The organism is Dyadobacter chenhuakuii, assembly GCF_023821985.2.
Classification (GTDB): domain Bacteria; phylum Bacteroidota; class Bacteroidia; order Cytophagales; family Spirosomataceae; genus Dyadobacter; species Dyadobacter chenhuakuii.
The window spans coordinates 3690970-3747442 of sequence record NZ_CP098805.1 but is presented as its reverse complement, the minus strand read 5'-3'; the positions used below and the strand labels follow the sequence as shown (position 1 = coordinate 3747442).

At 44.3% G+C, this 56473-nt stretch carries 62 protein-coding genes (1 of these 62 cut by a window edge); 47 read left to right on the top strand and 15 right to left on the bottom strand.

Annotation, left to right across the window (positions count from 1 at the left end; genetic code table 11):
- A protein-coding gene (gene prmC, locus NFI80_RS15535; RefSeq protein WP_233796323.1) for a peptide chain release factor N(5)-glutamine methyltransferase crosses the window boundary here: on the bottom strand, nt 1–640 show its 5' portion. It extends 221 nt beyond the left edge of the window; only the first 640 of its 861 coding nucleotides appear in the window; the start codon lies at nt 638–640; the stop codon falls past the left edge of the window.
- A 92-nt stretch (nt 641–732) separates the two neighbouring features.
- On the opposite strand from prmC, the gene ribD reads away from it, so the two are divergent.
- Nucleotides 733–1800 carry a bifunctional diaminohydroxyphosphoribosylaminopyrimidine deaminase/5-amino-6-(5-phosphoribosylamino)uracil reductase RibD gene (gene ribD, locus NFI80_RS15530; protein ID WP_235165128.1) on the top strand — a complete coding sequence of 356 codons (1068 nt, stop codon included), beginning with the start codon at nt 733–735 and terminating at the stop codon, nt 1798–1800.
- On the opposite strand, the gene NFI80_RS15525 is transcribed toward ribD, so the two are convergent.
- Nucleotides 1797–2570: a shikimate dehydrogenase family protein gene (locus tag NFI80_RS15525; protein ID WP_026631212.1), complete on the bottom strand. Its 774-nt coding sequence runs from the start codon at nt 2568–2570 to the stop codon at nt 1797–1799. The two genes, ribD and NFI80_RS15525, sit on opposite strands and share 4 nt — an antisense overlap.
- Before the next feature lie 282 nt (nt 2571–2852).
- Here NFI80_RS15525 and NFI80_RS15520 point away from each other — a divergent pair, with 282 nt between their 5' ends.
- The 5 genes from NFI80_RS15520 to NFI80_RS15500 all read left to right on the top strand — a co-directional run bounded on the left by NFI80_RS15520 (nt 2853) and on the right by NFI80_RS15500 (nt 14483).
- Nucleotides 2853–8249, top strand: a complete 5397-nt coding sequence (locus NFI80_RS15520) for a S8 family serine peptidase (protein WP_235165127.1) — start codon at nt 2853–2855, stop codon at nt 8247–8249.
- Between the two features lie 87 nt (nt 8250–8336).
- Nucleotides 8337–9275, top strand: coding sequence for a nucleoside hydrolase (locus NFI80_RS15515; protein ID WP_235165126.1), 939 nt, complete (start codon nt 8337–8339; stop codon nt 9273–9275).
- Nucleotides 9276–9421: 146 nt separating this feature from the next.
- Nucleotides 9422–12028: a family 20 glycosylhydrolase gene (locus NFI80_RS15510; RefSeq protein WP_235165125.1), complete on the top strand. Its 2607-nt coding sequence runs from the start codon at nt 9422–9424 to the stop codon at nt 12026–12028.
- 37 nt (nt 12029–12065) lie between these two features.
- Complete coding sequence (locus NFI80_RS15505) at nt 12066–13313, top strand: MFS transporter (protein ID WP_235156865.1); 1248 nt, start codon at nt 12066–12068, stop codon at nt 13311–13313.
- A 9-nt stretch (nt 13314–13322) separates the two neighbouring features.
- Nucleotides 13323–14483, top strand: a complete 1161-nt coding sequence (locus NFI80_RS15500) for an AraC family transcriptional regulator (protein ID WP_235156866.1) — start codon at nt 13323–13325, stop codon at nt 14481–14483.
- A gap of 1 nt (nt 14484) precedes the next feature.
- Here NFI80_RS15500 and NFI80_RS15495 read toward each other — a convergent pair whose 3' ends face one another.
- From NFI80_RS15495 to NFI80_RS15460, 8 genes are all read right to left on the bottom strand, one after another.
- The gene (locus tag NFI80_RS15495; protein ID WP_235165124.1) at nt 14485–16530 is read right to left on the bottom strand and encodes a M13 family metallopeptidase; all 2046 of its coding nucleotides are present in this window, start codon (nt 16528–16530) and stop codon (nt 14485–14487) included.
- Between the two features lie 29 nt (nt 16531–16559).
- Complete coding sequence (locus NFI80_RS15490; RefSeq protein ID WP_235165123.1) at nt 16560–18050, bottom strand: peptide MFS transporter; 1491 nt, start codon at nt 18048–18050, stop codon at nt 16560–16562.
- A gap of 162 nt (nt 18051–18212) precedes the next feature.
- Entirely contained in the window at nt 18213–19121 is a 909-nt protein-coding gene (locus NFI80_RS15485) for a DUF8428 domain-containing protein (protein WP_233795143.1), read from the bottom strand.
- A 172-nt stretch (nt 19122–19293) separates the two neighbouring features.
- Complete coding sequence (locus tag NFI80_RS15480) at nt 19294–20073, bottom strand: TPM domain-containing protein (protein WP_233795144.1); 780 nt, start codon at nt 20071–20073, stop codon at nt 19294–19296.
- Between the two features lie 3 nt (nt 20074–20076).
- Nucleotides 20077–20520, bottom strand: a complete 444-nt coding sequence (locus tag NFI80_RS15475) for a TPM domain-containing protein (protein WP_235165122.1) — start codon at nt 20518–20520, stop codon at nt 20077–20079.
- A 41-nt stretch (nt 20521–20561) separates the two neighbouring features.
- Nucleotides 20562–21143 (bottom strand): LemA family protein, encoded by a 582-nt coding sequence (locus NFI80_RS15470; RefSeq protein WP_026631223.1) that lies wholly within the window; start codon nt 21141–21143, stop codon nt 20562–20564.
- A 151-nt stretch (nt 21144–21294) separates the two neighbouring features.
- Nucleotides 21295–22488: a deoxyribodipyrimidine photo-lyase gene (locus NFI80_RS15465; protein ID WP_235165121.1), complete on the bottom strand. Its 1194-nt coding sequence runs from the start codon at nt 22486–22488 to the stop codon at nt 21295–21297.
- A gap of 130 nt (nt 22489–22618) precedes the next feature.
- The gene (locus tag NFI80_RS15460; RefSeq protein WP_445438750.1) at nt 22619–24640 is read right to left on the bottom strand and encodes a CHU_0125 family OmpA-like outer membrane integrity protein; all 2022 of its coding nucleotides are present in this window, start codon (nt 24638–24640) and stop codon (nt 22619–22621) included.
- A gap of 358 nt (nt 24641–24998) precedes the next feature.
- On the opposite strand from NFI80_RS15460, the gene rpsL reads away from it, so the two are divergent.
- From rpsL to NFI80_RS15265, 39 genes are all read left to right on the top strand, one after another.
- On the top strand, nt 24999–25412 hold the full coding sequence (gene rpsL / locus NFI80_RS15455) for a 30S ribosomal protein S12 (RefSeq protein WP_026631225.1): 414 nt from the start codon (nt 24999–25001) through the stop codon (nt 25410–25412).
- Between the two features lie 117 nt (nt 25413–25529).
- The gene (gene rpsG / locus NFI80_RS15450) at nt 25530–25997 is read left to right on the top strand and encodes a 30S ribosomal protein S7 (protein ID WP_026631226.1); all 468 of its coding nucleotides are present in this window, start codon (nt 25530–25532) and stop codon (nt 25995–25997) included.
- Nucleotides 25998–26225: 228 nt separating this feature from the next.
- On the top strand, nt 26226–28346 hold the full coding sequence (fusA, locus tag NFI80_RS15445) for an elongation factor G (protein ID WP_233795147.1): 2121 nt from the start codon (nt 26226–26228) through the stop codon (nt 28344–28346).
- A gap of 141 nt (nt 28347–28487) precedes the next feature.
- The gene (gene rpsJ, locus NFI80_RS15440) at nt 28488–28793 is read left to right on the top strand and encodes a 30S ribosomal protein S10 (protein WP_026631228.1); all 306 of its coding nucleotides are present in this window, start codon (nt 28488–28490) and stop codon (nt 28791–28793) included.
- Nucleotides 28794–29074: 281 nt separating this feature from the next.
- Complete coding sequence (rplC, locus tag NFI80_RS15435; RefSeq protein WP_026631229.1) at nt 29075–29695, top strand: 50S ribosomal protein L3; 621 nt, start codon at nt 29075–29077, stop codon at nt 29693–29695.
- A 5-nt stretch (nt 29696–29700) separates the two neighbouring features.
- The gene (gene rplD, locus NFI80_RS15430) at nt 29701–30330 is read left to right on the top strand and encodes a 50S ribosomal protein L4 (RefSeq protein WP_233795148.1); all 630 of its coding nucleotides are present in this window, start codon (nt 29701–29703) and stop codon (nt 30328–30330) included.
- 2 nt (nt 30331–30332) lie between these two features.
- Complete coding sequence (rplW, locus tag NFI80_RS15425; protein ID WP_025764313.1) at nt 30333–30620, top strand: 50S ribosomal protein L23; 288 nt, start codon at nt 30333–30335, stop codon at nt 30618–30620.
- 41 nt (nt 30621–30661) lie between these two features.
- Complete coding sequence (gene rplB / locus NFI80_RS15420; RefSeq protein WP_235165120.1) at nt 30662–31486, top strand: 50S ribosomal protein L2; 825 nt, start codon at nt 30662–30664, stop codon at nt 31484–31486.
- 9 nt (nt 31487–31495) lie between these two features.
- On the top strand, nt 31496–31774 hold the full coding sequence (gene rpsS, locus NFI80_RS15415; protein WP_026631233.1) for a 30S ribosomal protein S19: 279 nt from the start codon (nt 31496–31498) through the stop codon (nt 31772–31774).
- A 53-nt stretch (nt 31775–31827) separates the two neighbouring features.
- The gene (gene rplV, locus NFI80_RS15410; RefSeq protein ID WP_082217007.1) at nt 31828–32217 is read left to right on the top strand and encodes a 50S ribosomal protein L22; all 390 of its coding nucleotides are present in this window, start codon (nt 31828–31830) and stop codon (nt 32215–32217) included.
- A gap of 19 nt (nt 32218–32236) precedes the next feature.
- Nucleotides 32237–33088: a 30S ribosomal protein S3 gene (gene rpsC / locus NFI80_RS15405; RefSeq protein WP_035361634.1), complete on the top strand. Its 852-nt coding sequence runs from the start codon at nt 32237–32239 to the stop codon at nt 33086–33088.
- Between the two features lie 44 nt (nt 33089–33132).
- Nucleotides 33133–33564 carry a 50S ribosomal protein L16 gene (gene rplP, locus NFI80_RS15400; protein ID WP_026631234.1) on the top strand — a complete coding sequence of 144 codons (432 nt, stop codon included), beginning with the start codon at nt 33133–33135 and terminating at the stop codon, nt 33562–33564.
- Nucleotides 33565–33600: 36 nt separating this feature from the next.
- On the top strand, nt 33601–33795 hold the full coding sequence (gene rpmC / locus NFI80_RS15395; RefSeq protein WP_026631235.1) for a 50S ribosomal protein L29: 195 nt from the start codon (nt 33601–33603) through the stop codon (nt 33793–33795).
- Nucleotides 33796–33810: 15 nt separating this feature from the next.
- A complete protein-coding gene (rpsQ, locus tag NFI80_RS15390) occupies nt 33811–34074 on the top strand; it encodes a 30S ribosomal protein S17 (protein ID WP_026631236.1) in 264 nt (87 codons plus the stop codon).
- Between the two features lie 2 nt (nt 34075–34076).
- Nucleotides 34077–34445 carry a 50S ribosomal protein L14 gene (rplN, locus tag NFI80_RS15385; RefSeq protein WP_026631237.1) on the top strand — a complete coding sequence of 123 codons (369 nt, stop codon included), beginning with the start codon at nt 34077–34079 and terminating at the stop codon, nt 34443–34445.
- A gap of 48 nt (nt 34446–34493) precedes the next feature.
- Entirely contained in the window at nt 34494–34835 is a 342-nt protein-coding gene (rplX, locus tag NFI80_RS15380; RefSeq protein ID WP_026631238.1) for a 50S ribosomal protein L24, read from the top strand.
- Between the two features lie 73 nt (nt 34836–34908).
- Nucleotides 34909–35469 carry a 50S ribosomal protein L5 gene (rplE, locus tag NFI80_RS15375; protein WP_026631239.1) on the top strand — a complete coding sequence of 187 codons (561 nt, stop codon included), beginning with the start codon at nt 34909–34911 and terminating at the stop codon, nt 35467–35469.
- A gap of 26 nt (nt 35470–35495) precedes the next feature.
- Nucleotides 35496–35765, top strand: coding sequence for a 30S ribosomal protein S14 (gene rpsN / locus NFI80_RS15370; RefSeq protein WP_084439692.1), 270 nt, complete (start codon nt 35496–35498; stop codon nt 35763–35765).
- A 76-nt stretch (nt 35766–35841) separates the two neighbouring features.
- The gene (gene rpsH, locus NFI80_RS15365; protein WP_026350532.1) at nt 35842–36240 is read left to right on the top strand and encodes a 30S ribosomal protein S8; all 399 of its coding nucleotides are present in this window, start codon (nt 35842–35844) and stop codon (nt 36238–36240) included.
- A gap of 21 nt (nt 36241–36261) precedes the next feature.
- On the top strand, nt 36262–36819 hold the full coding sequence (gene rplF / locus NFI80_RS15360) for a 50S ribosomal protein L6 (protein ID WP_026631240.1): 558 nt from the start codon (nt 36262–36264) through the stop codon (nt 36817–36819).
- 44 nt (nt 36820–36863) lie between these two features.
- Nucleotides 36864–37217 carry a 50S ribosomal protein L18 gene (gene rplR / locus NFI80_RS15355; protein WP_233795149.1) on the top strand — a complete coding sequence of 118 codons (354 nt, stop codon included), beginning with the start codon at nt 36864–36866 and terminating at the stop codon, nt 37215–37217.
- A gap of 14 nt (nt 37218–37231) precedes the next feature.
- Nucleotides 37232–37747 carry a 30S ribosomal protein S5 gene (gene rpsE, locus NFI80_RS15350; RefSeq protein WP_026631242.1) on the top strand — a complete coding sequence of 172 codons (516 nt, stop codon included), beginning with the start codon at nt 37232–37234 and terminating at the stop codon, nt 37745–37747.
- Nucleotides 37748–37780: 33 nt separating this feature from the next.
- On the top strand, nt 37781–37960 hold the full coding sequence (gene rpmD / locus NFI80_RS15345) for a 50S ribosomal protein L30 (protein WP_026631243.1): 180 nt from the start codon (nt 37781–37783) through the stop codon (nt 37958–37960).
- A gap of 14 nt (nt 37961–37974) precedes the next feature.
- Nucleotides 37975–38421 carry a 50S ribosomal protein L15 gene (gene rplO, locus NFI80_RS15340; RefSeq protein WP_235165119.1) on the top strand — a complete coding sequence of 149 codons (447 nt, stop codon included), beginning with the start codon at nt 37975–37977 and terminating at the stop codon, nt 38419–38421.
- A 60-nt stretch (nt 38422–38481) separates the two neighbouring features.
- Nucleotides 38482–39795 carry a preprotein translocase subunit SecY gene (secY, locus tag NFI80_RS15335; protein ID WP_026631245.1) on the top strand — a complete coding sequence of 438 codons (1314 nt, stop codon included), beginning with the start codon at nt 38482–38484 and terminating at the stop codon, nt 39793–39795.
- A 7-nt stretch (nt 39796–39802) separates the two neighbouring features.
- On the top strand, nt 39803–40600 hold the full coding sequence (gene map, locus NFI80_RS15330; RefSeq protein ID WP_235156876.1) for a type I methionyl aminopeptidase: 798 nt from the start codon (nt 39803–39805) through the stop codon (nt 40598–40600).
- Between the two features lie 12 nt (nt 40601–40612).
- Complete coding sequence (gene infA, locus NFI80_RS15325) at nt 40613–40831, top strand: translation initiation factor IF-1 (RefSeq protein WP_026631247.1); 219 nt, start codon at nt 40613–40615, stop codon at nt 40829–40831.
- A 41-nt stretch (nt 40832–40872) separates the two neighbouring features.
- On the top strand, nt 40873–40989 hold the full coding sequence (ykgO, locus tag NFI80_RS15320) for a type B 50S ribosomal protein L36 (RefSeq protein WP_015813811.1): 117 nt from the start codon (nt 40873–40875) through the stop codon (nt 40987–40989).
- A gap of 5 nt (nt 40990–40994) precedes the next feature.
- A complete protein-coding gene (gene rpsM / locus NFI80_RS15315; RefSeq protein ID WP_233795151.1) occupies nt 40995–41372 on the top strand; it encodes a 30S ribosomal protein S13 in 378 nt (125 codons plus the stop codon).
- Nucleotides 41373–41413: 41 nt separating this feature from the next.
- Nucleotides 41414–41809 carry a 30S ribosomal protein S11 gene (gene rpsK / locus NFI80_RS15310; protein WP_026631249.1) on the top strand — a complete coding sequence of 132 codons (396 nt, stop codon included), beginning with the start codon at nt 41414–41416 and terminating at the stop codon, nt 41807–41809.
- Nucleotides 41810–41894: 85 nt separating this feature from the next.
- A complete protein-coding gene (gene rpsD, locus NFI80_RS15305) occupies nt 41895–42500 on the top strand; it encodes a 30S ribosomal protein S4 (protein WP_026631250.1) in 606 nt (201 codons plus the stop codon).
- A 124-nt stretch (nt 42501–42624) separates the two neighbouring features.
- Nucleotides 42625–43614: a DNA-directed RNA polymerase subunit alpha gene (locus NFI80_RS15300; RefSeq protein WP_026631251.1), complete on the top strand. Its 990-nt coding sequence runs from the start codon at nt 42625–42627 to the stop codon at nt 43612–43614.
- A gap of 72 nt (nt 43615–43686) precedes the next feature.
- Nucleotides 43687–44262: a 50S ribosomal protein L17 gene (rplQ, locus tag NFI80_RS15295; protein WP_235165118.1), complete on the top strand. Its 576-nt coding sequence runs from the start codon at nt 43687–43689 to the stop codon at nt 44260–44262.
- 151 nt (nt 44263–44413) lie between these two features.
- Nucleotides 44414–45517 carry a glutamine-hydrolyzing carbamoyl-phosphate synthase small subunit gene (gene carA, locus NFI80_RS15290; protein WP_235165117.1) on the top strand — a complete coding sequence of 368 codons (1104 nt, stop codon included), beginning with the start codon at nt 44414–44416 and terminating at the stop codon, nt 45515–45517.
- A 91-nt stretch (nt 45518–45608) separates the two neighbouring features.
- On the top strand, nt 45609–46880 hold the full coding sequence (eno, locus tag NFI80_RS15285) for a phosphopyruvate hydratase (protein WP_026631254.1): 1272 nt from the start codon (nt 45609–45611) through the stop codon (nt 46878–46880).
- A gap of 60 nt (nt 46881–46940) precedes the next feature.
- Nucleotides 46941–47273: an FtsB family cell division protein gene (locus tag NFI80_RS15280; RefSeq protein ID WP_026631255.1), complete on the top strand. Its 333-nt coding sequence runs from the start codon at nt 46941–46943 to the stop codon at nt 47271–47273.
- A gap of 45 nt (nt 47274–47318) precedes the next feature.
- Nucleotides 47319–48851, top strand: a complete 1533-nt coding sequence (gene gpmI / locus NFI80_RS15275; protein ID WP_235165116.1) for a 2,3-bisphosphoglycerate-independent phosphoglycerate mutase — start codon at nt 47319–47321, stop codon at nt 48849–48851.
- Between the two features lie 172 nt (nt 48852–49023).
- Nucleotides 49024–49554, top strand: coding sequence for a hypothetical protein (locus NFI80_RS15270; protein WP_235165115.1), 531 nt, complete (start codon nt 49024–49026; stop codon nt 49552–49554).
- Between the two features lie 328 nt (nt 49555–49882).
- Nucleotides 49883–50836 carry a DUF8428 domain-containing protein gene (locus NFI80_RS15265; RefSeq protein WP_233795156.1) on the top strand — a complete coding sequence of 318 codons (954 nt, stop codon included), beginning with the start codon at nt 49883–49885 and terminating at the stop codon, nt 50834–50836.
- 65 nt (nt 50837–50901) lie between these two features.
- Here the strand turns inward: NFI80_RS15265 and NFI80_RS15260 are convergent, their stop codons facing one another.
- From NFI80_RS15260 to NFI80_RS15245, 4 genes are all read right to left on the bottom strand, one after another.
- A complete protein-coding gene (locus NFI80_RS15260; protein WP_235165114.1) occupies nt 50902–51795 on the bottom strand; it encodes a polyphosphate kinase 2 family protein in 894 nt (297 codons plus the stop codon).
- 36 nt (nt 51796–51831) lie between these two features.
- Nucleotides 51832–52407 (bottom strand): RdgB/HAM1 family non-canonical purine NTP pyrophosphatase, encoded by a 576-nt coding sequence (gene rdgB, locus NFI80_RS15255; protein ID WP_235156881.1) that lies wholly within the window; start codon nt 52405–52407, stop codon nt 51832–51834.
- 83 nt (nt 52408–52490) lie between these two features.
- The gene (locus NFI80_RS15250; protein WP_233795159.1) at nt 52491–53393 is read right to left on the bottom strand and encodes an FKBP-type peptidyl-prolyl cis-trans isomerase; all 903 of its coding nucleotides are present in this window, start codon (nt 53391–53393) and stop codon (nt 52491–52493) included.
- A 53-nt stretch (nt 53394–53446) separates the two neighbouring features.
- Nucleotides 53447–54481 (bottom strand): DHH family phosphoesterase, encoded by a 1035-nt coding sequence (locus tag NFI80_RS15245; protein ID WP_235156882.1) that lies wholly within the window; start codon nt 54479–54481, stop codon nt 53447–53449.
- A 203-nt stretch (nt 54482–54684) separates the two neighbouring features.
- Here NFI80_RS15245 and NFI80_RS15240 point away from each other — a divergent pair, with 203 nt between their 5' ends.
- Nucleotides 54685–55104, top strand: a complete 420-nt coding sequence (locus NFI80_RS15240; protein ID WP_026631263.1) for a nucleoside-diphosphate kinase — start codon at nt 54685–54687, stop codon at nt 55102–55104.
- A 76-nt stretch (nt 55105–55180) separates the two neighbouring features.
- Here NFI80_RS15240 and NFI80_RS15235 read toward each other — a convergent pair whose 3' ends face one another.
- Entirely contained in the window at nt 55181–55690 is a 510-nt protein-coding gene (locus NFI80_RS15235) for a fasciclin domain-containing protein (protein WP_235165113.1), read from the bottom strand.
- 95 nt (nt 55691–55785) lie between these two features.
- Between NFI80_RS15235 and NFI80_RS15230 the strand changes: the two genes are divergently transcribed.
- Entirely contained in the window at nt 55786–56421 is a 636-nt protein-coding gene (locus NFI80_RS15230) for a 3-keto-disaccharide hydrolase (protein WP_235156884.1), read from the top strand.
- Nucleotides 56422–56473: the final 52 nt, after the last annotated feature.

Sequence of the window (56473 nt, the reverse complement as noted above, 5' to 3'; positions counted from 1 at the left end):
CGTGGGGTTCAAAACGAAGGACATTCGGGCGCATATGTTCCTGCTCTGAGTAAGTTACATATGGCGGGTTACTCACGAGGCAGTCAAACTGGATAATGTTGCCGGGGAGCGGGAACGTGACATTAAGCATATCCTGCTTGGCAAAAGTTACGTCGGCAATGAGCTGACGCGCATTTTCGCGGGCAACTTCCAGGGCTTCATCCGAAACATCCCAGGCGTGTACCGAAACGTGTGGCAGGAAACGTGCAAGCACAATGGCAATGCAGCCACTGCCGGTTCCAATGTCGAGAATAGAAATATTTTTGTCCGGTTCTGCGTAATCGCGGGTCACCATTCTCACCAGCTCTTCCGTTTCGGGGCGCGGGATCAGTACGGAGGATGAAACGCGGAATTCGAGTCCGCAAAACTCGGTGGATCCGATGATATGCTGAACGGGTTCATTGTCATTCAACCGCGCGATAATCGTATCCCAATCCGGCTGGGCCGTGTTTTCAGGAACCGGTCTGTCCACAAGTACATCAATATTGCGAAGCCGCATATAATGTTCGAGTAACATAAAAGCGATTGCCTGCGCTTCTTTTTCGGGATAAACTGTAATGCCTTTTAGTATATATTGATATAACTGACGTGCCGAAGTCATTTTCTGGTGTTTTTTATTCCAATGTCGGAAAGTTAGCAAATAATAGGAACTCACGAAAGTTGAGTTTAAAAGGAGGTTTGTATTTTTGCCGCATGGACGCAGATATTCAATGGATGAGACGGGCTTTGCAGCTTGCCGGCAACGGTCGGGGAAGTGTAAGTCCTAACCCGATGGTGGGGTGCGTGATCGTCCATGAAGGCGAAATCATAGGAGAGGGCTGGCACCGGCAGTATGGCGGTCCGCACGCGGAAGTTTGGGCTGTTAAGGATGCCGAATTAAAAGGAAATGCGCATTTGCTGCCCGCATCCACGGCATATGTTACATTGGAGCCTTGCTCACATATGGGCAAGACGCCTCCCTGCGCGGATCTGATCATTAGTAAGCGACTCAAAAAAGTGGTCATTTGCAACAATGATCCCAACCCACTGGTGTCAGGAAGAGGCATTTCGCGTATGCTGGACGCTGGGATTGAGGTTGAAATCGGCGTGCTGGCAGCGGAAGGTTTGGCGCTCAACAAGCGGTTTTTCACTTCTATGGAGCAGAAAAGGCCTTATGTAATCCTGAAATGGGCCGAAACGGCCGACGGATTTCTTGGACCGGAAACGGGCGGGCCACTGCGGATCAGCGGAACGCTTTCAAACATGCGCGTGCATCAATGGCGGACGGAGGAAGACGCAATTTTGGTTGGTTACAAAACCGCATTAATGGACAATCCCAGGCTGAATGTTCGCAATTGGGAAGGCCGTGATCCGGTGCGCGTTGTCCTGGACAGACATTTGCAACTTCCCCAGACATTGAATTTATTCAGCAAAATACAGCCGACTATTGTTGTTAATTATTTGCAGGAGAGCAGCTTGCCGGATTCGCCAGAGCGTTATTCGTCCAGTTTGAACATCAGTTATTTAAAAGTTAACCCGGGTGCAGACGAGATCGGACAAATGCTCACAAGCCTGTTAGCCCGTAAAATCCAGTCCATTTTTGTTGAAGGCGGTGCCGCAGTGATCAATGCGTTTTTGCAGGCCGGCTTATGGGACGAGATCCGTCGTTGCCAGGGCCCGCCGGTTATTGGTAATGGCGTAAAAACCCCTGTTGCAACCGGCATTCTTACGTCGTCCGAAAAAGTAGAAAAAGATCTCTGGACCTATTATTCCCGCATTTAAACGCTCCACAAGTTTTCTTCCTGCGTCCAGATCTCCCAGGCTTTTTCTGCTTGCAGTTCCAGCATTTTCAGGCCATTCTGAACAGCTGCGCCCTTCTCAGCCCCTTTTTTCAGGAACAATGTTTCCGCAGGATTGTAGACCAGGTCGTACAGATAATGCTTTTTTGTAACGAACTGGTAAGGAATATTAGGGCACTCCTCAATTTTGGGATACATGCCCAGCGGCGTTGTATTGATGATCAGTAAAAATGAATTCATGACTTCTTCCGTCAATTCCTCATACATGATGGAGTCATCACTTTTCTGGCGGGAAACCAGCTTATAATCCATATGCATATCCTGCAAAGCAACCTGGACCGCTTTGGCAGCGCCGCCATTTCCTAGCACCAATGCACTGAAATTGCTGCACTTTTCACCCCGCTTGTCCATCCATTCTTCCAGCGACTGTCGGAAGCCGTAATAGTCTGTATTGAAACCTTTTGTGCTGCCGTCAGCATATATTTTGATGGTGTTAACGGCTCCGATACGCTCCGCAGAAGCATCGTCCAGATCATCCAGGTAGGATATTACCTCTGTTTTAAAGGGAATAGTCACATTCAAACCTTTCAGATCCGTCTTCTTTTTTAATAAAGCCGGCAATCCTTCCAGTGAGCTCATTTCAAACAGTTCGTAGCTGCTTTCCCTGATTTTCTCACGGAGAAACTTGTCGGTGAAATAGCGCTTTGAAAAAGAGTGGGTCAGGGGAAATCCGATCAGGCCGTATAGGTTCATAGAGTCTGTGCGCGCTGCTGACAACGCAAAAGTAACGTGGAAAATAAATTGCGAAGTTAACCCAGTGGTCAGGCAAATACAAAATTAATGTGACCTGCAAAATGTGAGCTGAGGATTCACAAAAAATAAGATGCTCAAATAGGGTCGGTTGAAGGTGTTATTGGCCTAAATGTCAATTAGTTGACTTATAGTGTTGGTAACTAGTTAAACAATGCTAGAATTAATTTGTAAATCGAGCATATTTACACTAGAATTACCTGTCGTACTTATTATTAAAATGTTATGGAATGGAAGAAACTTTACCACACACTATCGTTTTTCGCACTAACCTCCCTATCAGTTACCGCCCAGAACGGTAAGGATTTTAAGGTCCTTTTAAACAGCGGGTCATTCACTCCCGAAAAAAATATCAGCGCCAACAAGCAAGGCGCCAATCTCAGAACAGCGGCAGACGGTTCGCGTACTTTCGTTGTGATACAGTTTGAATCCATCCCGAACAATGCGGAGCGGGATGAGCTTAAAAAGCAGGGCATTGAGTTGCTGGATTACATTCCCAACAATGCTTATACAGCAACAGTCGCCGGCAATTCGGATAAAAGTGCGTTGGCCCGGATGCACGGACGGGCCATTTTTGAATTAACTCCTGAACAAAAAATGCAGCCGGGACTTGCCAAAGGTCAGCTTCCTGTTCATGCAGTCAAGTTGCCGGGCACGGTGGACGTCTGGATTAATTATCCCCGATCTTTTACTTATCAGGAAATCAGCAGCCAGTTGAAGGCAAAGGGTTTTGAAATTATTTCGGATCAATATAAAGATTATCAGGTTGTTGCCTTACGCATTCCGGATAACCGCATTAAGGAGCTTGCCGGACAGCCATTTGTCCAGTATGTGCAAGCCGCACCAGCTCAGGATAAAGCATTTAACAACCGGAGCCTTGTAAATGGGCGTGCCGGTTTGCTGCATTCAACATTACCCAATGGCCGTAAGCTGACAGGAAAGGGTGTTGTCCTTGGGCATGGCGATGATGCCAATCCCATGCTGCACATTGATTTCAATAACCGCATTATTAACCGGGCTGCCATTGAAGCCGGGCAGCATGGCATGCATACCATGGGAACCATGGCCGGGGCAGGCATTATGAACGAGCTTTATGCAGGTTATGCGCCCAAAGCGACCATTGTTTCGCAAAGTTTCTCCAATATCATTGCCTATTCTCCGCAGTATGTGAATGATTTCGGGATGGTTGTGACCAATAACTCTTACGGTGGCGAGATAAACAATTGCGAAACTTACGGCATTTACGATCTCTATTCACGCATTCTGGACGAACAGGCATTTCAATTGCCCAATCTACAACACGTTTTTTCGGCGGGTAACAGCGGTGGAGGCACCTGTTCTCCATATCCACTGGGTTTTGGCAATGTGATCAGCGGTTATCAGACTGCCAAAAACGTCATCAGTGTCGGCAATACGACCGATGGAGGAGCGATCGCAAGCAATTCAAGCGTCGGGCCTGTGCGTGACGGGCGCATCAAGCCGGAAATTGTGGCATTAGGCTCATCGGTCCGGTCGACGATTCCCACTAACCTTTATACTAATGGAAGTGGAACGAGTATGTCGAGCCCGGCGATTTCGGGTGGTCTGGCGTTGCTTTACGAGCGGTTTCGTCAGGTCAACGGCGGCGCCAATCCTAAAAATGCATTGATGAAAGCGCTGATCTGCAATGGCGCAACGGACAGGGGAAATGAAGGCCCGGATTATAAGTTTGGCTTTGGCTGGATGGATCTTTCGCGGTCTGTGAAAATGCTGGAAGATAAAAACTACGTAAGCGGGTCGGTTGAACATCAGCAGACATTAACGCATAACATTCAGGTTCCGGCAGGAACGGCGCAGTTGAAAGTAATGCTGTATTATAATGATCCGGCAGCAGCAGTGCTTTCTACTCAAAACCTGGTCAACGACCTGGATTTGAAAGTATCAGATCCATCGAACAATCCGACACTTCCCAGGCTGCTCGATCCTACGCCGTCGAAAGTAAATGCGACAGCCACGACCGGCGCGGACCGTGTCAATAATGTGGAGCAGGTTACCATCAATAATCCTGCTGCAGGGAATTACACAATCTCGGTCAATGGCCACGCCGTTCCGCAGAACCCTTCCCAGGAGTATTTCGTCGTTTATGATTTCATTCCTGCCGCAACCACCATCACTTACCCGCTAGGTAATGAGCGATTGAAAGATGGGGATGCCTTGATCATCAGCTGGAATGCTCCTACGGATCCACAGAGCACTTATACAGTTCAGTTTTCAACCAATAATGGTGGCTCATGGACAAATATTGCCGCGAACCTGGCTGCTGCAATAAGGCAGACAACCTGGACCATCCCGGCCGGGACGACCACGGATCAAGCCAAAATCAAGGTCATTCACAAGAAGAATAACAATGTGGTTGGCGAAAGCAGCAGCGAAGCCTTTACCATTGTCGGCATCCCGGCCCTGACTTTATCCAGCCTGCAATGTGAGGGTTACATCTCCCTTGACTGGACCGCCGTCCCGGGCGCAACGGACTACGAGATAATGCTTTTGAAAGGCGAAGAGATGATGCCTGTGGGCACCACGACGCAAAACAAGTATGTGCTGAGCGGAATGTTGAAAGATTCTACTTATACCATGTCGGTCCGGGCGCGCATCAACGGGCATCCGGGCAGAAGAGGGCTTGCCATTTCGAGGAGGCCGGACAGCGGGACCTGTGCCGGTACCATTTCCGACAATGATTTAAAAATTGAATCCATACTGACACCAGTTGGTTCTGGGCGGAAAAACACCTCTTCGGAGCTTGGTAATGCGATTTTTGTCAAGATCAGGATCAAAAACCTGGATGATGTGGACTTTAACGGGCCCGTTGAGGTAGGTTATGTTCTGGATGGGCAAGCCATCCCGCCGCAGACTATATCGCCTTTTATCGAAAAAGGAAAAACATATGACCATACATTCAGCATTGGCGCTGATATGAGCCAGGTGCGTGATTATAATTTGCAGGTTTTTATCCACAGTCAGCCTGATCTGATTTCAGCCAACGACACGCTTACCAAAAGTTTCAGGCAGCTGCCCAATGATCAGATCGCTTTGCCTTTTTTGGATGACATTGAAAACCTGCCCATTCAGACCTGGGTGAAAAGTCAGACGGGGCTCACCGGTGACGGCAGATATGATTTCAGTTCTTCCACTACGGCCGGACGTTTGAGGACATTTCTGAACACCGGCATGGCCGCCTCGGGCCAAAGGGCGTTGACGCTCGACGCGAACCGTTATTTTTCAGCAGGAAACATCAGTTATCTGGACGGAACATTCAATCTCGCCGCTTTTGATGTAGAAGATGTGGATGTAAGGTTGAATTTTAAATACAAAAATCACGGACAAAAGACCAATGCCAACAACCGCGTCTGGATCCGTGGAGCAGACACCGATCCCTGGATTGAAGCTTATGACCTGTTTGCAAATCAAAATTCTGCTCAGGACGGCTATAAAATGCCGCAGGGAATCGAGCTCAGCAAACTGCTGGCTTTGAACAACAAAAATTTCTCATCCAGTTTTCAGGTCCGCTGGGGCCAGTGGGGCAAGATTATCGCCGCCGATTACATGACCGGGGCGGGTTATTCATTTGATGACATTATGCTTTATGTGGTTACGGATGACATTCAAACATTGGCCGTTACGCAGCCGGCAGCCGAAAATTGCGGTTTAGGCAATGCTGAACCTGTTATAGCACAAATTCGCAACAGCTCAGCGAGGACCATTACCAACATTCCGGTTTATCTGCAACTGAACGATGGTTCCATTATCACCGACACCATTGCTTCGCTGGCCAAGCGGACGACCATCGACTATACATTCAATGATAAAGTGGATTTGTCAGCTTACGGCTGGCATGTGATAAAGGTTTGGGCTGGTTTGGATACGGATAGTTACCGGTTGAATGATACGCTGACGGTAAAAATCCATAACGCGCCGGTGATCAGCGCTTATCCTTATCTCGAAAACTTTGAAAGCAATGACGGCCATTGGTATACAAAAGGAACAAACAGCTCCTGGCAGCACGGAAAGCCCGTTTCTACGCAAATAAATACCGCTCCCAGCGGGAAGAATATTTGGAAAACCAATCTTGCAGGCACAAACAACGACCGGGAAGAATCTTATCTGATATCACCCTGCTTCAATGTTACCGGGCTGAATGCACCCACACTGAGTTTCAGCGTGGCGCTGGATATGGAAGTTTGTGACCCCGTGCCGTGCGACATTGCCTACCTGGAATATTCGGGTGATGGCGGTGCATGGACGAGGCTGGGGATGCAGGGGCAGGGCACAAGTTGGTACAACAAAACATACTCCGGAAAAGGGTCCTGGAGCATCCAGGATTTTGTAAGATGGCATGTGGCTACTATTCCGTTGCCCACGGGGTTTGCCAGTTTGAAGATACGCTTTGTTTTCAGTGCCGATAATTTCAATAACAGGGAAGGCATCGCTTTGGACGACATCCATATTTATGACCAGGCCAATGGGATTTATGACGAAGCAAGCACGGGTTCACCCATTACGCAAAATGTTCCCGCCACCAATAATTGGGTGCATTTTCTGAAAAACAATAAGCTTGTGGCGTCGGTTAATGCCAATGGGCAAAATATCGGCAATACGGATGTGCAGGCTTATGTCAACACTTCGGGCGTCAGACAGGCTAACAGTAATTATTATCTGGATAAAAATTTTACAATCAAACCGCAAAATTCCTATCTGGCCGATTCGGCCGTGGTAAGGCTTTATTTCCTGGAAAGTGAGGCGCTGGCCTTGGTAAATGCAACGGGCTGTAACACCTGTGACAAGCCGGCCAATGCTTATGAGTTGGGAATTTCGAAGTTTAAGAGCACGGACCTGTCCAAAGAGGATGGTAACATTGATAACAGTTTGGGTATCGGATGGACTTTTCACCCATCGGCCAATGTTAAGAAAGTGCCTTATGACAGAGGTTATTATGCTGAGTTGAAGGTAAAAACATTCTCTGAATTCTGGCTTGCCAAAAACTTCATCGGTTCCGGTGAAGCATTGCCTGTTTCGCTGATCAGCTTCTCGGCCAGGAAAAAAGATGCCGATGGTGATAAATCGGTTTTGCTCGAATGGCAGACTACTTCCGAAGAAAACTTTGACCATTTCGAGATTGAAGTAGCAGCTGGAAATGACGCCTACCGCCAGAATCAATTCGTGAAATTGGGTGAAATGATATCCCGAGGCGGTTTGAACGTGACACAGGGTTATGCATTTACGGACAAGCGTTCATCGCAAACGGGTGTGCTTTATTATCGGTTAAAAATGGTGGACACGGATAAAAGTTACCGGTATTCGAGCGTTAAACCTGTGTTTTTTGATGATAAACCATCCTGGCAGGTTTACCCAAATCCCTCCACAGGCATGTTTTATGTCACTTATCAGGCCAATACGGGTGCGGAGGTGACCGTGAATGTATATGACAACGGCGGCCGTATGTACCAAAGGTCGAAATCGGCAGCAACGGGTTTTGTCCAAAAGCATAAAATGGACCTTACCGGCGCGGAATATGGTTCCGGGACTTATTTACTGGAAGTGGTGAGTGGAAAGGAAAAGCAGGTCTTTCATGTTTTGAAGCATTAAAGCGGTTAAATTTGCGCAAAAGTGTTTTTCTTAATGATTGCCATGCATAAAATAATACTGATATTTTGTCTTTTAACTTGTTCCCACGTGTATTCTCAAACAGGAAGCCGGCTCCCCAAAACATTAATTCTGGATACGGACATTGGCCCGGATTATGACGATGTGGGCGCCATGGCGGTCATGCATGCCTTGGCAGACAAGGGGGAAGTAAGGCCTTTGGCGGTGATCGCTTCCAATAAAAATGAATATGTAGTGCCTACGATCGACCTGATCAACACATTTTTCGGACGACCCGAACTGCCAACAGGAGCGCCGAAAGGAGCGGGAGCGCCAGCCTTTGGCGCTACGCAAAAATGGCCCGAAATGCTGGTTGAAAAGTATCCGCACAAGATCAAAAATACCGCCGACGCAGAAGATGCGGTAACGGTTTATCGTAAAATTTTAGCCAAACAACCGGATCAGAGCGTCACTATCGTCACTATTGGTTTTTTAACAAACCTGGCTAATCTGCTTGATTCGAAACCTGATGCACATTCTCCCTTGTCGGGGCTGGGCCTGGTGAAGAAGAAAGTAAGCGGCCTTGTGAGCATGGCCGGTAAATTTCCGGCAGGACGTGAATACAATGTATATGCAGACTCACTCGCCTCTCAGAAGGTTTTCACGGAATGGCCCACGGAAATCATTTTCAGCGGTTTTGAAATAGGGCAGGAGATCCGGACCGGTGTGCATGTGATTGCAAATGAAAGATTAAAAGGCCCCGTTAAAGATGCTTACCAAATGGCCATGTCCAAAAGCAAGGAGGATGCCAATGGCCGCCAGAGCTGGGACCAGACTGCAGTGCTCGTCGGCGTACGTGGTGTACAGCCTTATTTTGGACTAAAACGCGGGAAAATCGTCATTACAGATGGGAACAACACCTGGCAGGACGACCCCATGGGCCCGCACGCGTACCTCACACCCGGCATGCCGACTGCCCAGCTCACTGCATTGATCGAAGGATTAATGATGTGGGAAGGTAAAAAATAGGTCCGTTGGCGGACCAGGATCATTGCGGCAATTGCTGAAAGAAATACTAGTATATTTTCCTAAGTTATCAGTAATATTAATGCTGTAATCCGGCTTGCCTGCATAGCAACCGTTAAAACTCATCAAATCTTTGTATTTCTGACCCAATGAAGAGAATATTCCTTTATCAGCTTGTTGCATTTTGTTTCCTTATCCTGGCCGGCTGTTCGCGCAGCGGTGACGTTACCAAAGAGCAGGCGCAAAAAATCGGTATTTCGTGGAAGCTCATTACCAATTTTATAGAGCCAGCGCATAGTTTCGATGCCAAATTCACCCTTAGAAATGGCAGCGATTTTACACTCGACGGCACCAACTGGGCATTGTTTTTCAATATGTCGCCTCGGCCGATCCAGCGCAATAAAACACCGCAGCCGGCTATCATTGAGCATTTGAATGGGGATTGGTACAAAATGGTGCCGGGTAAGGATTTCAAGCTTGCCCCGGGTGACTCTATCATTGTAAATTATACCGGAACAGAAGGCGTCATTAAGGAAACGGATGCGCCAATGGGCTTGTATTTTGTTTTTTATGACAAAGAAGGCAAAGAGAAGGAGATCGTGCAGGTTGCAGATTTCAAGGTTGAACCATTTGTTGCCAAAGAGCAGATCCTGAGGGGAAAAGATGATCTTGTGCCGCTTCCAACGGCGGAGCAGCGTTATAAAGACAATCTCAAATTCAGTAAGCTTGGCGCAGAGCAGCTTTTGAAGATCATTCCGTCTCCGGTAAAAATGAGTGCCGGCACGGAGACATTTACATTAGATAGTAAGGCCAATGTATTCTACCAGAAAGGTCTTGAAAAGGAAGCCAAATATCTGATTGAAAAACTAAAAACAGTTACCGGAACAGATTTCCCGATCCGCGAGGGACTGCCGACCACAACAACGGCCGAGGCTCCGTCTATTGTTTTGAACACAGGAACTGTATCTGTAAACGGCATTGCCAAGGAAGCGTATAAGCTAGGCGTTAATGCAAGCGGCGTAAATATTACGGGCAGTGATGCGGCAGGCGTTTTTTATGGCATTCAAAGTCTTTTACAGCTTGTACCAACGGAATCTTACCAAAAACCGGCCCCATCTATCTTATTAGGGCATATTCAGGTTGAGGATGCACCGCGTTTTCATTTCAGAAGCATGCATTTGGATGTGGGCAGGAATTTCCAGACAAAAGAATCTATAAAGCGCGTGCTGGATCTCCTGGCGTCATATAAAGTCAATCACTTTTTGTTTTATACCACGGAGGATGAAGGCTGGCGCGTTGAAATCGACGGGTTACCTGAACTCACGGAGGTAGGCGCGCACCGTGCGCATATGTCAGGAATCGGTGCTCCTGCATTGCATCCAAGTTACGGATCAGGGCCGGTGGCAAATGATGAGGGTAAATATGGAAGTGGTTATTACACCCGTGCCGATTTTATTGAAATACTTAAATATGCAAACGACAGGCACATTAAGGTGATCCCGGAAGTGAATTTCCCTGGTCACGCGCTGGCAGCGATCAAGTCAATGGAAGCGCGCTATGAACGTTTGATGAAGGAAGGAAAAGAGAAAGAAGCGAACGAATACCGGTTGATTGATCCGGAAGACAAGTCCGTTTACCTTTCGGCGCAGGCTTATAAGAACAATACTGTAAGTGTAGCCCGGGAATCCACTTATCATTTCTTTGAAAAAGTGGTGGATGAATTTGCCAAAATGTACAAAGAGGCAGGTTTGACGATGGATACTTTCCATACGGGCGGTGATGAGGTGGCCGAAGGCGCCTGGACCAAGTCGCCTATGGCCATTAAATTAAAGGCTGAAAATCCGGAGATCAAAGAATTCCGCGACCTGCAAACTTACTTTTTCAGAAAACTGCTGCCAAGACTGGAAAAGCGCAATCTCAAAGTGCATGGCTGGGAGGAAGTTGCCCTTACCAAAACCAATGCAGGCATTTACAATGCTAACCCTGAATTCGTGGGCCATCCTGTGGTTCCTTATGTTTGGAACAATGTATATGATGTGGATTTGGGTAACCGCCTCGCCAATGCCGGATATCAGGTTGTGCTTTGCAATGTGACGAATTTTTACTTCGATATGTCTTACAACAACGACCCAAGAGAGCCAGGCTTGTATTGGGGAGGATTTGTGGATACGCGCGATAACTGGGCATTTGCACCATTCAATATGTTCCGCACAACGGAGCAGACGGCTTTGGGCAAGCCTATGAAAGAGGAATTCGTAGGTAAGCAGCAGCTGAAACCGGAGGCGCGGAAAAATATCATCGGAATAGAAGCGCAGCTTTGGTGCGAGACGGTGAAAGGCCGTGATATGATGGAATACTCTATTTTACCAAAATTGATGGGTTTTGCAGAAAGCGCCTGGGCAGCGGAACGCAAGTGGGAGAATGTGGCTGACGACGCAGCGCGGAAAAAAATGATCGATGAAGGCTGGAATGTTTTTGCCAACAGCATTGCGCAGCGGCACATGCCAAGAATGAGTTTTGTGAACGGAGGTTATAATTACAGGCTTCCTATGCCGGGCGCTGTGGTGGAAGGCGGCATGCTGAAAGCCAATGTGGAACTTCCCGGACTTGCTATACGCTACACCACGGACGGTTCGGAGCCAACTGCAAAATCGCCGGTTTACGAAGCGCCGGTAAAAGCATCCGGAACGATCAAGCTGAAAAGCTTTGATATGGCTGGTAGAGCGAGCCGCACTAGCGTAGTTGCTGCCCAGTAAGCACGTCACAAATAGTGGATAGTAAGCCCGAACCCTCATGCAAAGGAATATTTTTATTGTTATCCTGATCCTGCTGATATTTTTTGTCATCTCTTTTTTGACCAATATCCTGGGTCCCATTATTCCGGATATCGTCAAAAGTTTCAGCCTGAGCATTGGCCTTGCGGGATTTCTTCCTTTTGCGTTTTTTGTGGCCTATGGGGTTATGTCAATCCCGGCAGGCCTGATGGTTGAGAAATACGGAGAAAAGCCAGTGTTACTACTGGCTTTTTTTCTTGCTTTTTTAGGAGCGCTGCTGTTTGCTATTATTCCAAGCTTTGCCATTGCACTAGGCTCTCTTTTTCTGATCGGGATTGGCATGGCCATGCTGCAAGTAGTCATTAACCCCTTGTTGCGGGTTGCAGGCGGCGAAGAGAAATTTGCATTCTTTTCGGTTCTGGCGCAGCTTTTCTTCGGCGGGGCATCATTTCTCAGCCCCATGCTTTACAGTTATCTGGTGCTCAATGTGCATTCAGGCAATTCCGGTTTTTTAATTGATACATTAAATAATCTTGTCCCTGAAAACCTGAAATGGGTTTCCCTGTATTGGGTTTTTGCCGTTATAGCATTGTTAATGGTGGTGGTGATTTCGTTGGTGAAATTTCCCAAAGTGGACCTGCTGGAAGACGAGCGTATGGATGTGGGACATTCATTTAAAGAACTGGTGGCGAACAAATCAGTCTGGCTGTTCTTTTTGGGCATTTTTGCGTATGTAGGAACCGAGCAGGGCATTGCCAACTGGATCTCTCAATTTTTACAAACCTATCACAATGTTGATCCCGCCACTAACGGCGCGGCGGTGATTTCCTATTTCTGGGGATTGCTTACCATCGGGTGTTTTCTGGGATTGATTTTATTAAAAATATTCGATAGCCGTAAAGTGCTCGTTTTCTTCACTTCCGGGGCTATTTTATCATTGGCTTTCGCATTATTTGGTTCAAAAGCGGTTGCTATGAATGCATTTCCTATCACCGGTTTCTTTGCCTCGGTCATGTATTCGGTGATTTTCTCGCTTGCGTTGAATTCAGTTCCGAGGCATCATGGAACGTTCTCGGGCATTTTGTGTGCCGGCATTGCGGGCGGGGCGGTTGTGCCTTTAATCGTTGGCGGGCTGGGGGAGTTGTTTGGATTACAAATGGCGATGCTATTCCTTTTTGTGCCGCTGGCTTACATTTTCAGCATTGGCATCTGGGCCAAACCACTCGTTAATAATGATACGATTTCGAGCATTAAGGACATCTTCTGATCATGCCTGATGTATAAAATAATACTTCTCCTTGACTTCGCCGAAGAATACAGCAAGAGCCTGATGAAGGGAATCAACACGTATTCGAAGGAATTCGGGCCCTGGATCTTTTGCCGGATGCCTCTTTTTCACCGCGAAACAGTGGGGATCGACGGGATTTTGAAATGGGCGCTGGAATGGAAAGCCGATGGCATCGTGGGACAGCTTTATAATAAGGACATTGAAAAAATAGTGCAGGCGGGGATTCCCGTTATAGCGCAGGATTTCAAAGAGCGTTTTGCTGAAATTCCCAACATTACCGGTGGCTATCACGAAGCCGGGCAGCTCGGCGCCGATTATTTTCTCAAAAAAGGTTTTACCAACTTCGCTTTTTACGGATTCAACGACATTGTGTGGTCGAGAGAGAGGGCTGAGGGATTTGAGGAAAGGCTGAAAAAGCGCGGGCATAAGGTTCATTATTTTGAGCACAAAAAGGCGCGTTCCACAGAGCTTTGGTATTATAAGCCCAGCTCGCTGAGCCGCTGGCTGAAATCGCTGCCGAAGCCCATCGGCCTCATGACCTGCGACGATAACCAGGGGCAGCACATTACCGAGGCCTGTCGGCAATTGGGAATCCGCATTCCCGAAGAAGTTGCTGTTTTGGGTGTGGATAATGACGAAATGATCTGCGATTTATCAGATCCGCCACTGTCGAGCATTGCATTGGATGCAGAAAAAGGTGGTTACGATGCTGCCAAATTGCTCGATCACATGATCAAGCATGGCACGGCCCATTATTATGATATCATTGTAAAGCCGGTTCAGGTTATTACAAGGCATTCCACGGATATTTATGCTACCAATGATGATCATATCGCGTCATCATTAAAATACATTCATCAGAACATTGATAAAAACCTGCACGTAGATGAGGTTGTTAAGCAGGTTCCGTTGTCCCGCCGTGCGCTGGAAAAGCGCTTTCTTGAAATTACGGGTTATCCGATTTATAAATACATTTTCAACCTGCGCATTGAGAAATTTACCCAAAAACTGCTCGATACGGATATGTCGGTTTTTGAAATTGCGCTGGATATGGGGCTCACAGACAGTAAAAATATAGCCCGCCAATTCAGGCAGGCTAAGGGGTGTAGTCCAAGTGTTTATCGCAACAGATATGTTGCAGGCAAATAGCTTACCAGATCACAATCCGGGCTGAATCGGGCAGGATCATTTTGCTATTTGGTGCGCAGTTCCATGCGGCTTCAAATTCTTTCAAATGCGGCATAGGGCCATTGATACGATCTTTTGCGGGTGAATGTGGGTCGGTTTGCACCTGGTTTCGCAATGCTTCGTTGGTCGTGTTCATATGCCAAACCTGCGCCCAGCCCAGGAAGAAGCGTTGTTTCCAGTTGAAACCGTCGATAGGAGCGGGCTCCGCTTTGCCTTTCAGGGATTTTTCCAATGCATAGTAAGCCAATGTTAATCCACCCAGGTCGGCAACATTCTCGCCGATCGTTAATGCACCGTTGATTTTAAATCCGGGTAATGCTTCAATGCCGCTGAAATAGTCGATGTATTTCTTTGTCAGCTTGTCAAAGTTAGCCCTATCAGAAGGTGTCCACCAGTTTTTAAGATTTCCCTCATCGTCAAACTGCGATCCCTGATCGTCGAAACCGTGCGTGAATTCGTGACCGATAACGGCAATGATGCCGCCGTAGTTAATGGCATCGTCGGCATCGCGGTTGTAAAATGGCGGCTGCAAAATCCCGGCAGGGAACACGATTTCGTTATTGAGCGGATTGTAATAGGCATTCACTGTTTGCGGCGTCATCAGCCATTCGGCCTTATCCACCGGCTTTCCTATTTTGTCGATCTCCTCCTTATGCGCGTAAAGCGACGCTGCAATCACATTTTCAAAAAGCTTATCTTTTACCACTTCAATGGACGAGTAATCCTTCCATTTATCAGGATAGCCGATTTTGTAGGTGAATGCTTTCAATTTTTTGTGGGCCTTCGCCTTGGTAGAATCGCCCATCCAGGAAAGTTTGTCAATACGCTCGCCGTACACCGTGCGGACGTTTTCGATCATTTCCGAAACCTTCTTCTTATCTTCCTCCGGGAAGTATTTTTTAGAGAACAATTTTCCCAAAGGCATTCCTAACAGGCCATCCGTTGAACGGATAGCGCGTTCCACTCTTGCTTTCTGCTGTTTTGTGCCGCGCATAACGGTGCTGAAAAAGCGGAAATTCTCCTGGTCAAAGCTTTTGGGGAGATATCCCGCGAACCGTGACAGAAGCTGCCATTTGGTATAAAGCTTTAATGTGGCAATCGGCGTGGCTTTGAGCAGTTTGTTTACATTTTCCAGGTAAGCTTTGTTCTGGACAACAATGCTGTCCGTCTTGATGTCTTGCTTGCCGGCAAATGTTTCAACATCAAAATCTGGAACGAGTGCCTGGAAACCTTTGAAAGACATTTTGTTATAAGTCTTTACCGGATCGCGCAGCTCAACATTTGTTAGTTGAAGCTTCGCCAGTTTCGTCTCAAAATCCAGGATCGTTTGCCCTGGTTTAGGATCCGCAAATGCTGCCAGCGAGAACATTTTATCCACATGTTTCACAAACTCCTCGCGTACTTTCACTGTGCTCGAATCTGTCCGTTCGTAGTAACTTCTCTCGCCCAGGCTCAGGCCGTCCTGCCCTTGATACAGGACATTGATTTTACTGTTTTTCAGATCCGCATCCACGCCTAAGCCCACAACCGAAGAAACACCAACCTTTTGCAATTCTCCTGAAACCGATGCAAGGTCTTTAAGGGACTGCACGCCATTTATTTTATCCAAGTACGGCTTTAATGGTGTTATAGCACGTTTTTCAATGGTGACGGTGTCCAGATAGGATTGGTAATAATCCGCAATTTGCTGTTCCTCGCTTCCTTTCTTACGATCTTCGAGCTTGACGATTTCGTTTATAATGCCTCTTAACCTTACCTCTTTGTTTTCCTTATCCAACACATTGAAAGCGCCCCAGCGGCTTTCCGTTCCGGGAATCGGGTTCGCTTTTTTCCAGCCACCATTTACATAAGTGTCAAAATCATCGCAAGCTTTCACCGTCGAATCAAGCGAGCTGATATCAAAACCAGGCACTTTTTCACGGGTGGATTCCTGATCATTCTCTTTTTTGCAGGCCGTCATCGCAAGCGAGAATGCCAGTGCCGAATAACATAAATTGGCTAATTTCATTTGTAGTGTATTGAATGTTAATTTGTTGATTACGAGATTCCGCCCATCCAGCCTTTTATAGGCTTCCAGAAAATAAGCAGGATAAAGCCGAACACGGTTGTAATAATAGCGACCTGGTTGAACAAGGCAGGCATTTGCATAATGTTTTCTTCATCAAACCCTCCTGCGAAGATCCCGGCAATGAGGTTACCCAGCGACGCGCCTACAAACCAGATACCCATCAATTGGCTTACATATCGCTTGGGGGCCAGTTTCGTATAAGAGCTCAGTCCGACCGGGCTTACGCACAATTCTCCGATCGTGTGCAGGAAATAAGTAAATGTGAGGAACAAAGGAGAAGCGAGCTGGCCGGTTACCGCAATGTTGGAAGCGGCAACCATTACAAAGAAGCTCAAACCCAACAAGATCAATCCAGCCGCAAATTTGACGGGAATGGATGGGTTAAGGTTTTTTGATGACAGATATATCCACAGGCTTGCCAGGACAGGCGCGAAAAGAAGCACGAAAGTAGGCTGGAAGTTCTGGAACCAGCTGGACGGCACTTCCCATCCGCCAATAACACGCTGGGTATGCCGCTCGGCGAAGATCTGAAGCGATGTTCCGGCCTGTTCGTAACCCGCCCAAAAAAGCGCTATGGCCAGGAACAGGATGATCAACACCACAACGCGATACTGCTCCACGCGGGTAAGGCCCCCGGCAAACAATATAAAGAGGAAGTAGGAAGCAGAAATAATGACAATGATCACACCGGCACCTTTTGCCAGCCCCTGCGCGGTGGTCATATCGAGCACGCCGGAAGTTTGCAAGACGATCAGCAGCACTACGAGTGCGCCGATGAAAAAGTAACCGAGCCTTTTGTTGGCTCCGTTTTGCGCATCGGATTCGGCCGTAGCGATCCTGGCTGGTGGCACGTCACCCATTCCCTTAAGATAGCGGGCGCTTCCGTAGCGGAAAACGATCAATCCAAGAAGCATTCCAATGGCGGCTGCTCCAAAGCCCATATGCCAGCTTACCCGCTCTCCGAGATAACCTACAATGGCAATTCCAAGGAACGAGCCGAGGTTAATGCCCATATAAAAAATGGAGAATGCTGCATCACGCCGCGCACCGCCCTCGGGATAAAGCTCGCCTACGATCGAGCTGATGTTTGGTTTCAATAAGCCGGTTCCGACAGCCACTGTCGTGAGCCCTAAAAAGAATAGCGTGCTGCCGCCTGGAATTGCCAGGATAATGTGGCCCAGCATGATCACGATCCCGCCATACCAAATGGCTTTTTTCTGCCCCAAAATATTATCTGCAAGCCACCCACCAGGCAGTGTCAGCAAGTATACAGATGCAGTATATAAGCCATAAATCGCGGCTGCTTCGCCTGCGTTCATGCCCATCCCGCCGCGTACAGCGTCGAGGAGAAAAAGTAAGAGGATTGCACGCATCCCGTAGTAGCTGAACCGCTCCCACATTTCCGCGAAAAAAAGGACATATAAGCCTGTGGGGTGCTTTTGGGAAATCTGTGCAGACATAGAAGAGAAGTGTTTTATTTGGTTTAGCGGGCTGTTTTTTGAAAAAATGATAGCACAAGATATGAAATAACGATAAATATAAATAAACGGATAAAATAAATGCGGTAACCAGCCACATCGGGCCAGTTACCGCATTTACATAAAATTAGGTTATTTACATCCTTACTTCACTGAGAACGAGCCTTCTCCAATTGAGAAACCTTCTGAGTAAAGTTCGATCGTGTATTTTCCCGACGCAAATGACGCATCCCTGTCATAAAGAATACTTACGTCCTGGTTATTATTGGTATAAGATACATCCTTACTAATGGTATATCCTTGTTCCTGGCCATTATAGTCAAATACGCCGGATCCGGTTTTCGTGTCCGAGATTGTTGCTCCGGATGGATCAATGATACGCAGATAAATGGTTTTGTTATCTGCCGCAGTCAATGGATTTTTTTCAAGAATAAAATCAACCCGGACCTTATCCACTCTTTTGGCTTTCACATTTTCGCCTTCTCTCACTTTTCCTTTGGACGAAACAGCATAAACCTTCACGTTCCGTGCGCGCAATGCTGCAGCCATTGTAACTTTGGATTCCAGTTCGGTGTTTTTGGAAACTACACCTGAAAGGGAATCACTGATGGCCTGTTTGGTCGTTTCCAGTGTTGTTTTCTCCTGAACCAAGGTTTCGTTCTGGCTGATCAGCTGCTGGTTCTCTTCTCTGAGCTGCGCAATTTCTTCGTCTTTTTTGTTCAGAAACGCTTCATACTCTTTCACTTTTTTGCCCATGGTAACATTGCCTTTACGCAATGCAATACGGTCATTTTCGAGGGCTGCTTTCACTTTCTGCAACTCCTCAATGTCGCCACCCAATCCCTGAACTTCCTGGATACGTGCGTCGAGTTGTTTCGAAATAGAATCGAGCTTGATTTCTGCTGATGCGAGCTCGTTTACACGAGATTGCAGATCTGTTTCCTGCTTATTAGTGATATTGCGCTCATTGTAGTATAGATAACCAAATACTGCCGCAAGAATTGTCATAAGGATCAACCCGACCAATAGACCGGTATTATTCTTCCTTTCCATATAATTTTGTTTAGGTTAAATAAAATAATTAATGGATAATGTCAAAAAACTATGCCAACACTATACGTTATCGGATAAGCATTAAATGCAAAAAAGGAAGGCCTTACGCAAATTTGCATAAGGCCTTCCTTTTAAATATCAATTGCTTTATAACTAACTCTTTAATAGCAACTTAATAATCTCCTCCTGCGCCTCCGCCACCAAAGCTTCCCCCTCCGAATCCTCCAAAACCACCTCCGCCTCCGCCACCTCCGCCCCAGTTCCCGGAAAAGCTTCCTCCCCCGGAATGGGTAGTATATGGCCAAATGATCGGTCCGCCAAATCCGCCCAAACCGCCGCGTCCGCCTCTGCCGCCACCATTATTACGGTTTCGGAACATGAAGATCATAATCACGACAAATATGATTACGAAGATCAGCAATGGTGAGGATGATTCGTCGTCATTAGCCTGTTTGGGATCGGCTTTGTATTCGCCGGTCGCGTATTTGAAAATCATGTCCACGCCTTCATCCAAACCTTCATAAAACTGATTGTTTTTGAATTTGGGCGTGATCACCTGTGAAATGATCCTTTTGGCAATGGCATCGGGAATGGCACCTTCCAGCCCATAACCAGTGCTAATGTACACTTTCCGGTCTGTGGGCGCCCATAGCAACACGATTCCGTTGTCTTTGTCTTTTTGTCCGACACCCCATTCCCGGCCAAGCTTCAATGCATAATCCGCCAATGGGTAGTCACCAGTTGTAGGCACAATAACGATCACAATCTGCGAGGAAGTGGAGTCATTGTAGGCAACGAGTTTCTGTTCCAGCTGTGCCTCTTCGCTTGCACTAAGCTGATTGGCAAGATCATTCACCAGCCGCGGAGGATTGGGCCTTTTGGGTATATCCTGCGCTGCCACACGTAGGAATGTGAAGCAGATCAGACAAAAAATAATGAGGGCTTTCTTCATAGATCAGTGCCCGAACGAAATATCGTCCGGTAGTTCGTTGATGTCGCCAGATTGGTAGGGAAAATGCTTTTTCAATTGAAAACCGGCTTCTGCGATTCCTTTTGCAAGCCCTTCCGAATACTGCCCGTTTGAAAAATATTGCCGGAGAAGATCTTTTGTACTATTCCAGAAATCAGCGGTAACCTTCGCATCAATTCCTTTATCTCCTAAAACAGCGAACTTACGGTCTTCATATGCCAGGTAAAAAAGCACCCCGTTTTGTTCTGCTGTTTTATCAAGATTCAGAAAAAGGAAGACTTCCTTGGCCCGCTCCATCACATCCGGATCAGGGCATTTCTTTTCGATATGCACCTTTACTTCGCCGGATGTTTGTTTTTCAGCTTGCTGAATTGCTTCAATGATAAGCTGCTGCTCCTTTTCATTAAAAAAGAGTGGATCTGTGGCCATGATGATCTGGTTTTAGTACTTAAAGAACCAATGTGCTTTTTCTAAAATTGCACGGTTGGAGCTTTGTCCGAACCAGCTGCCGCTGTGAAATAACCCTTTTGAGAGAATCCGAAGATGCCCGCAAAAAGATTGTTAGGGAATGTGCGCACTTCCTGGTTGTAATCCTTCACAACCGTATTGAAATCGTTTCTGGCTACCGTGATGCGGTTTTCTGTTCCTTCCAACTGCGCCTGAAGATCAAGAAAGTTCTGATTTGCTTTTAGTTGCGGATATTGCTCAACCGTTACAAGCAGTCGGGACAGTGCTCCACTCAACTGATCTTGTGCGCCCTGGAATTTCGCGATGTTTTCCGGCGTAAGATCTCCTGCATTAATAGTAGTTTGTGTTGCCTTGCTACGCGCCTCGATTACGGCTGTTAATGTTCCTTTCTCGAAATCTGCGGCTCCCTTAACAGTGCTTACCAGGTTCGGAATAAGATCCGCGCGACGCTGATACTGGCTTTCCACCTTCGCCCATGATTCTTTTACAACCTCGTCTTTACTTACCAGGCCATTATATTTACCGCAGCCAACGAATCCGAAAATAAGAATTACGACAATAACGGCAATGAGTCCTTTTGACATTTTATATTCAGTTTAGAGTTAATGAATTTACTTCAAAGTTGCCCAAAGCTAGCAAAATCCTTTAGAAAAACTACATGACCGGGTCGAGGCGGATTTTGTACACACTTAATACCGGATAATAGGTTTTTTCCACAATTTTGACCCTTTGGCATCAGTTTTCTCCTACACCAGCAATATTATTCCAGCGTCCCCAGTTGACGGAACCTTCGTAATCCATGAGGTGGCTTTCGAAATACATCGCCCCCCAGGTCCAGTTAATATTCAGCACATTCACCAGATAATCGGCGCATAGGGTGCGCTCGTCGGAGGTCAAGAAGCCGGTTTGTTTAAGCTTTTTCATCAATGTGTTTACTTGAGAATCAGCTGTCTGCCCGTTTGTCCAGGTTTCATATAATGCATTGTCATTTTGCCAGCGGCGGAGAAACTGGTGCTGTACACCGCTCGGCTTGAACATTCTTGGCCCAAAACGCAGCAAAGTCCAGTGGAAATAGTCTCGTGAAAGCAAGTTTTCGAGCATAGCAACATCTTCCGCGTCAGCTGGTTGCACTTTTTTTACCTGAGAGTAAATGTATCTGGCGGAAATGCAGCCCAACGAAAGCCAGTCCGACAGACGCGTATCGGTAAGCGGATCGGCGCTTTCGTAGCTCTTTCCTTCCTTTATATAGTCGGCCAGATATTTTTCCAACACTGTTAATGCGACAGATTCACCTCCCTGGCTGATATTTTGTTCATCGGCATTTTCCATTTCATCGGGATCAACGCCTATTTGTGCCAGGATCGGGATGGAGCCCGCGTCATAATCAGCCGGTAATGTTACTTTTCCGGGTTCGGGAAGCGGTTCTTTTACTTTCAGGGCATTTTCAATTCGCGTTGCGAAAGAAACGAAGTTGGCTGGAAGCTTTGCAATCGGGAACGGCAATGATGTGGCATGCATCAGCGTATCCATCCAGAAGAGCTTAATGTCAATGTTAACCGTTTTGAGATTTTTGCTCAGGGAAGATTCGATGCGCGTTTCTTCGGGAGCGATTTCTTTGCTCGTATAAACATATTCGGCATTGTATTCTTCCGCAAGTCGCGCAATGATCTTTTCGGGTTCGCCTATGCGTATCAAGAGATCGCCTCCCTTTTGTCTTAAACGGTTCCTGAGGTCGACGACGGACTGGATTAAAAATTGTCCCCGCATGGCGCCTGTGCGGCGGAAGCCTAATCTTGTCTTATCGAATTGCCGTGGATCGAAAACGTAAACGGGTAAAATTTCACTTGCTGATGCGACAGCAGAAAAAAGTGCTTCATTATCGCGTAAACGCAGGTCATTTCTAAACCAATAGATGATTCGCTGAGCCATTAATACTAACTAAATAATCTGAAAATCGAATTTTAAAAATACAAACATACAAAATTTGAACCTGGGCATAACCAAAGAAGCCCGGTCCAGGGCATTGCCGGGACCGGGCTTCTATAATATTTGGCAAATGTTAGTAACTCAGGATCGTGAATTCCGTTCTCCGGTTGCGCTGGTGTTCTTCCTCGGTTTTGGCATTCGGAATGATGAGTTCGCGCTCGCCATAACCTTTGGCAACCATCCGGTCGGCATCTATTCCCTTTGTATTAAGATAAGTCACGGCCGATTCTGCCCTGTTTTGTGAAAGCGTCATGTTATAGGCGTCCGTTGCACGCGCATCCGTATGAGAGCTCAGCTCGATTTTCATCGTAGGATTATCTTTCAGGATCTGCACAAGCTTATCCAGCTCAATGGCCGCATCCGGGCGAATGTTGTATTTGTTCAAATCGTAATAAATGTTCTCGAGAACAAATGTCTTGTTCAATTCCAGCTTATCGAGCTTAATTGTCACATTGAATGTGGTGTCGGTTAATTCTTTTGTCAGGAAGATTGGAGGGATCGAACGACCGTCCATCGAAAATGGCTCGCGTCTGCTGATATATCCTTTGCGCTGAACCAAAAGGCTGTACGACTTGCCTTCTTCAACAGGCTGTTTGCCAAATTTCCCTTCTGAATTGGAAGGCAATTGCGCAATTTCAGTATCAGAGGTGTCTGGCAGAATGCGAATGACTGCAGAATCGATCGGCGTCGATGTTCCGTTGGCGATCACATTTCCAGCCAGGAAGTATCTTACAACCTTTGGCTTGCCATTGATGTATTTCGGGTTATTAGGATTCAGAGGATCATTCGGATCGTTGTTTTTAGCGACCGTAGTGCTATCCTCTTCTTCCGGGCCGGAGAAATAATAAATGTCGTCGTCTCCTTTGCCACCCTCGCGGTTGGACGAGAAGAAACCTTTGTTCAAGTCTTTATAAAACACAAGCCCAAAATCATCTTGAGGACTATTAAACGGCAAACCTAAATTTTCAATCGAAATAACGCCCTGCGTGCGCGTTGCTGAGAAAAGATCAAGCTTTCCGAGCCCAGGATGGCCGTCAGAAGCAAAATAGAGCTTTCCACCTTCGGCCACATAAGGGAACATTTCGTCACCAGCTGTATTAATGTCCTTACCCATATTTACAGGCTTGCTGAACCGGCCCGATGCATCCATATTGGTGCGGTAAAGGTCAATGCCGCCTGCGCCGCCAGCACGGTTTGAAGCGAAATACAATGTTTTGCCATCACGGGAAAAAGCAGGCGAACCGTCCCAGGCCAGTGAATCATTGATAGGTAAAATGGCGGGCGTAGTCCACTGTCCGTTCACATTGCGGCTTAAATACAGATCTACATCCACAGCGCCGTTTTTCTTACCTGTGTTGCCGCGTGCAAACACCAATGTCTTTCCGTCCGGAGAAAATGCGGGTGAAGCCTCATTAGCGTCTGCATCAAAAATATCATTGCTCAGCAAAACCGGCGTGCCTTGTGTAGCACCAGCATCTTCTGAAACTGAAACTTTGTAAAGGCCCAGCATAGGCTGGCCATTATTTTTGTAAACCTTTTCTTTTTTGGATGAAGAAAAAACAAGTTCGTTACCTAATATGGTCGGTGAAAATTCAGATCCGGGCGTGTTGAGCGGGATTGCTTTGGCTTCAACCTCCATCTTTGTTGTACGCAAGCGATCCGCAATTTTAAGAATCTCAACTTCACGCAATGCTCTGTCCTGCAAACTTTGAACGCCGGCAGTGTCCTTGGCATAGGAAGCAAACTGGTTGGACGCTTCTTCATACTGGCCAGCCGTTTTCAATGCATAGGCATACTGAAACCGGGCATCAGGCTTATTGATACCGGCGTCAATGGCTTTCTTATAAAAAGGAATAGATTCTTTGAAACGGTTGGACAAGCGATAGGATTCGGCAATCAGATAATCGGTTTGTACGGGCTCTATATTCGCAGCGGCAGCCTTTTCAAATGCTTTTATAGCCAGATCATATTCACCGTTTTCAAATTTCTTTTGCCCGTCTTTGTAGGCCTGCATGGCTGAGTTACAGCCGGATAAATAAGCACATATAGTAAAGAGGCTAACTATGAGGGTAAAGTAACGCCGGGAAAGTTTCATAATGTAAAGTATAAAATCAAATGATTTGACGCGCACACTGGTTTTTTGATAAACAATACTAATAAACAACGTTTGGAAATAAAATTCCGGATATGAAAGGCTAAGATTTTTATTTATTCTTCTTTGGGCTAAAATCAAGCCTGTTAATCGTTTGGCAGGGATGCGCTGAGCAATATAAGCATGTTCGTCCTGCATTTTGGCATTACAATGCTTATTTGTTCAAATGGATTTTGGAAAAAAAGAAAGTAACGTTTTGTAAATCAATGTGAGACTGTTACTTTTGCAGTCCGATTTTTCGGGAAAACTGTTTTCAAAACAATAGACTGGTGCATTAACCAGATCAAAATCAATTTGTTAAATGCCAACTATTTCACAATTAGTCCGTAAAGGTAGAGAGACCATTACATGGAAATCAAAGTCACCGGCTTTGGATTCTTGCCCTCAGCGTAGGGGTGTGTGCACCAGGGTGTACACGACAACGCCTAAAAAACCGAACTCAGCACTTCGTAAAGTAGCCCGTGTCCGTCTTTCAAACAACAAGGAGGTGAATGCCTATATCCCAGGAGAAGGCCACAACTTGCAAGAGCACTCGATCGTTTTGATCCGCGGTGGTCGTGTTAAGGATTTGCCAGGTGTGCGTTACCACATTATCCGTGGTGCATTGGATACAGCTGGTGTGAATGGCCGTAAGCAACGTCGTTCGAAATATGGTGCTAAGCGTCCAAAACCAGGACAAGTTGCAGCAGCACCAACAAAAGGTAAAAAGAAATAAAAAGTAACTCTCTCTGCTTTTATTAAGGAATTAATCTGATAAAAGGGAAGTAATCCAAGCTAATAGCCTGGGTGAATAAGTTGCAAAACGAAACCTCGTGTAAAATTTTAAGTTAAAATGAGAAAGTCGAAACCAAAGAAAAGATATATCCTTCCTGATCCAAAGTTCAGGGACGTTCAGGTTACTAAGTTCGTTAACAACCTAATGTTTGAAGGAAAGAAAAGCATTGCATTCACTATTTTCTATGATGCATTGGAGATTGTTGAGAAAAAAACTAGCGAAAGCGGTCTTGAAACCTGGAGAAAAGCATTGAACAATGTAACTCCATCTGTGGAAGTAAAAAGCCGTCGTGTAGGTGGTGCTACTTTCCAGGTTCCAACCGAAGTTCGTCCTGAGCGTAAGCAGTCTTTGGGCATGAAATGGTTGATCAACTATTCCCGTAAGCGCGGAGAAAAAACAATGGTTGACCGTCTTGCTGGTGAGATCATCGCTGCTGCAAAAGGTGAAGGAGCTGCTGTTAAGAAGAAAGATGACACGCACCGTATGGCTGATGCCAACAAAGCGTTCTCGCACTTTAGATTCTAGTCGTTGCAGAATATTGAATACAGTCGGAAGTTCGGTTTACCCGGGCTTCCGATTTTTATTTAAGATTTTTCTGAAATTTAACCTTTACATAATTGTTTTTATAATCAACAATTTATACTTTTGCGCTCTGAATTTTTGGAAGTAGTGCGTTTTCGCCATCCTCTTTTAGTTCAAATTGCTTCTGAGTGAATTGCACATCGAATATAAAATAACACATCACCATTTGTCATGGCACGTGATCTAAGATTAACAAGAAACATTGGTATTGCTGCGCACATTGATGCGGGTAAGACAACCACAACGGAGCGTATCCTTTATTACGCAGGGGTAAGCCACAAAATTGGAGAAGTGCATGATGGTGCAGCTACAATGGACTGGATGGAGCAGGAGCAGGAGCGTGGTATCACTATTACATCAGCTGCAACAACAGTTGACTGGAATTACCGTGGTGAAAAATATCATATCAATATTATCGATACACCGGGACACGTTGACTTCACAGTTGAAGTAAACCGTTCTCTTCGTGTGTTGGATGGTCTTGTATTCCTTTTTAGTGCAGTTGACGGTGTTGAACCTCAGTCTGAAACAAACTGGCGTCTGGCTAACAACTATAATGTAGCCCGTATCGGTTTCGTAAATAAAATGGACCGTTCAGGTGCAGACTTCTTGAAAGTTTGTACGCAGGTTAAAGAAATGCTTGGAAGCTACGCTGTTCCTCTTCAATTGCCTATCGGTGCTGAAGATACTTTCCGTGGCGTAGTTGACTTGGTTAACTTCCGTGGTATCGAATGGAATGAAGAAGATAAAGGAATGACTTTCAGAGAAGTTCCTATTCCTGACGATATGCTTGAAGAAGCAACTGAGTGGAGAGAAAAATTGCTTGAAGCTGTTGCCGAATTCGACGACACTTTGATGGAAAAATATTTTGAAGATCCTACTTCAATCTCAGAAGACGAAATTCTTGCAGCTTTGCGTGCAGCAACGATCAGCATGAAAATCGTTCCTATGGTTTGCGGTTCTTCATTCAAAAATAAAGGTGTTCAAACGATGCTTGATTACGTGATGGCTATTTTGCCTTCACCGCAAGATCGCGAAAGCATTGTTGGAACAGATCCTCGCACCGGAAATGAGATCTCACGTCAGCCAACGGATTCAGATCCATTCTGCGCACTGGCGTTTAAAATTGCAACTGACCCTTATGTAGGACGTCTTTGCTTTATCCGCTCTTATTCCGGATATCTTGATTCAGGTTCTTATGTTTTGAACAACCGTTCAGGAAACAAGGAGCGTATCTCTCGTATCTTCCAAATGCACGCTAACAAGCAAAATCAAATTGATCGTCTTGAAGCGGGTGATATTGGTGCAGTTGTAGGTTTCAAGGATATCAAAACAGGAGATACTTTATCTGACGAAAAGAACCCAATCGTTCTTGAATCAATGGTGTTCCCTGAGCCGGTAATTGGTTACGCTATCGAGCCTAAAAAAGCTGCTGACAGCGATAACTTCTCTAAGGCAATCACCAAATTGATCGAAGAAGATCCTACGTTGCAAGTTGAAAGTAACGAGGAAACTGGTCAAACGATCATTAAAGGAATGGGTGAGCTTCACCTTGAAATCATCATCGACCGTATGCGTCGTGAATTCAAAGTAGAAGTAAATCAAGGAGCTCCACAGGTTGCTTACAAAGAGATTCTTACTAAGAACTATGAGCACCGTGAAGTTTATAAGAAACAAACAGGTGGTCGTGGTAAATTTGCTGATATTGTATTCGAAATCGGACCACGCGATGATAATGAAGAAGGCAAAGAACCAAAAACAGGTTTGCAGTTTGTGAATCAGATTGTTGGTGGTACTATTCCTCGTGAATTTATCGCTCCGATCCAGAAAGGTTTTGAAGCATCCATGTCAAATGGTGCACTTGCAGGATATCCATTGGATTCGATGAAAGTGCGTATTTTCCACGGATCTTTCCACGATGTCGATTCAGATGCGCTGTCATTTGAACTTGCAGCAAAAATTGGTTTCAAAGAAGCTGCGCGTCATGCAGGTTCGAAATTGATGGAGCCGATTATGCACGTTGAAGTGCTTACACCTGATGAATACACAGGACCAATCACTGGTGACCTTAACCGTCGTCGTGGTGTAATGAGAGGAATGGATTCACGTAATGGTGCTCAGGTTATCAAATGTGATGTGCCTCTTTCTGAATTGTTCGGTTATGTTACTGATCTTCGTACCATGTCATCTGGACGTGCAACAGCATCTCTGACATTCGCTTACTATGAGATCGTTCCTAACAACATCGCAGAAAGCGTAATTGAAAAAGCAAAAGGTTTAGTTAAAGCATAAATTGATCTGATCCGCTATCAGCAGCAGCTGGTAACGGATCATTTTTATATAGAAGCTGGCGAAGTAAATGGTTCTTTCGCCTGTGGATTGTCGAAACTCGTTTCGTTCAAGTGTTCTCAGAACCGGAAATAATAAAATAAGATGAATCAAAAAATCCGTATCAAACTTCGCTCTTTCGACCACAATCTGGTTGATAAGTCAGCTGAGAAAATTGTTAAAGCTGTAAAGGCAACTGGTGCTATCGTTAGCGGTCCAATTCCTTTGCCAACTAAGACTGAGAAATTCACTGTTCTTCGTTCTCCACACGTTAATAAGAAGTCACGTGAGCAATTCCAGCTTTGTACTTACAAACGTTTGGTAGACATTTTCTCTACAAGTGCAAAAACTGTTGATGCACTGATGAAGCTTGAATTGCCAAGCGGTGTTGACGTAGAGATTAAAGTATAGTAATAAGGGCTTATTCAGTTAAGCCAAAGACATCAATTGGATGAAGGTCCGTTTCCGGAAACCACATCTGAGCTCAGAAAACAGCCGAATGTTCGTGCATTTAATGCATCATTCGCCAGTTCTCAAAAAATGAGGTCAGATGGTTCAATTCATCTGACCTTTTTTGCTGATTATCAGCGAGAAATATTTTAAAGCTGCTAGGATGCGTGAATTTGATTTCATACCTTTGCAGTCCGTTTTAAAGAATAAGGGTCTTTACCTGCTAATTTTAATTTCAAAACATGTCTGGTTTAATTGGTAAGAAAATCGGAATGACTAGTTTGTACAATGCTGACGGGCAGGCTCTGGCATGTACTGTAATTCAAGCTGGTCCTTGTGTTGTTACACAAGTTAGGTCCGAAGAAAAGGATGGCTATAAAGCTATTCAGTTAGGTTTTGGTGAAAAGAAAGAGAAAAGTTCTTCCCAGCCTATGATTGGCCACTTCAAGAAAGCCGGTACAACTCCCAAACAAAAAGTGGTTGAGTTTAAGGAATTCGAAGTGGAACATGAACTTGGAACTTCATTATCTGTTACGGATATCTTTGAAGAAGGCGAGTTTGTTGACGTAGTTGGTTCTGCCAAAGGCCGCGGTTTTCAAGGTGTTGTAAAACGCCATGGATTCGCAGGGGTAGGTGGTCAGACTCACGGTCAGCACAACAGAGCGCGTCACCCAGGTTCGATTGGTGCTTGTTCATTCCCATCACGTGTATTTAAAGGCATTCGCATGGGTGGACGCATGGGTAACAATCGTGTAAAAATTCAGAATTTACGTATTCTGAAAGTGATCCCTGAGCAGAACCTTCTGGTTGTTAGTGGCTCAGTACCTGGTTCAAAGAATTCATTTCTAATCATTGAGAAATAGCACCGATGGAACTGTCCGTATTAAATATAAAAGGAGAAGATACCGGCAAGAAGGTAAGTGTGTCTGAAGAAATTTTTGGCATCGAACCTAATACGCACGCGATCTATCTCGATGTGAAGTTATACTTGGCTAACCAACGTCAGGGAACACACAAATCAAAAGAACGTGCAGAGATTAATCACTCTACACGTAAGATCAAGAAACAAAAAGGAACTGGTGGAGCTCGTGCTGGTAGCATTAAATCTCCGGTGTTTGTAGGTGGTGGTCGTATATTCGGACCAAGACCTCGTGACTACGGTTTCAAGATCAATAGAAAAGTTAAAGTTTTGGCTCGTAAGTCAGCTTTCTCTGCAAAAGCGAAATCTGATTCGATTTCAGTTCTTGAAGCATTTTCATTTGATGCACCAAAAACTAAATCTTATTTGAATGTTTTGAATTCACTTGCATTAGTGAACACCAAAACACTCCTTATTCTTCCATCTGTTGACAGCAATGTATATCTGTCAAGCCGTAACATTCCAAAAGCAAGAGTTACGACGGTGGACGCGGTCAACACGTATGACCTGATGTATGCAGACCGTCTTTTGATAAGTGAATCTGCTCTGTCTATTTTGGAAACCCAATTGAACAAATAATCATGAGTGTACTGAAACGTCCGATTATAACCGAAAAGGTAACGGCTCAGGGTGGTCAAGGAAAATATGCCTTCGAAGTGTCCCTTACTTCTAATAAAGTAGAGATCAAAAAGGCTATTGAGAAACTGTTCGGGGTTACCGTAGAAAGCGTTCATACAATGCGCAGCATTGGTAAAAGCAAATCCCGTACATCGGGTGGTAAGTTTGTAAGTGGAAAAACTTCAACTATCAAAAAGGCTATCGTAACAGTAGCTGAAGGTGAAATCATCGATATCTACGGTGAAGCATAAGAATAGTTGAGCGATTCAAATCTTTGACGAGTTAATAGCAAATGGCAGTTAAAAAATTAAAACCGACAAGTGCTGGTCAGCGTTTCCGCTCCGCTCCTACATTCGAGGAGATCACAACGGCGAAACCTGAAAAGAGTCTTCTGGAAACCATCAAAAGAACAGGTGGTCGTAATAGCCAGGGACACAGGACCATGCGACATATAGGTGGCGGACATAAAAGAAAGTATCGTGTAATTGATTTCAAAAGAAATCGTTTCGATGCGCCAGCCACAGTAATTTCAATTGAATACGATCCAAACCGTTCAGCGCGTATTGCGTTGGTGCAGTTTGAAGATGAAGAAAAAAGATATGTGATTGCTCCAAACGGACTGAAAGTGGGACAAATAATTGTTTCAGGCAGTTCAGTAGCACCGGAAGTTGGTAATGCGCTTCCATTAGGTTCTATGCCAATTGGTACAATTGTTCACAATATCGAGTTGACTCCTGGTAAAGGTGGTCAGTTTGCACGTAGCGCAGGAGCTTATGCTCAGCTTGTTGCGAGGGAAGGAAAATACGCAGTTTTGAAAATGCCTTCTGGCGAAATGCGTATGATACTTTCAACTTGTATCGCAACAGTTGGAACAGTTTCTAATGCAAGCCACATGAATGTTGCATTAGGAAAAGCAGGTCGTCGTCGCTGGTTAGGTCGCCGTCCACGTGTACGTGGTGTTGCAATGAACCCAGTCGATCACCCAATGGGTGGTGGTGAAGGTCGCTCATCAGGGGGCCAGCCTAGATCAAGAAACGGACAGTTCTCTAAAGGACTTAAGACTCGTGATCGCAACAAGCATTCTGAGAAATTGATTATCAGCCGTCGTAAAAAATAATAGTATAACATGGCACGCTCATTAAAAAAAGGACCATATATCGATTTTCGTCTTGAGAACAAAGTGACTGTGATGAACAGCGCCTCTCGGAAATCAGTAATCAAAACCTGGTCACGACGCTCAATGATATCGCCGGATTTTATCGGGCATACATTCGCAGTGCATAACGGAAACAAGTTCATTCCTGTGTATGTGACTGAAAATATGGTTGGTCACAAACTGGGAGAATTTTCTCCTACACGTAACTTCCGTGGCCACACAGCAAAAAAAGATAAAGGTAGAAAATAATTAGTCGACGATAGCTGGTTCTGTCACAGGAACGAGCCTATATCTGAAAGAACATGGAAGCAAGAGCTATATTAAAAGATGTGCCTACTTCTCCTCGCAAAATGAGGTTAGTAGCCGACATGATTCGCGGACAAAAGGTCAGCAAGGCGTTGGCACTATTAAAGTTTCAACCGAGAGCTTCTTCACCGGTATTGCACAAAGTTTTACTTTCTGCAGTTGCTAACTGGCAACAACTGAATGAAGATGCGAAGCTGGAAGACGCTGATCTTATTGTCAAAACCGTATTTATTGACGGTGGACGTATGTTAAAGCGTTTGCGCCCTGCACCGCAAGGAAGAGCACATAGAATCCGTAAGCGTTCGAACCACATCACAATCGTGATTGACGATGCTTCTGCTTCTATCGCAAGCGCAGACAAAGAATCAGTAATCACCGAATCATAAGTAAAACGATCTATATCGAATGGGACAAAAGGTTAATCCTATAGGTCTGAGACTAGGAATTGTTAGAGGATGGGAGTCAAGTTGGTATGGAGGAAAAGACTTCTCTGATAAGTTAGTTGAGGACGAGAAAATCCGTAATTACATCAAAGCACGTATCCCAAAAGGATCGATCTCTAAAGTAGTTATTGAAAGAACATTGAAACGTATCACATTGACCATCCACACTGCCCGTCCGGGTATTGTAATCGGAAAAGGTGGTAGCGAGGTGGATAAAATCAAAGAAGAGCTTAAAAAGATCACAGGTAAAGACGTTCAGATCAACATTTATGAGATCAAACGTCCTGAGATCGATGCGAAATTGGTCGGCGAGGCAATCGCTCAACAACTTCAGGCTCGTATCTCTTATCGTAGAGCAATGAAGCAATCAATCGCTTCGGCTATGCGGGTTGGAACACAGGGAATTAAAATCCGTCTTGCTGGACGTCTTGGTGGAGCCGAAATGGCCCGTACTGAGGAATACAAAGAGGGACGAATTCCTTTGCATACATTGAGAGCTGACATCGATTACGCAATCTCTGAGGCACAAACGATCTACGGAAAAATCGGTATTAAGGTATGGATCTTCAAAGGAGAGCTTTACGGCAAGAGAGATTTGACTCCAAGCGCGGCAACAGCAGCATCTGACAGAGCAGAAAGAAGTGCATCTGGCGGTAATGATCGTGGCGGCAATGACCGTGGCGGAAGAGATCGCAGAGGCGGTGGCCGTGATGGTGGAGCACCTCGTGGTGAAGGCGGTGGCGGCGGAAGCGAAGCAGATCGTCGCAAACGCAATGCTGGCGGCAACACCAACAATAGAAATAAGAAGAAGTAATCAGACATTTTCCGATTTCGTATCGGGTCAAATAGATTAAAATCATGTTACAGCCGAAAAGGACAAAATTTCGCAAGCAACAAAAAGGCAAGGGCTCATACAATGGTTTGGCTACTCGCGGACATGAAATCGCATTTGGTTCTTTTGCTATCAAAGCGCTTGAACCAGGTTGGTTAACCGCACGTCAAATTGAGGCAGCACGTATTTCAGTAACCCGTGCGATGAAACGCGAAGGGCAGGTTTGGATTCGTGTATTCCCTGACAAGCCGATTACTAAGAAGCCAGCGGAAGTTCGTATGGGTAAAGGTAAAGGAGCTCCTGAATATTGGGTTGCGCCAGTTAAGCCGGGAACGATCATCTTCGAAGCCACTGGTGTTACATTAGATACCGCTAACGAAGCATTGCGTTTGGCTGCACAAAAGTTGCCAATCAAAACCAAGTTCGTGGTACGTCGGGATTATCAAGAAGCGAATTAACCCGAATGTTATTAAGAACGCTAATTATTTAAAGCAATGACTAGTAAAGAAATAAAGGATCTGTCGCAGGATCAACTTAAAGAGCAGATCGCCCAGGAGCGGGAGCGCTTGTTACGGTTGAAGTTCGCACATGCGATTTCACCAATCGAAAACCCTTTGCGTATTCGTACCTCGCGTAAGGAAATTGCAAAACTCTTAACCGAGCTGTCGGCTAAAAGTAACCAACAGTAAATCAGTTTAGAAATTATGGAGGCAACAGAAAGAAATTTGCGTAAAGAAAGAGTTGGCAAAGTAGTGAGCAACAAAATGGAGAAATCCTGCGTGATCACTGTGGAGCGTAAAGTGAAGCATGCCAAGTATGGTAAGTTTATGACTAAAACTACCAAGCTTATGGTGCATGACGAAACCAATCAGGTAGGTATCGGTGATACGATCCGCGTGATGGAAACACGTCCGCTTAGTAAAAGTAAGCGTTGGAGATTAGTAGAAATCCTTGAAAGAGCTAAGTAACAATGGTACAGCAAGAATCAAGACTGTCGGTAGCAGACAACAGTGGAGCGAAGGAAGTACTCGTAATTCGTGTACTTGGCGGAACTGGCAAACGCTATGCCTCAGTAGGCGATAAAATCGTCGTAACAGTAAAATCAGCTCTTTCTTCGAGCAATATGAAAAAAGGAACGGTTTCAAAAGCCGTTGTGGTTCGTACAAAAAAAGAAGTACGCCGTAAGGATGGAACCTACATCAGATTTGAAGATAACGCAGCTGTTTTGTTAAACAACAACGACGAGCCACGTGGTACTCGTATCTTTGGACCGGTTGCACGTGAATTGCGTGAAAAGCAATTCATGAAGATCGTTTCATTGGCACCTGAGGTGTTGTAAGAAATCGAAACTCTAGTATTTCTTTGAACTGATAAGAGAATATCTAAAATGGAAAGCAAAAATAAAAAGGCACCAGCTAAGTTGCACATTCGCACAGGAGATACTGTAAAGGTGATCTCAGGCAATGCAAAAGGCGAGACTGGTGTTATCAAGAAAGTGGATATTGAAAAGCTTAGAGCTGTTGTGGAAGGCGTAAACATGATTACAAAGCATGTTAAGCCTAATGCACAAACTCCACAAGGAAGCATTGAAAAGCGTGAAGGTGCAATTCACATCAGTAACTTGATGGTAGTTGATCCTAAAACTGGCGAAGCAACCAGAACTGGTCGCAAAGCTGATGACAAAGGAAAACTTCAGCGTTTTTCTAAAAAGACAGGAAATATTTTGTAATTCCCTGTTCGTATTGAACTTGGAATAGAATATAAACGGTGGGTCGGTAATCCACAATAATATCTTCAAAAAGATGGCACAGCCGAGATTAAAAGAAAAGTATGTAAGCGAAGTTGTTTCGCAACTGAAAGATAAATTTCAGTACAAGTCAGTGATGCAAGTTCCTCGTTTGACAAAGATTGTTATTAACAAAGGAATTGGAGCAGCAGTAGCAGACAAAAAGCTGGTTGACACTGGTGTTGAGGAATTGAGCCAGATCACTGGTCAAAAAGCAATCGCGACAATTTCCAAAAAAGCGGTTTCGAACTTCAAGTTGCGTGAAAACATGCCGATTGGAGCAAAGGTTACACTTCGCGGCGATCGTATGTATGAGTTTCTTGACCGTTTGACAGCAATTGCAATGCCTCGGGTTAGAGACTTCAAAGGTATCAGTGACAAAGGATTTGACGGACGCGGAAATTATACATTCGGTGTTAAAGAGCAAATCATTTTCCCTGAGATTAGTATAGAAAAGGTAAATAAAATTACCGGTATGGATATCACATTTGTCACTTCTACCAATTCTGACGAAGAAAGTTATGAGTTGTTGAAGGCATTGGGTATGCCATTTACAAATGCGAACAAACAAGGATAATTCTTAATATAAGATATTTACCGACAATGGCAAAAGAATCAGTTAAAGCACGGGAGAGAAAAAGAGAAGCCTTAGTAGCTAGGTTTGCTGAAAAGCGGACGAAATTGAAAGCTGCTGGTGATTGGGTTGGTTTAGATAAATTACCACGTAACTCTTCTCCTGTACGTTTGCATAACAGGTGCAAAATCACGGGAAGGCCTCGGGGTTATATGCGGAAATTCGGAATTTCCAGAGTTTGTTTCCGGGATATGGCTTCTGACGGCAAGATTCCGGGTGTTACAAAATCAAGTTGGTAAGAATACTTTCAATTCTGATTTCAATTACTTAACTTTGCACTCCCGTTTCAAAGGGGTGTTTAAACTAGGCATAAAAATGTTAACGGATCCCATAGCAGATTATCTGACGAGACTCAGAAACGCTATCAAAGCGAAGCACAGGGTTGTTGAGATACCTGCATCCAACATTAAAAAAGAAATAACTAAGGTACTTTTTGATAAAGGGTATATTCAGAGTTATAAATTTGACGAAGTAGGCCCTCAGGGTGTAATCAAAATAGCTTTGAAATACAATCCTGTGACAAAGCAATCTGCAATTGTGAAATTGGAGAGGGTTAGTAAGCCTGGACTTCGTAAATATTCAGGTTCATCAACATTACCACGCGTATTGGGTGGTTTAGGAACTGTCATCATTTCAACATCTAAGGGTGTAATGACTGACAAGGAGGCTAAAACGCTTAATGTTGGCGGGGAAGTGTTATGTTTCGTGTATTAATATTTAAAAGTTATTCAGGAAATGTCACGTATAGGAAATAAAATTATCGTTTTGCCGGCAGGTGTTTCTGTATCAGTTGCAGAAGGTAATGTAGTATCAGTAAAAGGACCAAAGGGTACACTGCATCAGACAGTTGATAGCGACATCAGCGTTGAGATTGAAGGTAGTGAACTTAAAGTAAGTCGTCCAACTGAGCAGAAGCGTCACAAAGCACTGCATGGTTTGTACAGATCTTTGATCAACAACATGGTGATCGGAGTAGATGCCGGATATAAGAAAGAGTTAGAGATTATTGGTGTGGGTTACAAGGCAAGTGCAGCAAACAATGTGCTGGAATTGCAATTGGGTTATTCTCACAATATTTTTATGGCTATTCCGGAAGAGATCAAGCTTACAACAACTTCCGAAAAGGGACAAAATCCCAAGGTTATTTTAGAAGGAATTGACAAGGAACTGATAGGATCGGTTGCAGCGAAAATCAAATCATTGCGTAAGGTTGAACCTTACAAAGGAAAAGGTATTCGTTTTGTCGGTGAGGTTGTTCGTCGTAAGGCTGGAAAATCTGCTTCTAAAAAGTAGTAAGTCACGGAATTAGTTTATAAACAAGTAAGACAAGTTTGAAAATGGCTACCGCAAAAGCAGATAGAAGACAACGCCTTAAATATCACATTCGTAAGAAAGTGAAAGGTAGTTCTGAGCGTCCGAGATTATCAGTCTTCCGCTCTAACACCAGCATTTATGCGCAAATTATAGATGATATAAATGGTGTAACGCTTGCGAGCGCTTCATCAGTAGATCTGGGTGGAAGAAAAGAAAACGCTAACGTTGACACTGCTCTCCAGGTTGGTAAGAAGATTGCTGAAAAGGCACAAGAAGCAGGTGTCCAGACTGTTGTTTTCGACAGAAACGGATACTTGTATCATGGTAAAGTAAAAGCATTGGCCGAAGGAGCTCGTGAGGGTGGCCTGAAATTCTAAGTATAACAAAGACTATGTCTACAAATACAAAACCTTCAAAGGTTAACGAATCGGACTTGAAAGAGCGCGTAGTTGCGATCAATCGGGTAGCAAAAGTAGTAAAGGGTGGTCGTCGTTTTAGCTTTTCGGCTATCGTCGTTGTGGGTGATGGAAACGGTGTTGTAGGATACGGACTTGGCAAAGCAAACGAAGTTACGGATGCAATCGCCAAGGGCATTGATGACGCTAAGAAGAATCTAATTCAAGTTCCAATGCTTAAACATACTGTTCCTCACCAGATGGAAGGTAAATTCAGCGGAGGTTTTGTATTGATCAAGCCAGCTGCACCTGGAACAGGAGTTCTTGCTGGTGGACCGATGCGTGCGGTACTTGAAAGTGCCGGGATCAAAGATGTACTTGCTAAGTCTAAAGGATCTTCAAATCCTCACAACGTAATTAAGGCAACAATCGATGCTTTATTGAAAATGAGAGCTCCTCATCAGGTTGCTTTTCAACGCGGTGTTAAATTGGACAAAGTATTCAACGGATAGTCCTCCGGATTATTCCCTTATCTCTGAGTGATCATGTCAAAAGTACGTATTACACAAGTAAAAAGCACAATCGATCGTCCCGAAAGACAAAAGCTTACCATTAAGGCCTTAGGTCTTGGTAAGTTGAACAGAACGGTTGAGAAGGAAAATAGCGACGCCATAGCGGGTATGATCCGTAAGGTAAGCCATCTAATTAAAGTAGAGGAAATCTAACATATATTTCAAGTATGAATCTTAGTTCATTAAAACCAGCTGCTGGATCTGTAAAAACAGGAAAGCGTGTTGGACGTGGTCAGGGATCTGGAAAAGGTGGAACAGCTGCACGTGGACATAAAGGAGCACAATCACGTTCTGGATATAGCCGTAAGGTAGGTTTTGAAGGAGGGCAAATGCCTCTTCAAAGACGTCTGCCTAAATTCGGGTTCAACAACATTAACAGAGTTGAATTCAAAGCGCTTAATCTGGACGCAATTCAGGCTCTTGCAGAAAAAACGAATGCTTCTGTAATCACTTTGGATCTTATTCGTGAAAACGGTTTGTGTGCAAAGAAAGACCTTGTGAAGATTTTGAATAGAGGCGAAATTTTAGCGGCTGTCGAAGTTCAGGCAAATGGTTTTTCTGCGGCTGCAATTGAGTCGATTGAAAAGGCAGGAGGCAAAGCGGTTAAACTATAATTTTGCTGTTTGCATTAAGCACAAGTTGTTTATAACAAATAGCTATTGTAAGCCCACGACATGAAACGATTTTTAGAGACTATAAAACACATATTTGCAATTGAAGAGTTGAGAACGCGAATTCTCAACACTCTTTTGTTTATAACGATTTTCCGTTTGGGGTCTTACGTGGCTTTGCCCGGCGTTGAACCGGATCAAATGAATGTTTCCACTCAGGGACTTTTAGGCCTTCTGGATACCTTTTTAGGAGGTGCGTTCAGTAAGGCCTCGATTTTTGCATTGGGTATTATGCCCTATATCTCGGCTTCTATTGCAATTCAGCTTTTGACAATGGCTTTGCCATATTTTCAAAAGATGCAAAAGGAGGGAGAATCTGGTCGTAAAAAGCTGAACCAGATTACCAGAGTGCTAACAATTGTGGTTACATTGGTTCAGGGGACTGCTTATTTGAATACTACTGTTCCTGATGAGGCATTATTGGTTTCACGAAGCCTTTTCTCTATTTCATCTGTATTCGTTTTGACTGCGGGGACAATGTTCTGCATGTGGCTGGGCGAGAGAATTACGGATAAAGGGATCGGTAATGGTATATCTATGCTGATTATGATCGGGATTGTTTCAAGATTTCCAGGCGCGATATACAAAGAGTTTGTATCTCGTGGTAGTGGTGGAATTTTGATCACTGTACTTGAAATTGTTGCGCTTTATTTTGTGATCATGGGTGCCGTAATGCTTACCCAGGCGGTTCGCAGAATACCTATTCAGTATGCAAAGCAAGTCGTTGGTAGCCGTGTAATGGGTGGACAACGTCAGTATTTGCCTTTGAAATTGAATGCAGCTGGTGTAATGCCGATTATTTTTGCACAAGCGTTGATGTTTATTCCTTCATTAGGAGCGTCCTACTTTGCTGAGAAGAGTGATTTTGCTAGTAATGTTGCTACAATTTTTGCAAACTATACGACCTGGCAATACAACTTGCTGTTTGCGTTTTTGATCATTGTATTTACATTCTTCTATACCGCGATATCGGTAAATCCGCAGCAGATTGCTGATGATATGAAGAGGGGTGGTGGATTTATTCCCGGGGTAAAACCTGGTCAGCAGACATCCGAATACATTAGTTCGATACTCGATAGGATTACATTTCCAGGCTCTTTGATGCTTGCTCTTGTTGCGATATTGCCGGCATTTGCGAGTTTGTTAGGAGTTTCGACTGACTTTGCTCACTTCTTTGGAGGAACATCCTTGCTTATTATGGTTGGCGTTGTTTTGGATACGCTTCAACAAATTGAAAGTTATCTTTTGATGCGCAGATACGAAGGATTGATGAAATCTGGTCGTGTAACTGGCAGAACTGAGAGCGTCGCCATCTGATATTGCAATGATTTATTTAAAAACGGAGGAGGAGATTGAGTTAATTAAACAGAGTGCGCAGGTTTTAGGTAAAGCGCATGCTGAGGTTGCATTATGGGTTAAGCCGGGTGTAACAACAAATAAACTCGATGGGGTAGCAGAGGAATATATAAGAGATAATGGTGGCATCCCTTCTTTTAAGGGATTTAATAAGTTTCCAGCGTCACTTTGCATATCGGTTAATGAAGTCGTTGTTCACGGCATACCTGGAAATTATGCATTGAAAGAAGGAGATATCGTTTCGATTGATTGCGGAGTTAAATTAAATGGATTTCATAGTGATAGCGCTTATACTTATCCTGTGGGTGAGGTAAGGCCGGAAGTTATGAAATTGTTGACTGCTACAAAAAAGTCGTTATACAAGGGCATTGAGCAAGCGGTTGACGGACTTAGGATAGGTGATGTAGGTTTTGCAGTGCAAAACTATGTTGAAGAAAGAGGATACACGGTTGTCCGGGAATTAGTAGGGCACGGTGTGGGAAGAGATCTTCACGAAAGTCCGGAAGTGCCTAACTATGGAAAACGAGGCAAAGGTATCAGATTGAAAGAAGGAATGGTTCTTGCGATTGAGCCTATGATTAATTTAGGCGTAAAGACGGTAATGCAAGAGCGGGATGGATGGACAATCAGAACAAGTGACAGAAAATATTCAGCTCATTTTGAGCATACGGTTGTTGTCCGTAAAGGCAAAGCCGAAATTCTGACAACATTCGATTATATAGAAAAAGTGACGGCCAACACCAGCCTTATGGTTGAAGTAATGTAATTAACGCTACGAATGGCAAAACAAGCATCAATCGAACAAGACGGAGTAATTTTAGAAGCGCTTTCCAATGCAATGTTTCGTGTAATTTTAGAGAATAAGCATGAAGTTATTGCACACATTTCAGGAAAGATGAGAATGCACTATATAAAGATATTACCGGGCGACCGTGTTAAGTTGGAAATGTCTCCTTACGACTTATCAAAGGCAAGAATTACTTACCGGTACAAATAAGGAGAAGATCACCTCATTATTAACAACAAGTAACATTCGAGATGAAAGTCAAAGCATCAGTAAAGAAACGCAGTGAGGACTGCAAGGTTATACGCCGAAAGGGTAAAGTGTATGTTATTAACAAGAAGAACCCACGGTATAAACAAAGACAAGGTTAATCATTATGGCACGTATTTCAGGAGTTGATATTCCCGACCGTAAAAGGGGCGAAATCTCACTAACTTATATCTTCGGAATTGGACGCAGTTCAGCGAAAAAAATTCTGGAAAAAGCAGGAGTTGACATCAATAAAAAGGTGATTGACTGGAATGATGATGAGTCAGGTGCAGTTCGCGCGGTTATAGCAGGTGAATATAAAGTAGAAGGTGCACTTAAGTCAGAAGTTCAACTGAGCATTAAGCGCTTAATGGATATCGCTTGTTACAGAGGTCTTCGTCACCGTAAAGGTTTACCATTGCGCGGACAAAGGACAAAGAACAACTCTCGTACTCGTAAGGGTAAACGCAAAACAATCGCGAACAAGAAAAAGGCTACTAAATAATCAGTGAGCAGTGGGTAAAACCACATTTCTATCCATAAGCAATGGCACAAAATAAAAGAAAAGATAAAGCTAAAAAGAGAGTTGTAGTTGTAGAGTCGGTGGGTCAGGTACACATCAAGGCTTCTTTCAACAACATTATCATCTCTATCACAAATAACAACGGCCAGGTAATTTCCTGGGGATCTGCCGGTAAGATGGGCTTCCGTGGTTCTAAAAAGAACACTCCGTATGCTGCGCAAACAGCTGCTCAAAGCTGTGCTCAGGTTGCTTTCGACCTGGGAATGCGTAAAGCTGAGGTGTTTGTTAAAGGACCGGGATCAGGCCGCGAGTCTGCAATCCGTACCATCCAGAATGCTGGAATAGAGGTAACCACGATCAGAGATATTACTCCGCTTCCACACAATGGTTGCCGTCCTCCAAAACGTCGGAGAGTATAGTATTCAATTAGAATGCCCATTCGTAATTTGGACACTGGGGTTACAGAATGGTTTTTAATCAATTAAGTAAAACAACAAGTTTTTAATGGCACGTTATACAGGTCCCAAATCTAAGATTGCAAGACGTTACGGAGAACCCATTATGGGCCCGAGCAAAGCGCTTGCTAAGAAAAATTACCCTCCAGGAGTTCATGGAAAGGGTCGCCGCTCTAAGAAATCAGAGTATGCTTTGCAATTGATGGAAAAGCAGAAGGTGAAATTCATCTACGGTATTCTTGAAAGACAATTCCGTAACCTATTTGAAAAAGCTTCGGTTAAAGAAGGTATCACTGGTGAAAACCTGTTGAAATACTGCGAAGCTCGTCTTGATAACACAGTTTACCGCTTGGGCATCGCTCCAACCAGACGTGCTGCACGCCAGCTGGTTTCCCACAAACATATCCTTGTTGATGGTGAAATTGTAAACATCCCTTCTTATTCTCTTCGTCCTGGACAAATCGTTACAGTTCGTGAGAAATCCAAGTCTCTTGAATCAGTTTCAGAAAGCCTTGCTGGTCACAGCTCAAAAGGATTCAACTGGTTGGAGTGGGATGGTCAGCAATTGACAGGTAAGTTTGTAACCTTCCCGGAACGCGAGCAAATCCCGGAAAACATCAACGAGCAGCTTATCGTTGAATTGTATTCTAAATAATCTTCATATTACAGCACGCCTAGTTTACCAGGCGTGCTTTTAGCCGGTAACGGCAATTTTGCGATCGCAAAGGTAACGGTAGCGTGATCAACTATCATTTACTACTATAAAAGGAGCAAGGACTATGTCAATATTAGCTTTCCAAATGCCTGATAAGGTCGTCATGGAAAAAGCAGACGACTTTCACGGGTTGTTTGAGTTTAAGCCTTTAGAGAAAGGGTACGGCGTAACCATTGGTAATGCATTACGTAGAATACTTCTTTCATCTTTGGAGGGTTATGCCATTACGAGCGTGAAGTTCCCTGGTGTTCTTCATGAATTTTCTTCTATCGAAGGTATAGTTGAGGATGTAACAGAAATCATCCTGAACCTTAAAATGGTTCGTTTTAAAAAAGTTTCTGATCTGAACGAAAGTAGAATCGTTGTAAACCTTAAAAATGTATCTGTCATAACTGCGGGTGACATTGGCAAGTTTACCAACGCATTTGAAGTTTTAAACCCGGATCAGGTTATTTGCCATATTGATGACCAGAAGGAGTTCGAAATGGAACTGCTTTTGGACAAAGGAAGAGGATACGTTCCTGCTGATGAGCCACGTGCAAACGAGTTGCCGTTCGGATACATCGCAGTGGATTCTATTTATACGCCAATTAAAAACGTTAAATACAGTGTTGAAAATACACGTGTAGAACAACGTACAGATTACGAGCGTCTTTTAATCGATATCCAGACAGATGGTTCTATCCACCCTGAGGATGCATTGAAAGGTGCTGCAAACATTTTGATTCAACATTTCATGCTATTCTCGGATCAAACAATGACGTTTGAGAAGCAGAAAGCAGAAGAAGATAATCAGGTGGATGAAGAAATGTTGCGTATGAGAAAACTGCTTAAGACTTCATTGTCTGAGCTGGACCTTTCTGTACGTGCTTACAACTGTTTGAAATCAGCTGACGTAAAATCACTGGGTGATCTGGTTAGACTGGAAATTTCAGACATGATGAAATTCCGCAATTTTGGTAAAAAATCTCTTACTGAGTTGGAACAGCTTGTAGCTGACAAACAACTCACATTTGGAATGGATGTTGCCAAATACCGTTTGGACGAAGATTGATAAATAATTCCATAATAAGTCTGTATTCTGTAGCGCGCTAGCCGCCGCTCGAAGCAACTAAACAACAAAACAATGAGACACGGTAAGAAAGATAATCATTTGGGAAGAACAGCATCTCACCGCAAGGCGATGCTTTCAAACATGGCTTCCTCATTGATTATCCACAAGAGAATTGAAACAACATTAGCGAAAGCAAAAGAACTTCGTAAATACGTTGAGCCTTTGCTAACCCGCGCTAAAGAAGATTCTACCCACAACAGAAGGGTTGTTTTCTCTTATCTGAATGATAAGGAATCAACAAAAGAACTTTTCGGTGTTGTTTCTGACAAAATTGCATCTCGCCCAGGTGGTTACACAAGGATCATTAAGCTTGGAAACAGACTTGGTGATGCTGCCGAAACGGCACTGATTGAACTTGTAGATTTCAACGACGCATTGCTTCTTGCTAATGCTGACAAACCTGCAAAAACAAGACGTAGCAGAAGAGGTGGAGCGAAGAAAGAAGGCTCAGAAGTAGTAGCAGCTGCTCCTGTTAAAAAAGAAGATCATCCTGTGGTTGCAGAAGCAGAACCCGTAAATGACGAGCCTGCTGCTGACGAAACAGCTGAAAACAATGATTCACCAGCACCTACTACTGAAAAGGAATAGTTTTGGATAGTCATTAAGAATATATGGAAAAGGGTTGAACGTTTCGTTTAACCCTTTTTTATGGGTAAAATTTTATAATTTTGCACCGCAGTTTAAAAATACCCGGGCAATCGCTCAACAACATTTGACAAACAATAGATTTAGCAAGAAAATGGGTCAAAAAAAGGAAGCTCTGTTATTACTTGAAGACGGGACAGCTTATAGAGGACTTGCTTTGGGAATAAGCGGGACCACCGGCGGGGAAATTTGTTTTAATACAGGTATGACAGGATATCAGGAAATTTATACCGATCCTTCCTACTATGGTCAAATCATTGTTAACACCAACTCGCACATCGGCAACTACGGGGTTCAGCTGGAAGACGAGGAAGAATCGGCTTCGGTAAAGATCCGCGGGATGGTTTGTAACACATTCTCCCCGATCTATTCCAGAGACACTGCTGATTTCTCATTGCAGGAGTATTTTGAACGTGCCAACATCGTGGGCGTAAGTAATGTCGACACACGGCACATTGTGCGCCACGTGAGACAAAGAGGCGTAATGAATGCGATTATTTCCTCCGAAATCCTGGATGAAAAGGAATTGATGGCCGAATTGAAAAAAATTCCTTCAATGGATGGCCTCGAATTGTCATCCGAAGTAACGACAGAAAGCGCTTACTACGTAGGAGAAGAAACCGGCAGCCAGTTCCGGATTGCGGTTATGGATTACGGAATCAAGAAAAGCATTCTGCAAAACCTGACCTCACGCGGATGTTACTGCAAAGTTTTCCCTGCAAAAACGCCTTTTGAGGAAGTAATGGCTTGGCAGCCCGACGGATTCTTCATATCCAACGGCCCTGGCGACCCGGCTGCAATGCTTTACGCAGTAGAAAGTGTGAACCAGATGATCAAAACCAGCAAGCCACTTTTCGGAATTTGTCTGGGACATCAGCTGCTTGCATTGTCAAGCGGGATTAACACATATAAAATGCACCACGGCCACCGCGGGTTGAACCACCCGGTGAAAAACCTGATTACAGGATTATGCGAAATCACTTCGCAAAATCATGGTTTTGCGGTGAATCCGGATGAGATTGAAAACCATCCTGATATTGAAATCACGCACGTGAATTTGAATGATAAAACAATTGAAGGAATTCGTAGAAAGGATTATCCTGCGTTCTCAGTTCAATATCACCCTGAGGCATCGCCAGGTCCGCATGATTCGCGCTATCTGTTTGATGAATTTATCAAATTGTTAAGAGCGAGCTGAAAATATCGAAATCCTCTGTAATGCAGAGGATTTTTTGTGTTATTTTGTACCGTTAAAAAATTCTATTTTAAATCAAAACCACAAGCTGCAAATGAGTACGATTCAATCAGTACATGCAAGACAAATTCTGGATTCAAGAGGAAACCCAACAATAGAAGTAGATATTCGTACTGAAAATGGCTATTTAGGACGTGCTGCTGTTCCGTCTGGAGCTTCTACCGGAAAGCATGAGGCCGTTGAACTTCGTGATGACGATAAAAGCGTTTACGTAGGAAAAGGAGTTTTGAAAGCCGTTGAGAATGTCAACGATATTATTTTCCCTGAGTTGATCGGTTGTTCAGTATTTGAGCAAAATCTGATTGATAAAATCATGCTGGAATTGGACGGAACGCCTAACAAAGCGAAATTGGGCGCGAACGCAATTCTGGGTGTTTCTCTGGCTGCTGCCAAGGCTGCTGCACAAGAAGCAAATCTTCCATTATATCGTTACGTGGGCGGAACGAATGCAAACACATTGCCGGTTCCGATGATGAACATTCTGAATGGTGGAAGCCACGCGGATAACTCTATCGATTTCCAGGAATTCATGATCATGCCTGCGAAAGCAGATACATTCTCGCAATCATTGAGAATGGGCGTTGAGGTTTTCCATACGCTTAAAACAGTTTTGAAAAGCAAAGGATATTCTACCAACGTGGGTGACGAAGGTGGATTTGCTCCAAACATTAAATCAAATGAAGAAGCGATCGAAATCGTAATTCAGGCGATCGAGAAAGCAGGTTACAAGCCAGGTGAAGACATCTTCATCGCAATGGATGCTGCCGTTTCTGAATTCTACGAAGATGGACTGTACCACTTCAAGAAATCAGATGGTCGGAAACTAAGCTCGGATGAAATGGCTGACTACTGGACACAGTGGGTTGCTAAATATCCGATCATTTCAATCGAAGATGGAATGGACGAAGACGACTGGGCTGGCTGGGCAACGCTTACACAATCGGTTGGCAAGAAAATCCAGTTGGTAGGTGACGATTTGTTCGTGACAAACGTAACCCGTCTGCAACAAGGAATCGAATCACAAATTGCAAATGCAGTGCTTGTGAAGGTAAACCAGATCGGTTCATTGACTGAGACGATTGACACGGTTAACCTTGCAAAACGCAACAGCTATAAGAGCATTATGTCCCACCGCTCAGGTGAAACGGAAGATTCAACAATTGCTGACCTTGCAGTTGCATTGAACACAGGACAGATCAAAACGGGATCTGCTTCCCGCTCTGACCGTATGGCGAAATACAACCAGCTGCTTCGCATTGAAGAGGAGCTTGGTGAAAACGCTTACTTCCCAGGATTGAAATTCTGATATCATTAATCAAAACCGGAGCTTAATGCTCCGGTTTTTGTATATACACTCGCTTTCGTTATGAAAAAAGGATCATTCTGGTCGCTCCAGACGCTCAAAAACTTTTATATAGCCACATTTCTGGCGTGGTTCGTCTGGATCCTTTTCCTTGACAATAACAATATGCGGATCGTGATCTCCAACCGGATGAAAATGAAGGAACTGGAACACGAAAAGGGTATTTTGTTGGGAAAGATCAAAGAAGTTAAGAAGGAGCGGAATGAGGTTTTTGGTAATCCCAAAATGCTTGAAAAATGGGCGCGTGAAAATTTCATGATGCGCAAGCCCAACGAGGAAGTATATGTAATCGTTGACGAGAAAAATCAGCCGGTCGAAGGCAAAAAAAGCGAGTAAGCCCGCCATTGGCCATTGCGTGTTAATATTTTAATTTCTAAGACATTGAGCAAAAAAGTAATTCTTATAATCATGGACGGCTGGGGAATTGCCCAACCTGGCGAAGAGAGCCGTTCCGCTGTTTTAGCTGCCAACACTCCTTTTTACGACAGCATTATGCAGAAATATCCGCACAGCAAACTTGCTGCAAGCGGACTGGCTGTGGGGCTTCCCGACGGACAGATGGGAAATTCAGAAGTAGGACATACCAATCTTGGAGCAGGACGTGTCGTTTATCAGGATCTGGTAAAGATCAACCTGGCTGTTACCGAAGGAACATTAGGTCAGGAACCTGTCCTTACCAATGCTTTGGATTTTGCCAAAGCAAATAACAAAAAAGTGCATTTCATCGGTTTGGTTTCCGATGGAGGCGTTCACTCACACATCGATCATTTAAAAGGACTTGTCAAAATCGCTGCCGACAGGGGTTTGACAAACGTCTTTGTGCATGCATTTACAGACGGCCGTGACTGTGATCCGAAGAGTGGCTTAGGCTTTTTAACAGAGCTTCAACAAACATTGGATCAGACAACTGGCCGCATTGCAAGCGTAACCGGTCGTTATTATGCAATGGACCGCGACAAGCGTTGGGAGCGTGTGAAGCTTGCCTATGACGCAATGGTGCATGGCGAAGGTGCGCATGTAGCATCCGGTGATGTATTAAAAGCAATCAAAGATTCCTACGAGACAGGCGTTACTGACGAATTTATCATGCCTATCGTTGCAATAAATCCGGACGGGACGCCAATTGGTGTTATCGAAGATGGAGATGTTGTATTATGTTTCAATTTCCGGACCGACCGCGGACGCGAAATCACAGAAGTGCTGACGCAACAGGATTTTCATGAGCAGAATATGCACAAGCTAAACCTGAGATACATCACAATGACCAATTATGATGATACGTACACAGGCGTCGATGTGATTTTTGATAAAGATAATCTCAACAATACATTAGGCGAAGTGCTTGAAGCAGCGGGGAAAAAGCAGATCCGCATTGCTGAAACGGAAAAATATCCGCACGTAACATTCTTTTTCTCTGGCGGACGCGAAAAGCCGTTTGAGGGTGAAAGCCGCTTACTTTGCCAGTCTCCAAAAGTTGCGACTTATGACCTACAACCTGAAATGTCGGCGTTCGGCATCAGGGACTCGATAGTGCCTGAGTTGGAAAAAGGAGAGGTGGATTTTGTTTGCCTTAACTTTGCAAACCCGGATATGGTCGGACATACGGGTGTGTTTGAAGCAGCGGTTAAGGCATGTGAAACCGTTGATCAATGTGTGCAGGCTGTTGTTACCACTGGTTTAAACCATGGTTACTCATCAATCATCATTGCCGATCACGGAAATTCGGACTATATGCTGAATGACGACGGCTCTCCCAATACTGCCCACTCATTGAACCTGGTGCCTTGCGTATTGGTCGATAATAATTATCAGAATCCGATAAAAGACGGCAAGCTGGCCGACATTGCACCTACAATTCTTGACTTAATGGGAATTCCAAAGCCGGCTGAGATGACAGGGGTTAGTATCCTCTAAACTAAACCAGCTATAATGATGTTGTTTACCGGAGAGTCCATTGGGCTCTCTGTTTTTTTAGATCTTCTGCGTGATAAAGTCCACATTACCAATGCGTTTTATATCAATACACTCTTCTGGCCGCCCGGTGTTTCTTAAAAGCAGCTTCCTCTATATCTTGATATGCCTGACAATGTTAAGCGCTTGCAGGGAATCTGTCACGGATCCGAACGAAAAGAAGGCATATTATGACCTTAAAGGCTTTGTAGAAAACCAAATCGTTTATCTGAATGAGACGAAGCCGAAGGTGGCAAAGACTGTTCAACTGGACGGGAAAAAAGAACTGCGCGTTGGAATCGAGACGAACTGGAAAAAGGAGCTGGAACTGTTCGCGCAAGCCGACATTAATAAGCCAGCATATAATAAAAGCTATTCGGTGACCCGAAGTGATTCGTCTGTTTACGAATATAAAATCAGGGAAGGAGAGAACTTACCAGTGCGTTATCTGATGATCAAAGTGGACAGCGCGACGCAGCAACCTGTATTGGTAAAAGCACTGCTGCGTTCTGAAAACCGAATATATAGTTCAGAAAAGCTTATTGAACTGACATCTAGCAGACGGAATAATCTCCTTGAAGTTTCCGGTTACTCGGTTAAAGGCTATCAAAAGCTTTTGTTCATGGACCGCAAGTCTTTTGATATTACAGCAAAAATAGGATTATAGCGGGTTTTAAAATGATGTTTGTTTGTACTGTAACTCCATACTTTGGGTAAACATTACCCAATTTTCTAATTAACCGGCCCCCATACAGCCGTTCAGCCCTAATTTTCTAAATTCAAAATCATAATTTAAAAAGAGGCTCAGTATCTTACTGAGCCTCTTTTTTGGTATTATTTATATACAAATTGAATGTTATAATCGCCTGCAATAGGTCCGAATCGGCAATTCGGCACAGAATTAGAGATTTTAAGATCAAATCCATGTAGACCCTAGGTGAATTTTTAACCTGTCAACATGTAAACTAAATCACATTAATAAATTTTCTAAATCGATGGAACAAGAACAAAAGAATAAGCAAAGTATCGCCTGGGCAATGGTTGTTGTCCTTGGGCTTGCGACGGCCATGTTTGGCTACTTGTTTACGACTCAAAAAAATGAGTTGACTCAGCAGGAAACAATGGTTGTTGAAAAAGCCAGAGAATTGGCTGTGACCAAAACTAAATTAGATTCTATTTCGACAGTATTGGATGCGAAAATCGCTGAAATTGAAAAATTGGGTGGTGACGTATCAGAATTGACTAAGGTTAAAGAAAAACTGGAAGCAGATAAATTAGCTTTCAGCAGAAGCAAGAGAGTTGAGACCAACAAGTATCTTGGCAAAATCAAGGAATACGAGAAATTCCTGGTAGAAAAAGACGAGGTGATCGCTCAATTGAAGCTTGAAAACGAGAAATTGGTTGCATCGAATGACTCTTTAAGCACACACGTTGGAAGTTTGACCAGCGAGCGTGAGAAATTGGTACAACGTCAGGCTGAACTTACTGATTCAGTAGTAACTTTTACAGCTGCTAACAAAGAGCTTAGCGACAAAGTAACAAAGGCTGCTGCATTGAAAGCTGCAAATCTGAAAATCCTTACTGTTAATTCAAGAGGTAAGGTGAAAGATAAAGAAGAATATAAAGCAAGCCGTGTTGACAAAATCAAAATGGTATTTACGCTTCCTGAAAATGAGTTGACAGCACAAGAATCGAAAGACATCTACGTGCGTGTGCTTGACCCTGAAGGAGCGGTTGTAGCTGATGACGCAACTGGATCAGGAGAGTTTGAAGTTGATGGAGCTCCATCTAAGTTTACAACTCGTGAGTCTATTGCTTACCAAAACAATAACCAGAAAGTTGAATTGTTGTATGACAACAGCTCACAATTCCGTCCAGGGAAATACAATGTTGAATTGTATGCAGAAGGTTATAAAATTGGTGGTGGAAACTTCACTATCAAGAAATAAGAATTAGAATTCACACCATGCATAACTATCAAAGGCGGCTGATTATTCAGCCGCCTTTTTTGTGCTTAATCCTCAGTGTTCTGCGCATTAATGACATCGATAAAGTGATGCAGTTCTTCTGACCGCTCAGGGCCTGATTCCGGATAAGACATATCCATCTTTTTAAGTTCTTCCACGATAATGTTGGCCACTGTCAGCCTCAGATTCTTTTTGTCATCGGCCGGAACAACATACCAAGGCGATTTCTTTGTAGCAGTGTTATTAATGCAATCTTCGTAAGCCTGCATATATTCATTCCACTGCCCGCGCACTTTCACATCCTGCTCCTCAAATTTCCAGTTTTTTGAAGGGTCTTCTATCCGCTCAATAAGGCGCGAAGCTTGTTCTTCCTTCGACACATTCAGGAAAAACTTGATTACCCGGATGCCGTTTCTGTAAAGATATTTTTCGAGGTTCCGAATATCCGAATATCTGTGTTTCCAAAGCTTGTCCATGTCCTCCGTCAGTTCAACAGGCAACCGTTGCGATTGCGTGATAATCTCGGGATTCACTTTGGCAACGAGCACTTCCTCGTAATAACTGCGGTTGAAGATCGTGATCGTTCCGCGTTGAGGAAGCACAAGATTACTCCGCCACAGATAATCATGTTCCAGTTCTGTTTCCGTAGGCCTTTTAAATGAATGTATTTTCACGCCCACCGGATTCACCCCTGCAAGCACATGTTTGATCGTCCCATCTTTGCCGGCCGCATCCATCGCCTGAAATATGACCAGTAAGCCATAGCGATTATGTGCGTACATCATACTCTGCAGCACATCCAGCTCCTTAGCCGACTCCGCCTGCATGGATTCATATTCTTCCTTATCCTTGTAAATGTCCTTGAAGCGCGTTTTGGCCTTTTTGATACTGAATTTCTCGGTCCCGTCGACGCGATAATCGCTTGCATTGAAGTCCGCCATTTGAATGCTGTTTAGAAATGATGTTTACTCGTTACATTATAGTTGCTTCAAAAAGCTGACCAGCCCGGCAAATGCGCGCGCCCGGTGGCTTAACTGTGATTTTTCTTCCAATGTCATTTCGGCAAATGTTCTTTCCAGATCAGCAGGCATAAATACAGGATCATAACCAAAGCCATTGCTGCCTCTCTTTTCGGTGATAATGTTACCTTCAACCGTTCCTGCAAACTGCTGATATACGCCGTTCATCACGAGTGTGATCACCGTCAGGAACCGGGCGCTGCGGTCACTGTGCGCAGCCAGTTTGCTGAGCAGCAAATCCATATTGTCATTAGCATCCCGTTGCGGCCCCGCATAATAGGCCGAATGAACGCCGGGCTCACCACTAAGCGCCGCGACTTCCAGTCCTGTATCGTCGGCAAAGCAGTTGATGCCGTAATGTTCCCAGACATATCTGGCCTTCGCAGCAGAATTCTCAGCGATTGTTTCAAATGGCTCTGGAATGTCTGCTTCACAGCCAATGTCGCTCAGTGTAACAAGCTCAAACTGGTCACCGAGCAATGCTTGTATCTCTTTTAACTTATTTAGATTATTGGTGGCAAAGCAAAGTTTCATGCTATAATGTTATGTTCAAAATGCATTTTACACAAAAAAACGGCTACTCTTGTGAAGCAGCCGTTTTAATTCATATCTGGTAGTTACCTTGTTGGCAGGCCAGGCTGTTGCTGTGCTGGCGCCTTCCCAAAATCAACCAATTCAACGTCAAATAGCAGAACCGAGTTTGCAGGAATGGCTCCCGGCGATCCCTCAGCTCCGTAAGCAAGGCCAGATGGAATGATCAATGTGCGTTTTCCGCCTTTTTTCATCATCATAATGCCTTCTTCCCAACCTGGAATAACCATTCCCACACCAACCTGGAAGTCAATAGGGCCGCGGCCGCCAGTCTGTGAGCTGTCAAACACTTTGCCGTCGAGCAATTTTCCTGTGTAATGCACTTTTACATTGTCACCTGCTTTTGGGCTGTCGCCTGTTCCTGGAACGGCATCCACATAAGCCAGGCCGGATGCTGTCTTCTGCGCTTTTCCTTTCAGGTTATTTTTTGCGATATAATCGTCAATTATTTTCGTATCGATCGCTTTTTGCTTGGAACCAGCTTCGGCAAGTTGTTTCTGGAATTCCTCAGGCGTAAGCACACTAACCACTTTCACGGTGAAGCTCAGATCAGATCCTTTTTTGATCATAGGAGGCATAGGCTGGCCGATTTTTGCAAACATTGAATCTGCATTGATCGATATTTTAGCACTGTCTCCCGCTGCAAGCAAAGCAAGTCCTTCTTCAAAACTGCCTTTATACTGAGGAGCCTGCAAAACCATTTTTTGCGGTGTGCCTTCTTTATATGTATCTCGAAGCGTAGAATCGCTGCCGTTTTTCAACACAAAGTGGAATGTCATAATGTCTCCCAATTTGGCTTTTCTCGCTTCATCTTCGTGCTCGAAAATCTGGTATTTCAGTCCGGATTCAGTAACCTGCGTCTTATGTTGGTTGCAAGCCGCTGCTAGAATAGTTACGCCCATTGCGTAACCTATTGATTTTAAATTCATTGGATTGTGTTAATTGGAAAGATTATGATGTGATTTTTGAAGTAAATTTAAGCTTAGTCAACGTTTAAAAGTTCTTGTTGGTATTCCGGAAGAATATTTAGAAAAGTGGCAACTGTATCATGCACTGATTGTTCCGATCTTCCGCCAGATGCATTTTTGTGTCCGCCGCCATTGAAATAGGTGCTCGCCAGGTCTCTCACCGAGAATGTGCCTACCGAACGGAATGAAATTTTCACTTCACCTTTTCTTTCAATGAACATAGCAGACATTACTACGTTTTCAACCTGCAAACCGTAATTAACGATTCCCTCGGTTTCTCCCGTGCTGGAATTGAATTTTTGCAGTTCCGCTTCCGTCAAAACCATGTAGGCAGTTCTGTATTCGGGTAAAACCACTAATTTCTGGGAGAGCACGTAACCTAGAAATTGCAAACGCGAGAGTGGCGCATTGTCGTAAATAAGTCGGTGCACACGGCTGGAATCAAATCCCGTGAGCATCAGGTCAGCAACGGCCAGATGAACCTCGGGCGTAACATTACCGTGTCGGAATGAGCCGGTATCCGTCATTATTCCGGCGTACAAGCATTCAGCCATGGGGATGTCGAAGATCTCAGTAACCGGCGCATTATTTTCCAGTTCTTTGATCAGCTTGTAAATAAGCTGTGCCGTAGCAGCAGCATAAGTATCCCAAACCATCCATTTTGCAAAATGCTCGGGTTCAAGGTGATGGTCTACCATTAACTTCGGCGCAGTGGCTTCTTCCACAATCCTTCCTAAATCTTTAAGTCGGGAAAGCGCTGAGAAGTCCAGGCAGCATATTAATGTAGCATTTGCAATTTTCTCCTTGCATTTAACCTGATCCGTCTGCTTTTCGTAAACCAGAACATGCTCAATGCCAGACAACCAACGTAAATTGGCCGTATAATCCGTCGGACTGATGACAGTAACTTCGTGTCCTTTTTTAATTAAATAACTTGCCCAGCCCAATGACGATCCCAGCGCGTCAGCGTCAGGGTCACGATGCATCGTAATGATGATTTTTTGGGGGTGGGATAAAAAAGAGCTAAGCTCTTCAACGGTTTGATTCACAGTTACTTAATTCGGAAAGAAGAAAATTCGGTTCGTATTCAGCCCACAAAATTAATAAAACTGTTGGGATTTGCTCAATGTTGTGCCCTAAAGGCTGGTTATCAGGCTATGTTTTAACATGCGCGCCACCGCGCAAACCGAAGCGCGAGGATATAAAATGAAAAAATGCATAGTTTTGCAGCAAATAAATTCTAGCCAACAGTATGCCAACAAATAGAACATTCACAATGATTAAGCCGGATGCCGTTAAGGACGGACATTCCGGAGCCATTATCAAAATGATTGAAGAGGCCGGGTTCCGGATTGTAGCTGTTAAAAAAACTCAGCTTAGCGCGGAACGTGCCGGAGAATTTTATGCAGTGCACAAAGAGCGTCCTTTTTACAATGATTTATGTAAATATATGTCTTCCGGCCCGATCATTCCGATGATCCTGGAAAAGGAAAACGGCGTTGCGGACTTTCGTACTTTGATCGGTGCTACCAATCCTGCCAATGCGGACGAAGGCACTATCCGCAAATTGTTTGCAAAATCCATGGAAGCCAACGCCATCCACGGTTCGGATTCCGACGAGAACGCTGCTATCGAAGGAAACTTCTTCTTTGCCCATATCGAGCAATTCTAAACATCACGGTTACCAAAAAGATCGGCCCGGTTGAACATTCAACCGGGCCGATCTTTTTTAATCTTCTTCTTTTATATCATTTTACGGCAAGGCTGTCGATAATGTGGATCACCCCGTTTGCAGCGCTGATATCAGAAAGGATAATGTCCGCTCTGTTTACAGAGAAAATGCTGTCCGTTTTGGTAATGCTCAGTTCTTTGCCTCCAATCGCCTTCTTCTTTTCTTCTTTAAGACTCTTATAATCAAGCCGCTGTTTTCCAAGAATGTGGTTATTGATAAGTTTTCGAACCGAATCTTCCGGCATCGCCGTCAACACAGAGGAAGAAAAAATATTGGCACGGCCAAAGGCAGCATTGTCAGGTGCAAAAAAAGTTACTTCACCGGTCCGCAATCCGTCGCTCATCTTGGCATAGATCATAAGATCTTTCAGAATGCTGAAACGCTCATTCTCCATGATGACTTCTGTAATCGTTTTGCCCTTTACTATGTCTTCACTCTTCTCAGTGCAGGAAATAATTACTCCTGATGGCAGCACTGCAAGTAAAAAAAATGCCAGACAACGCCCTACAAAACGGTTTTTTTTCATAGCTTTCCAATTGGTTAATTTCCGTAAAACTAATGGAAAATGTATTTTGACGGAATTCTAATTGAAATTTTTTTAATCCTAACCCCCAATTTATTATGTTAAAACTTCGACAACTTATAGTGCTCTGTGCGACTATATTGTTACTGAACTCCGCATTTTTTGTGTTCACAGCTCCTGTTCCTAACCCAGTGAAAAAGCCTGTTAAGTTATTTAACGGGAAAGATCTGAGCGGCTGGAAAGTTAACGGGACCGAAAAATGGTATGTAGAAAATGGTGAGCTGATCTGCGAAAGCGGACCGGATAAACAATATGGCTACCTCACCACTGACAAGTTTTACAAGAATTTTGACCTCTCCCTGCAATTCAAGCAAGAAGCAAATGGTAATAGCGGCGTGTTTTTCCGCTCTACGGTTACAGGAACGAAAGTTTCGGGCTGGCAGGTTGAAGTGGCGCCACCAAACCATGACACTGGCGGCATTTACGAATCTTACGGTCGTAACTGGCTGGTGCAAATCCCGGATGAAAAAGAAGGTTTCCTGAAAATGGGCGAGTGGAACACATTAAGAATCCGTGCGGTAGGGGATAATGTTAAAACTTATCTTAATGGTAATCAAATGGTTGATTTTACAGACGCTAAAATTGGCGCCGGAGATGGTTCAATAGCATTGCAGATCCACGATGGTGGCGGCATTAAAGTGCGTTGGAAAAATATTACTGTGGAAGAGCTTTAAGCTTCCTTCTTCATTCCGGTTGCAACGGCGTTCATACATTCGAAATGAGCAG

What these genes read in the sequence shown, in the direction of transcription:
- rpsM (WP_233795151.1), top strand. Translation starts at nt 40,995, where the DNA reads ATGGCACGTATTTCAGGAGTTGATATTCCCGACCGTAAAAGGGGCGAA.
- rdgB (WP_235156881.1), bottom strand. Translation starts at nt 52,407, where the DNA reads ATGAAACTTTGCTTTGCCACCAATAATCTAAATAAGTTAAAAGAGATA.
- NFI80_RS15470 (WP_026631223.1), bottom strand. Translation starts at nt 21,143, where the DNA reads ATGTCAAAAGGACTCATTGCCGTTATTGTCGTAATTCTTATTTTCGGA.
- rpsQ (WP_026631236.1), top strand. Translation starts at nt 33,811, where the DNA reads ATGGAGGCAACAGAAAGAAATTTGCGTAAAGAAAGAGTTGGCAAAGTA.
- NFI80_RS15510 (WP_235165125.1), top strand. Translation starts at nt 9,422, where the DNA reads ATGAAGAGAATATTCCTTTATCAGCTTGTTGCATTTTGTTTCCTTATC.
- fusA (WP_233795147.1), top strand. Translation starts at nt 26,226, where the DNA reads ATGGCACGTGATCTAAGATTAACAAGAAACATTGGTATTGCTGCGCAC.
- NFI80_RS15460 (WP_445438750.1), bottom strand. Translation starts at nt 24,640, where the DNA reads ATGAAACTTTCCCGGCGTTACTTTACCCTCATAGTTAGCCTCTTTACT.
- NFI80_RS15525 (WP_026631212.1), bottom strand. Translation starts at nt 2,570, where the DNA reads ATGAACCTATACGGCCTGATCGGATTTCCCCTGACCCACTCTTTTTCA.
- rpmD (WP_026631243.1), top strand. Translation starts at nt 37,781, where the DNA reads ATGTCAAAAGTACGTATTACACAAGTAAAAAGCACAATCGATCGTCCC.
- rpmC (WP_026631235.1), top strand. Translation starts at nt 33,601, where the DNA reads ATGACTAGTAAAGAAATAAAGGATCTGTCGCAGGATCAACTTAAAGAG.
- rpsC (WP_035361634.1), top strand. Translation starts at nt 32,237, where the DNA reads ATGGGACAAAAGGTTAATCCTATAGGTCTGAGACTAGGAATTGTTAGA.
- NFI80_RS15480 (WP_233795144.1), bottom strand. Translation starts at nt 20,073, where the DNA reads ATGAAGAAAGCCCTCATTATTTTTTGTCTGATCTGCTTCACATTCCTA.
- rplF (WP_026631240.1), top strand. Translation starts at nt 36,262, where the DNA reads ATGTCACGTATAGGAAATAAAATTATCGTTTTGCCGGCAGGTGTTTCT.
- NFI80_RS15235 (WP_235165113.1), bottom strand. Translation starts at nt 55,690, where the DNA reads ATGAAAAAAAACCGTTTTGTAGGGCGTTGTCTGGCATTTTTTTTACTT.
- rpsH (WP_026350532.1), top strand. Translation starts at nt 35,842, where the DNA reads ATGTTAACGGATCCCATAGCAGATTATCTGACGAGACTCAGAAACGCT.
- NFI80_RS15485 (WP_233795143.1), bottom strand. Translation starts at nt 19,121, where the DNA reads ATGGAAAGGAAGAATAATACCGGTCTATTGGTCGGGTTGATCCTTATG.
- rplB (WP_235165120.1), top strand. Translation starts at nt 30,662, where the DNA reads ATGGCAGTTAAAAAATTAAAACCGACAAGTGCTGGTCAGCGTTTCCGC.
- NFI80_RS15240 (WP_026631263.1), top strand. Translation starts at nt 54,685, where the DNA reads ATGCCAACAAATAGAACATTCACAATGATTAAGCCGGATGCCGTTAAG.
- rplN (WP_026631237.1), top strand. Translation starts at nt 34,077, where the DNA reads ATGGTACAGCAAGAATCAAGACTGTCGGTAGCAGACAACAGTGGAGCG.
- NFI80_RS15300 (WP_026631251.1), top strand. Translation starts at nt 42,625, where the DNA reads ATGTCAATATTAGCTTTCCAAATGCCTGATAAGGTCGTCATGGAAAAA.
- NFI80_RS15465 (WP_235165121.1), bottom strand. Translation starts at nt 22,488, where the DNA reads ATGGCTCAGCGAATCATCTATTGGTTTAGAAATGACCTGCGTTTACGC.
- rplC (WP_026631229.1), top strand. Translation starts at nt 29,075, where the DNA reads ATGTCTGGTTTAATTGGTAAGAAAATCGGAATGACTAGTTTGTACAAT.
- rplP (WP_026631234.1), top strand. Translation starts at nt 33,133, where the DNA reads ATGTTACAGCCGAAAAGGACAAAATTTCGCAAGCAACAAAAAGGCAAG.
- rpsE (WP_026631242.1), top strand. Translation starts at nt 37,232, where the DNA reads ATGTCTACAAATACAAAACCTTCAAAGGTTAACGAATCGGACTTGAAA.
- rpsN (WP_084439692.1), top strand. Translation starts at nt 35,496, where the DNA reads ATGGCAAAAGAATCAGTTAAAGCACGGGAGAGAAAAAGAGAAGCCTTA.
- NFI80_RS15265 (WP_233795156.1), top strand. Translation starts at nt 49,883, where the DNA reads ATGGAACAAGAACAAAAGAATAAGCAAAGTATCGCCTGGGCAATGGTT.
- NFI80_RS15475 (WP_235165122.1), bottom strand. Translation starts at nt 20,520, where the DNA reads ATGGCCACAGATCCACTCTTTTTTAATGAAAAGGAGCAGCAGCTTATC.
- rpsS (WP_026631233.1), top strand. Translation starts at nt 31,496, where the DNA reads ATGGCACGCTCATTAAAAAAAGGACCATATATCGATTTTCGTCTTGAG.
- rplW (WP_025764313.1), top strand. Translation starts at nt 30,333, where the DNA reads ATGAGTGTACTGAAACGTCCGATTATAACCGAAAAGGTAACGGCTCAG.
- infA (WP_026631247.1), top strand. Translation starts at nt 40,613, where the DNA reads ATGGCAAAACAAGCATCAATCGAACAAGACGGAGTAATTTTAGAAGCG.
- rpsD (WP_026631250.1), top strand. Translation starts at nt 41,895, where the DNA reads ATGGCACGTTATACAGGTCCCAAATCTAAGATTGCAAGACGTTACGGA.
- rpsL (WP_026631225.1), top strand. Translation starts at nt 24,999, where the DNA reads ATGCCAACTATTTCACAATTAGTCCGTAAAGGTAGAGAGACCATTACA.
- eno (WP_026631254.1), top strand. Translation starts at nt 45,609, where the DNA reads ATGAGTACGATTCAATCAGTACATGCAAGACAAATTCTGGATTCAAGA.
- rplR (WP_233795149.1), top strand. Translation starts at nt 36,864, where the DNA reads ATGGCTACCGCAAAAGCAGATAGAAGACAACGCCTTAAATATCACATT.
- rplE (WP_026631239.1), top strand. Translation starts at nt 34,909, where the DNA reads ATGGCACAGCCGAGATTAAAAGAAAAGTATGTAAGCGAAGTTGTTTCG.
- rpsK (WP_026631249.1), top strand. Translation starts at nt 41,414, where the DNA reads ATGGCACAAAATAAAAGAAAAGATAAAGCTAAAAAGAGAGTTGTAGTT.
- carA (WP_235165117.1), top strand. Translation starts at nt 44,414, where the DNA reads ATGGGTCAAAAAAAGGAAGCTCTGTTATTACTTGAAGACGGGACAGCT.
- NFI80_RS15270 (WP_235165115.1), top strand. Translation starts at nt 49,024, where the DNA reads ATGTTAAGCGCTTGCAGGGAATCTGTCACGGATCCGAACGAAAAGAAG.
- rpsJ (WP_026631228.1), top strand. Translation starts at nt 28,488, where the DNA reads ATGAATCAAAAAATCCGTATCAAACTTCGCTCTTTCGACCACAATCTG.
- secY (WP_026631245.1), top strand. Translation starts at nt 38,482, where the DNA reads ATGAAACGATTTTTAGAGACTATAAAACACATATTTGCAATTGAAGAG.
- NFI80_RS15490 (WP_235165123.1), bottom strand. Translation starts at nt 18,050, where the DNA reads ATGTCTGCACAGATTTCCCAAAAGCACCCCACAGGCTTATATGTCCTT.
- ribD (WP_235165128.1), top strand. Translation starts at nt 733, where the DNA reads ATGGACGCAGATATTCAATGGATGAGACGGGCTTTGCAGCTTGCCGGC.
- ykgO (WP_015813811.1), top strand. Translation starts at nt 40,873, where the DNA reads ATGAAAGTCAAAGCATCAGTAAAGAAACGCAGTGAGGACTGCAAGGTT.
- rplX (WP_026631238.1), top strand. Translation starts at nt 34,494, where the DNA reads ATGGAAAGCAAAAATAAAAAGGCACCAGCTAAGTTGCACATTCGCACA.
- rplO (WP_235165119.1), top strand. Translation starts at nt 37,975, where the DNA reads ATGAATCTTAGTTCATTAAAACCAGCTGCTGGATCTGTAAAAACAGGA.
- NFI80_RS15260 (WP_235165114.1), bottom strand. Translation starts at nt 51,795, where the DNA reads ATGGCGGACTTCAATGCAAGCGATTATCGCGTCGACGGGACCGAGAAA.
- rpsG (WP_026631226.1), top strand. Translation starts at nt 25,530, where the DNA reads ATGAGAAAGTCGAAACCAAAGAAAAGATATATCCTTCCTGATCCAAAG.
- NFI80_RS15280 (WP_026631255.1), top strand. Translation starts at nt 46,941, where the DNA reads ATGAAAAAAGGATCATTCTGGTCGCTCCAGACGCTCAAAAACTTTTAT.
- map (WP_235156876.1), top strand. Translation starts at nt 39,803, where the DNA reads ATGATTTATTTAAAAACGGAGGAGGAGATTGAGTTAATTAAACAGAGT.
- rplQ (WP_235165118.1), top strand. Translation starts at nt 43,687, where the DNA reads ATGAGACACGGTAAGAAAGATAATCATTTGGGAAGAACAGCATCTCAC.
- NFI80_RS15520 (WP_235165127.1), top strand. Translation starts at nt 2,853, where the DNA reads ATGGAATGGAAGAAACTTTACCACACACTATCGTTTTTCGCACTAACC.
- NFI80_RS15230 (WP_235156884.1), top strand. Translation starts at nt 55,786, where the DNA reads ATGTTAAAACTTCGACAACTTATAGTGCTCTGTGCGACTATATTGTTA.
- NFI80_RS15495 (WP_235165124.1), bottom strand. Translation starts at nt 16,530, where the DNA reads ATGAAATTAGCCAATTTATGTTATTCGGCACTGGCATTCTCGCTTGCG.
- NFI80_RS15500 (WP_235156866.1), top strand. Translation starts at nt 13,323, where the DNA reads ATGTATAAAATAATACTTCTCCTTGACTTCGCCGAAGAATACAGCAAG.
- rplV (WP_082217007.1), top strand. Translation starts at nt 31,828, where the DNA reads ATGGAAGCAAGAGCTATATTAAAAGATGTGCCTACTTCTCCTCGCAAA.
- NFI80_RS15505 (WP_235156865.1), top strand. Translation starts at nt 12,066, where the DNA reads ATGCAAAGGAATATTTTTATTGTTATCCTGATCCTGCTGATATTTTTT.
- NFI80_RS15250 (WP_233795159.1), bottom strand. Translation starts at nt 53,393, where the DNA reads ATGAATTTAAAATCAATAGGTTACGCAATGGGCGTAACTATTCTAGCA.
- rplD (WP_233795148.1), top strand. Translation starts at nt 29,701, where the DNA reads ATGGAACTGTCCGTATTAAATATAAAAGGAGAAGATACCGGCAAGAAG.